The organism is Bradyrhizobium sp. LB13.1, from assembly GCF_054056815.1.
Window position 1 is genome coordinate 285,184 of record NZ_JBSRYQ010000001.1, and the last position, 56,953, is coordinate 342,136.

General features: G+C 63.7%; 48 protein-coding genes, 1 tRNA gene and 6 pseudogenes (1 of these 55 cut by a window edge). 33 read left to right on the plus strand and 22 right to left on the minus strand.

The genetic code is table 11. The features are described from left to right. Positions 1–27: 27 nt before the first annotated feature. Positions 28–768: a thermonuclease family protein gene (locus ACVWYI_RS01340; protein ID WP_456661010.1), complete on the plus strand. Its 741-nt coding sequence runs from the start codon at positions 28–30 to the stop codon at positions 766–768. 161 nt (positions 769–929) lie between these two features. Next, positions 930–2,117 carry a pyridoxal-phosphate-dependent aminotransferase family protein gene (locus tag ACVWYI_RS01345; protein WP_456661011.1) on the plus strand — a complete coding sequence of 396 codons (1,188 nt, stop codon included), beginning with the start codon at positions 930–932 and terminating at the stop codon, positions 2,115–2,117. Between the two features lie 46 nt (positions 2,118–2,163). Here the strand turns inward: ACVWYI_RS01345 and ACVWYI_RS01350 are convergent, their stop codons facing one another. Beyond that, the gene (locus tag ACVWYI_RS01350; RefSeq protein ID WP_456661012.1) at positions 2,164–3,270 is read right to left on the minus strand and encodes a hypothetical protein; all 1,107 of its coding nucleotides are present in this window, start codon (positions 3,268–3,270) and stop codon (positions 2,164–2,166) included. After that, positions 3,270–4,706, minus strand: coding sequence for an MBOAT family O-acyltransferase (locus tag ACVWYI_RS01355; RefSeq protein WP_456661013.1), 1,437 nt, complete (start codon positions 4,704–4,706; stop codon positions 3,270–3,272). The genes ACVWYI_RS01350 and ACVWYI_RS01355 overlap by 1 nt, the downstream gene beginning before the upstream one ends. Positions 4,707–4,878: 172 nt before the next feature. Between ACVWYI_RS01355 and ACVWYI_RS01360 the strand changes: the two are divergent. Further along, a pseudogene (locus tag ACVWYI_RS01360) lies at positions 4,879–6,986 on the plus strand (S9 family peptidase). Positions 6,987–7,169: 183 nt separating this feature from the next. Here ACVWYI_RS01360 and ACVWYI_RS01365 read toward each other — a convergent pair. From ACVWYI_RS01365 to ACVWYI_RS01385, 5 genes and pseudogenes are all read right to left on the minus strand, one after another. Next, complete coding sequence (locus tag ACVWYI_RS01365; protein WP_456661014.1) at positions 7,170–7,889, minus strand: ribonuclease activity regulator RraA; 720 nt, start codon at positions 7,887–7,889, stop codon at positions 7,170–7,172. Positions 7,890–7,899: 10 nt separating this feature from the next. Continuing rightward, positions 7,900–9,640: pseudogene (araD, locus tag ACVWYI_RS01370) on the minus strand (L-arabinonate dehydratase). After that, positions 9,637–10,500, minus strand: a complete 864-nt coding sequence (locus tag ACVWYI_RS01375; RefSeq protein WP_456661015.1) for an ABC transporter permease — start codon at positions 10,498–10,500, stop codon at positions 9,637–9,639. The pseudogene araD and the gene ACVWYI_RS01375 overlap by 4 nt, the downstream one beginning before the upstream one ends. An 11-nt stretch (positions 10,501–10,511) precedes the next feature. Then, positions 10,512–11,273, minus strand: a complete 762-nt coding sequence (locus ACVWYI_RS01380; RefSeq protein WP_456661016.1) for an ABC transporter ATP-binding protein — start codon at positions 11,271–11,273, stop codon at positions 10,512–10,514. Beyond that, positions 11,273–12,292 carry an ABC transporter substrate-binding protein gene (locus tag ACVWYI_RS01385; RefSeq protein WP_456661017.1) on the minus strand — a complete coding sequence of 340 codons (1,020 nt, stop codon included), beginning with the start codon at positions 12,290–12,292 and terminating at the stop codon, positions 11,273–11,275. The genes ACVWYI_RS01380 and ACVWYI_RS01385 overlap by 1 nt, the downstream gene beginning before the upstream one ends. Before the next feature lie 91 nt (positions 12,293–12,383). Between ACVWYI_RS01385 and ACVWYI_RS01390 the strand changes: the two genes are divergently transcribed. The 4 genes from ACVWYI_RS01390 to ACVWYI_RS01405 all read left to right on the plus strand — a co-directional run bounded on the left by ACVWYI_RS01390 (position 12,384) and on the right by ACVWYI_RS01405 (position 17,283). Next, entirely contained in the window at positions 12,384–13,100 is a 717-nt protein-coding gene (locus ACVWYI_RS01390) for a GntR family transcriptional regulator (RefSeq protein ID WP_456661018.1), read from the plus strand. A gap of 185 nt (positions 13,101–13,285) precedes the next feature. Continuing rightward, positions 13,286–13,714, plus strand: a complete 429-nt coding sequence (locus ACVWYI_RS01395) for a response regulator (protein ID WP_456661019.1) — start codon at positions 13,286–13,288, stop codon at positions 13,712–13,714. Positions 13,715–13,781: 67 nt separating this feature from the next. Beyond that, positions 13,782–15,377 (plus strand): PAS domain S-box protein, encoded by a 1,596-nt coding sequence (locus ACVWYI_RS01400; RefSeq protein WP_456661020.1) that lies wholly within the window; start codon positions 13,782–13,784, stop codon positions 15,375–15,377. Continuing rightward, positions 15,304–17,283, plus strand: coding sequence for a PAS domain S-box protein (locus ACVWYI_RS01405; RefSeq protein WP_456661021.1), 1,980 nt, complete (start codon positions 15,304–15,306; stop codon positions 17,281–17,283). The genes ACVWYI_RS01400 and ACVWYI_RS01405 overlap by 74 nt, the downstream gene beginning before the upstream one ends. A 152-nt stretch (positions 17,284–17,435) precedes the next feature. Here ACVWYI_RS01405 and ACVWYI_RS01410 read toward each other — a convergent pair whose 3' ends face one another. Then, positions 17,436–18,071 (minus strand): response regulator transcription factor, encoded by a 636-nt coding sequence (locus tag ACVWYI_RS01410; protein WP_007604420.1) that lies wholly within the window; start codon positions 18,069–18,071, stop codon positions 17,436–17,438. A gap of 150 nt (positions 18,072–18,221) precedes the next feature. On the opposite strand from ACVWYI_RS01410, the gene ACVWYI_RS01415 reads away from it, so the two are divergent. After that, positions 18,222–18,512: a hypothetical protein gene (locus ACVWYI_RS01415; protein WP_354103393.1), complete on the plus strand. Its 291-nt coding sequence runs from the start codon at positions 18,222–18,224 to the stop codon at positions 18,510–18,512. A gap of 48 nt (positions 18,513–18,560) precedes the next feature. Here ACVWYI_RS01415 and ACVWYI_RS01420 read toward each other — a convergent pair whose 3' ends face one another. The 6 genes from ACVWYI_RS01420 to ACVWYI_RS01445 form a co-directional block, all read right to left on the minus strand. After that, on the minus strand, positions 18,561–19,064 hold the full coding sequence (locus ACVWYI_RS01420) for a response regulator (RefSeq protein WP_247345197.1): 504 nt from the start codon (positions 19,062–19,064) through the stop codon (positions 18,561–18,563). A gap of 141 nt (positions 19,065–19,205) precedes the next feature. After that, complete coding sequence (locus ACVWYI_RS01425) at positions 19,206–19,520, minus strand: PilZ domain-containing protein (RefSeq protein WP_247345200.1); 315 nt, start codon at positions 19,518–19,520, stop codon at positions 19,206–19,208. Between the two features lie 2 nt (positions 19,521–19,522). Then, positions 19,523–20,404: a CheR family methyltransferase gene (locus ACVWYI_RS01430; protein ID WP_247345203.1), complete on the minus strand. Its 882-nt coding sequence runs from the start codon at positions 20,402–20,404 to the stop codon at positions 19,523–19,525. Between the two features lie 59 nt (positions 20,405–20,463). Continuing rightward, positions 20,464–20,850, minus strand: coding sequence for a response regulator (locus ACVWYI_RS01435; RefSeq protein ID WP_247345208.1), 387 nt, complete (start codon positions 20,848–20,850; stop codon positions 20,464–20,466). A gap of 29 nt (positions 20,851–20,879) precedes the next feature. Then, positions 20,880–21,353 carry a chemotaxis protein CheW gene (locus tag ACVWYI_RS01440; RefSeq protein ID WP_354049728.1) on the minus strand — a complete coding sequence of 158 codons (474 nt, stop codon included), beginning with the start codon at positions 21,351–21,353 and terminating at the stop codon, positions 20,880–20,882. Positions 21,354–21,461: 108 nt separating this feature from the next. Continuing rightward, entirely contained in the window at positions 21,462–24,269 is a 2,808-nt protein-coding gene (locus tag ACVWYI_RS01445; protein WP_456661022.1) for a hybrid sensor histidine kinase/response regulator, read from the minus strand. A 665-nt stretch (positions 24,270–24,934) separates the two neighbouring features. Here ACVWYI_RS01445 and ACVWYI_RS01450 point away from each other — a divergent pair. The 3 genes from ACVWYI_RS01450 to ACVWYI_RS01460 all read left to right on the plus strand — a co-directional run bounded on the left by ACVWYI_RS01450 (position 24,935) and on the right by ACVWYI_RS01460 (position 26,572). After that, a complete protein-coding gene (locus tag ACVWYI_RS01450; RefSeq protein ID WP_456661023.1) occupies positions 24,935–25,633 on the plus strand; it encodes a Crp/Fnr family transcriptional regulator in 699 nt (232 codons plus the stop codon). A gap of 150 nt (positions 25,634–25,783) precedes the next feature. Next, the gene (locus ACVWYI_RS01455; RefSeq protein WP_456661024.1) at positions 25,784–26,161 is read left to right on the plus strand and encodes an Hpt domain-containing protein; all 378 of its coding nucleotides are present in this window, start codon (positions 25,784–25,786) and stop codon (positions 26,159–26,161) included. 162 nt (positions 26,162–26,323) lie between these two features. Next, positions 26,324–26,572, plus strand: coding sequence for a hypothetical protein (locus ACVWYI_RS01460; RefSeq protein ID WP_247339500.1), 249 nt, complete (start codon positions 26,324–26,326; stop codon positions 26,570–26,572). Positions 26,573–26,659: 87 nt separating this feature from the next. Here the strand turns inward: ACVWYI_RS01460 and ACVWYI_RS01465 are convergent, their stop codons facing one another. Then, positions 26,660–27,280: a LuxR C-terminal-related transcriptional regulator gene (locus ACVWYI_RS01465; RefSeq protein WP_247339499.1), complete on the minus strand. Its 621-nt coding sequence runs from the start codon at positions 27,278–27,280 to the stop codon at positions 26,660–26,662. Positions 27,281–27,618: 338 nt separating this feature from the next. Here ACVWYI_RS01465 and ACVWYI_RS01470 point away from each other — a divergent pair, with 338 nt between their 5' ends. Next, a complete protein-coding gene (locus ACVWYI_RS01470; RefSeq protein WP_456661025.1) occupies positions 27,619–28,782 on the plus strand; it encodes a hypothetical protein in 1,164 nt (387 codons plus the stop codon). 556 nt (positions 28,783–29,338) lie between these two features. Continuing rightward, entirely contained in the window at positions 29,339–30,553 is a 1,215-nt protein-coding gene (locus ACVWYI_RS01475) for an EAL domain-containing response regulator (RefSeq protein WP_247444046.1), read from the plus strand. A gap of 7 nt (positions 30,554–30,560) precedes the next feature. Here ACVWYI_RS01475 and ACVWYI_RS01480 read toward each other — a convergent pair whose 3' ends face one another. Continuing rightward, entirely contained in the window at positions 30,561–31,421 is an 861-nt protein-coding gene (locus tag ACVWYI_RS01480; protein WP_456661026.1) for a DMT family transporter, read from the minus strand. Positions 31,422–31,868: 447 nt separating this feature from the next. Here ACVWYI_RS01480 and ACVWYI_RS01485 point away from each other — a divergent pair, with 447 nt between their 5' ends. The 4 genes from ACVWYI_RS01485 (at position 31,869) to ACVWYI_RS01500 (ending at position 36,345) form a co-directional block, all read left to right on the plus strand. Further along, positions 31,869–33,503, plus strand: a complete 1,635-nt coding sequence (locus tag ACVWYI_RS01485; protein ID WP_456661027.1) for an HTH domain-containing protein — start codon at positions 31,869–31,871, stop codon at positions 33,501–33,503. Next, positions 33,472–34,380 (plus strand): hypothetical protein, encoded by a 909-nt coding sequence (locus tag ACVWYI_RS01490; protein ID WP_456661028.1) that lies wholly within the window; start codon positions 33,472–33,474, stop codon positions 34,378–34,380. The genes ACVWYI_RS01485 and ACVWYI_RS01490 overlap by 32 nt, the downstream gene beginning before the upstream one ends. 205 nt (positions 34,381–34,585) lie before the next feature. Continuing rightward, on the plus strand, positions 34,586–34,906 hold the full coding sequence (locus tag ACVWYI_RS01495; protein ID WP_456664467.1) for a phosphorylase family protein: 321 nt from the start codon (positions 34,586–34,588) through the stop codon (positions 34,904–34,906). Between the two features lie 254 nt (positions 34,907–35,160). After that, positions 35,161–36,345 carry an integrase core domain-containing protein gene (locus ACVWYI_RS01500; RefSeq protein WP_456660981.1) on the plus strand — a complete coding sequence of 395 codons (1,185 nt, stop codon included), beginning with the start codon at positions 35,161–35,163 and terminating at the stop codon, positions 36,343–36,345. A 44-nt stretch (positions 36,346–36,389) separates the two neighbouring features. Here the strand turns inward: ACVWYI_RS01500 and ACVWYI_RS01505 are convergent. The 3 genes and pseudogenes from ACVWYI_RS01505 to ACVWYI_RS01515 form a co-directional block, all read right to left on the minus strand. Then, positions 36,390–36,479: transfer RNA gene (locus ACVWYI_RS01505), tRNA-Ser, on the minus strand. A gap of 43 nt (positions 36,480–36,522) precedes the next feature. Next, positions 36,523–36,702, minus strand: coding sequence for a hypothetical protein (locus ACVWYI_RS01510; protein ID WP_456661029.1), 180 nt, complete (start codon positions 36,700–36,702; stop codon positions 36,523–36,525). A gap of 320 nt (positions 36,703–37,022) precedes the next feature. Further along, positions 37,023–38,172: pseudogene (locus ACVWYI_RS01515) on the minus strand (ROK family protein). A gap of 344 nt (positions 38,173–38,516) precedes the next feature. On the opposite strand from ACVWYI_RS01515, the gene rplU reads away from it, so the two are divergent. The 3 genes from rplU to ACVWYI_RS01530 all read left to right on the plus strand — a co-directional run bounded on the left by rplU (position 38,517) and on the right by ACVWYI_RS01530 (position 40,030). After that, the gene (gene rplU / locus ACVWYI_RS01520; protein ID WP_247339473.1) at positions 38,517–38,912 is read left to right on the plus strand and encodes a 50S ribosomal protein L21; all 396 of its coding nucleotides are present in this window, start codon (positions 38,517–38,519) and stop codon (positions 38,910–38,912) included. A gap of 97 nt (positions 38,913–39,009) precedes the next feature. Further along, positions 39,010–39,279 (plus strand): 50S ribosomal protein L27, encoded by a 270-nt coding sequence (gene rpmA / locus ACVWYI_RS01525; protein ID WP_007598923.1) that lies wholly within the window; start codon positions 39,010–39,012, stop codon positions 39,277–39,279. A 157-nt stretch (positions 39,280–39,436) separates the two neighbouring features. Further along, positions 39,437–40,030 carry a GNAT family N-acetyltransferase gene (locus tag ACVWYI_RS01530; protein ID WP_456661030.1) on the plus strand — a complete coding sequence of 198 codons (594 nt, stop codon included), beginning with the start codon at positions 39,437–39,439 and terminating at the stop codon, positions 40,028–40,030. A gap of 3 nt (positions 40,031–40,033) precedes the next feature. On the opposite strand, the gene ACVWYI_RS01535 is transcribed toward ACVWYI_RS01530, so the two are convergent. Beyond that, a complete protein-coding gene (locus ACVWYI_RS01535) occupies positions 40,034–40,948 on the minus strand; it encodes a DMT family transporter (protein ID WP_456661031.1) in 915 nt (304 codons plus the stop codon). Positions 40,949–41,092: 144 nt separating this feature from the next. Between ACVWYI_RS01535 and ACVWYI_RS01540 the strand changes: the two genes are divergently transcribed. The 3 genes from ACVWYI_RS01540 to ACVWYI_RS01550 all read left to right on the plus strand — a co-directional run bounded on the left by ACVWYI_RS01540 (position 41,093) and on the right by ACVWYI_RS01550 (position 44,460). After that, positions 41,093–41,572: a MaoC family dehydratase gene (locus tag ACVWYI_RS01540; RefSeq protein WP_456661032.1), complete on the plus strand. Its 480-nt coding sequence runs from the start codon at positions 41,093–41,095 to the stop codon at positions 41,570–41,572. Positions 41,573–41,686: 114 nt separating this feature from the next. Continuing rightward, positions 41,687–42,727, plus strand: coding sequence for a GTPase ObgE (obgE, locus tag ACVWYI_RS01545; protein ID WP_456661033.1), 1,041 nt, complete (start codon positions 41,687–41,689; stop codon positions 42,725–42,727). Positions 42,728–42,825: 98 nt separating this feature from the next. After that, the gene (locus tag ACVWYI_RS01550; RefSeq protein ID WP_456661034.1) at positions 42,826–44,460 is read left to right on the plus strand and encodes an alkaline phosphatase family protein; all 1,635 of its coding nucleotides are present in this window, start codon (positions 42,826–42,828) and stop codon (positions 44,458–44,460) included. A gap of 133 nt (positions 44,461–44,593) precedes the next feature. Here the strand turns inward: ACVWYI_RS01550 and ACVWYI_RS01555 are convergent, their stop codons facing one another. Then, positions 44,594–45,559 (minus strand): Bug family tripartite tricarboxylate transporter substrate binding protein, encoded by a 966-nt coding sequence (locus tag ACVWYI_RS01555; protein WP_247339466.1) that lies wholly within the window; start codon positions 45,557–45,559, stop codon positions 44,594–44,596. 194 nt (positions 45,560–45,753) lie between these two features. Between ACVWYI_RS01555 and proB the strand changes: the two are divergent. From proB to ACVWYI_RS01605, 10 genes and pseudogenes are all read left to right on the plus strand, one after another. Then, a pseudogene (gene proB, locus ACVWYI_RS01560) lies at positions 45,754–46,876 on the plus strand (glutamate 5-kinase). Between the two features lie 192 nt (positions 46,877–47,068). Next, positions 47,069–48,366, plus strand: a pseudogene (locus ACVWYI_RS01565) (glutamate-5-semialdehyde dehydrogenase). 20 nt (positions 48,367–48,386) lie between these two features. Then, entirely contained in the window at positions 48,387–49,031 is a 645-nt protein-coding gene (locus ACVWYI_RS01570; protein WP_247444060.1) for a nicotinate-nucleotide adenylyltransferase, read from the plus strand. 224 nt (positions 49,032–49,255) lie between these two features. Further along, positions 49,256–49,614 (plus strand): annotated as a pseudogene (rsfS, locus tag ACVWYI_RS01575) (ribosome silencing factor). A gap of 94 nt (positions 49,615–49,708) precedes the next feature. Then, positions 49,709–50,191, plus strand: a complete 483-nt coding sequence (gene rlmH, locus ACVWYI_RS01580) for a 23S rRNA (pseudouridine(1915)-N(3))-methyltransferase RlmH (protein ID WP_247444061.1) — start codon at positions 49,709–49,711, stop codon at positions 50,189–50,191. Positions 50,192–50,224: 33 nt separating this feature from the next. After that, the gene (locus ACVWYI_RS01585; RefSeq protein ID WP_456661035.1) at positions 50,225–51,556 is read left to right on the plus strand and encodes a murein hydrolase activator EnvC family protein; all 1,332 of its coding nucleotides are present in this window, start codon (positions 50,225–50,227) and stop codon (positions 51,554–51,556) included. Continuing rightward, entirely contained in the window at positions 51,553–52,911 is a 1,359-nt protein-coding gene (locus ACVWYI_RS01590) for a S41 family peptidase (RefSeq protein WP_247339450.1), read from the plus strand. The genes ACVWYI_RS01585 and ACVWYI_RS01590 overlap by 4 nt, the downstream gene beginning before the upstream one ends. Before the next feature lie 143 nt (positions 52,912–53,054). After that, complete coding sequence (locus tag ACVWYI_RS01595; RefSeq protein ID WP_456661036.1) at positions 53,055–54,284, plus strand: divergent polysaccharide deacetylase family protein; 1,230 nt, start codon at positions 53,055–53,057, stop codon at positions 54,282–54,284. Positions 54,285–54,360: 76 nt separating this feature from the next. Continuing rightward, the gene (locus ACVWYI_RS01600) at positions 54,361–54,864 is read left to right on the plus strand and encodes an RNA pyrophosphohydrolase (protein WP_247339447.1); all 504 of its coding nucleotides are present in this window, start codon (positions 54,361–54,363) and stop codon (positions 54,862–54,864) included. 63 nt (positions 54,865–54,927) lie between these two features. After that, positions 54,928–55,428, plus strand: a complete 501-nt coding sequence (locus ACVWYI_RS01605) for an RNA pyrophosphohydrolase (RefSeq protein ID WP_247339446.1) — start codon at positions 54,928–54,930, stop codon at positions 55,426–55,428. Positions 55,429–55,696: 268 nt separating this feature from the next. On the opposite strand, the gene ACVWYI_RS01610 is transcribed toward ACVWYI_RS01605, so the two are convergent. Then, positions 55,697–56,953, minus strand: the 3' portion of a protein-coding gene (locus ACVWYI_RS01610; RefSeq protein ID WP_456661037.1) for an adenylate/guanylate cyclase domain-containing protein. Its footprint extends 312 nt past the window's final position; only the last 1,257 of its 1,569 coding nucleotides appear in the window; its start codon lies off the right edge, out of view; it ends in the stop codon at positions 55,697–55,699.

The window sequence follows — 56,953 nt, forward strand, 5'->3', positions numbered from 1 at the left end:
CGCAATTTTCATCACACGCGGACCGGCATGTTGCGAAAATTTCTGATTGCGCTGTCACTGCTCGCCTTATCCTTGCCCGGCTTGCCGTCGCCGGCTGAGGCCGCCGACATCACCGGCACCGCAAAAGTCCGCGCCGGCGACGCAGTCGTGATCGGCAACACGCGGATCCGGCTCGGCGGCATCGACGCGCCCGCGGTCGACCAGCTCTGCCTCAACACCAAGGGCGAGCGCTGGACCTGCGGCATCGCGGCCCGCGACGAGCTCGCCAAATACACCGAGGGCAAGAGCTGGGTCTGCCATGCGCGGTCGATCGACCGGCGCGGCCGCACCGTGGCGCGCTGCGATGTCGGCGGCGAAGACATCCAGAAATGGCTGGTTCGCACCGGCTGGGCGCTGGCCTATACCCGCATCTCTCACGATTACGAACCCGATGAGGCAGCCGCGCGGGAGGCAAAAGCCGGGATGTGGCAGGGCGCCTTCATCGCGCCCTGGGACTGGCGCGTGCGCAACAAGAAGACCACGATATTGGGCGCCACAAAGCCGCCCGAGGGCGCGCATGCGATCCTGCTCGCTTCGGCCTCGGGACCGGTCGCGCCCTCGCCGGACTGCACCATCAAGGGCAACGTCAACAGCGGCGGCGAGTGCATCTATCACCAGCCGACCAGCCGCTGGTATGCGCAGATCAAGATGAAGATCAGCAAGGGCACGCGCTGGTTCTGCTCGGTGGAAGAGGCGGAAGCCGCCGGCTGCCGCGAGACCAAGAGATAGAGCATGGTGCGGAAAAGTGTGAGGCGGCTTTCCGACAAGACCATGCTCAGAACAAAAGACCACTCCAGACCTGCGTTTTACGTGCTTTTCTTGGGCTTCTGCGGCGCGTAAAAGAAGAAAACAACCTCCAGACCGTCTTCACGACACAAGGAAGTATAGCAATGACCGTTCGCGCGGGCCGGGAATTTCTGGCCATCCCCGGGCCCACCAATATGCCCGACGAGGTGCTGCGGGCGATGCATCGTCCGGCGATCGACATCTACTCCAAACAGATGACCGATCTGACCGAGAGCCTGCTCGGCGACATCTCAAAACTGTTTGCGACCAAGGGCAAGTCCTACATCTACATCGCCAATGGTCACGGCGCCTGGGAAGCGGCGCTGAGTAACGTGCTGTCGCGCGGCGAAAAAGTGCTGGTGCTGGAGAGCGGGAGGTTCGCGATCGGTTGGGGCCATGCGGCTTCCCTGATGGGCGCCGAGGTCGAGGTGCTCAAGGGCGACTGGCGCCGCGCGGTACGGCCGCACGAGGTCGAGGAGCGCCTGCGCCGCGACAAGGAGCATGCGATCAAGGCCGTCGTCGTCGTCCAGGTGGACACGGCCTCGGGCGTGCAGAACGACATCGAGGCGATCGGCAAGGCGATCAAGGCGAGTGGCCATCCGGCGCTGTACATGGTCGACACCGTGGCGTCGCTCGGCTGCATGCCGTTCGAGATGGACAAATGGGGCATCGACGTCGCGATGTCGGGCTCGCAGAAGGGCCTGATGACGCCGCCCGGCCTCGGCTTCGTCGCCGCCAATGCGCGTGCACTCGAGGTGCACAAGAAAGCCAACATGGCGACGCCCTATTGGAGCTGGAGCGAGCGCGAAGGCACTGAGCATTACCGCAAATACGCCGGCACCGCGCCGGTGCATCTGCTGTTCGCACTGCGCCAGGCAATCGACCTCTTGCACGAGGAAGGGCTGGAGAACGCCTTCCGCCGCCACAGCCTGCTCGGCGAAGCCGCGCGCCGCGCCGTCGGCGCATGGTCGGAAGGCCAGGTGCTCGGCTTCAACATCGCCGAAGCCAGCGAGCGTTCCAACACCGTGACCACGGTGACCATGAGCAACGGCCATGATCCGGCAGTGCTGCAAAGCTATTGCAAGGAAAAATGCGGTGTCGTGCTCGGCAACGGCATCGGCGACCTCACCGGAAAAGCCTTCCGCATCGCCCATATGGGCCATGTCAATGCCCCGATGCTGCTCGGCACGCTGGGAGTGATTGAGATCGGTCTCAACGCGCTGAAGATCCCGCACGGCAAGGGCGGGCTCGAAGCGGCGGTCGCGTATCTTGGCGATGAGGTGGCGGTGTAAGCCAGCTTCGCGTCTCTCCCTTCTCTCCTTGTGGGAGAAGGAAAGATCAGCGCTCCACGCGATATGCGGCGACCTGCGCCTTCAACTCGTCCAGCGATGCAAGTGATGCCTTCGGATCGACCCGATATTCCCCACGCGCCAGCCATTTCAACACCTTCGCATCAACGACCGGCGAATGGTGGATGACGTCGCCGTAATTGTTGAGGTCGTGCGTGACTTCCTTGATCGCGCGGAAATCGTAAAGGCGAACGTTGGGAAGCTGCGTGAGGCGCTCCGCCACGCGCGCCGTGAGATCGGTGACGATCTTCAGCGTCGCAGGCGAGGCATCGCGCATCGCGACGAATTGCAGGATTGAATAGGGCGGGAAGTAGATGTCGAAGGTCACGTCTGGGTGCCGCGTGATCAGGCCCACGGCATCGCGCTCGAAGTGCCGCACCATGGCGTCGTAGCCATAGCCTTCGCCGAGAAAGCGGCTGCGCACGGGATTTGTGATGTAGGCGAAGGCGGCAAGCGCCTTCTCTGCATTGTAGCCACGGGCGACGTCGAAATCCCGCGGCAGCGCGTAGATGTCGTCGACGTCAGGCAGTGCGAACTTGACAGGGAGAAACGGCGCGGCCCGGGTCAGCGGCTGCCGCAACGGCGGAACCGACCGCAGCAGCGCGAACAGCGATTCCTTCGCCATCGCCGCGCTGAAAAGATAGGACGCGATCCCCTTTGCCGTCCCGCGATAGAGATCGACGGAGAAATAAGGATCCGTCTCGATGTCAGCCGCATCGACAAAAATAAAATCGTCCATCTGCCAGATCACGCGCTTTGCGCCGCGGTCGATTGCCTGCTCCAGCACAAAACCCTGCTGGCGCGAATTGGAGCCGGTCATCGCCAGCTTGAGCGAGTGCACGCCGAGCGCATGGTCGATGTCGCTCTGACGAAAATGGATCGCGAGCGAGGTGCCCATGAAGGCGGTGTCGAACGACTGGCTGCGGATCAGCCCGGCATTCTGCACGCGCGTGTCGTCCGAATAAAAGGGTGCGACGAGACGCGCGGACCGAAACAGTTGCAGCGGATCGACGCCGTAAATGAGCGCAGCCGCCCCGAGCACGCACGCGATGCTCGCGAGCAGAAGACGCCCTGGATATGTGAACGTGCCCCGCATCAGAACCGGAAATAGATGAATTCGCTGTGGCTCTGGATGCCCAAAATCCCGAACGCAAGCACCAGCGACGCGCCATAGAGGACCAGAGGCCGCATCCGTCCCGCCATCAAGCCCTCTCCGACCCTGCGGTTGGCGTGGTCGTATCCCATGAGTCCTTGCGTGTTCGGCGCCAGCCACACCAGCGCGGCATAGATCGTGACCTGCGCCAGCGCCGCGATCTCCTCGCGGCCGAGGATGACGTTCGCCGGATCGGCCATGGCGCCGAGAACCCGCAGCGCCCAGTCGACCCGCTCGGCACGGAAAAACACCCAGGCAACGACGACGGCAAGGAAAGTGAGTACGGCCCCGGCGATCCGGACCGGACGCGCAAGAGCCCCGGGGATGTTCGGCACCAGCGCGTTGAAGGCGTGATTGACGCAGAGATAAGCGCCATGCAGCGCGCCCCACACCACGAACGTCCAGGCGGCACCATGCCAGAGCCCGCCGAGCAGCATCGTGATCATCAAATTGACATAGCGCAGCACGCGGCCGTGGCGGTTGCCGCCGAGCGGGATGTAGAGATAGTCGCGCAGGAATTGCGACAAGGTCATGTGCCAGCGGCGCCAGAACTCGACGATGCTGGTGGCCTTGTAGGGCGAGTTGAAATTGACGGGCAGGAAGATGCCGAACATCAGCGATATCCCGATCGCCATGTCGGAATAGCCGGAGAAGTCGAAATAGAGCTGGAAGGTGTAGGCGAGCGAGCCAAGCCAGGCCTGATCAAAACTCGGCGCGCGCGCATCGAAGGCGAGCGCGACCAGCGGCTGGATGCCGTCGGCAAGGCATGTCTTCTTGAACAGGCCGATCGCAAAGATGATGATTCCGCACAAAATGAGATGCGCATGCGGATGCTTGGTTTCCTCCCGCTCGAATTGCGGGATCATGTCCTTGTGGTGGAGGATCGGTCCCGCGATCAGGTGCGGGAAGTATGTCACGAACAGCGCGTAGTGCGGCAGGGCGTAAGCCGCGACCTGCCCGCGATAAGCGTCAACCAGGAACGCGATCTGGGTGAACGTGTAGAAGGAGATACCGACCGGCAGCAGGATGTGGACCGCGAAGTGCGTCCCGGTTAGCGCGTTGATGTTCTCGGCGGCGAAGCCGGCATATTTGAAAATGCCAAGCACCAGGAGATCGCCGGCGACGCCAAGCGCGAGAGCCGTCTTTCGTTGCGACGGAGTAAGCTTCGCCACGATGAGGAGATGGCCGACGCCGTAGTTGAAGGCGATCGATATCAGCAACAGGGCAACGAACTGCCAGTTGCCGATGGCATAGAAAGCGAGCGAGGCCGCCGCCAGCCAGATCACCGGGGCCAGATTGCTGCGCCGCCCGAGCCAGAAATACCCGGCCAGCGCGGCCGGAAGGAACAGCAGGATGAACGGATAGGAATTGAACAGCATCGGCCTGGACCGGAGGCGGGACTAAAGGACTTGGTCCTACTAAAGGACTTGGCCCCTAAAGCATACAAGCGGCCGGTCAACAACCCGATGGTGCAGTCCTTGGCGCAGCGGCGCTGGCAATTCGCGGAATCGGGACGATATAAGGTGGAGCACGCATCTGAACGAGGATCGAGTGACACAGGCCAAAACACCTTCCCAGCCCCCAATCGCCCCGCGCCGGCCGCATTCCATCACGCAGCACGGGATTACCGTGACCGACGACTATGCCTGGCTGAAGGACGAAAAATGGCAGGAGGTGCTGCGCGATCCCGCGGTGCTCGATCCCGACATCCGTAAATATCTCGACGAAGAGAATGGCTACACTGAGAGCCTGCTCGGCCATACCGCCGCCCTCCAGAAGTCGCTGGTGCGCGAGATGCGGGGGCGGATCAAGGAGGACGATTCCAGCGTGCCGTCGCCGGACGGTGAGTTCGCCTATTTCCGCAAGTTCCGCGAAGGCGGCCAGCACGAGCTGTTCGGCCGCATGCCGCGCGACGGCGGCGAGGGCCATATCGTGCTCGACGGCGATGCGCTCGCCAAGGACCACGCATATTTCAAATTCGGCGGCAGCCGGCACTCGAACGACCACAAGCTGCAAGCCTGGAGCGCCGACACCAAGGGCTCGGAATATTTCTCCATCCGCGTGCGCGACTGGGCAACCGGAAAGGATCTTGACGACGTCGTCGAGGAGACCGACGGCGGCGTGGTCTGGAGCAAGGACGCGACGTCGTTCTTCTATGTGAAGCTCGACGACAATCACCGCCCGATGCAGGTGTGGCGGCACAAGCTCGGCACCAGGCAGGCCGACGACACCCTCGTCTACGAGGAGCAGGATTCCGGCTGGTTCACCCATCTGCACGAAAGTACCAGCGGCCGCTTCTGCGTGATCGCCGGCGGCGATCACGAGACGTCGGAGCAACGACTGATCGATCTCGTCAACCCCAAGGCACCGCCGCGCCTGGTCGCGGCGCGCGAGGAGGGCGTGCAATATTCGCTCGGCGATCGCGGCGACGAGCTCTTCATCCTCACCAATGCCGACGACGCCATCGACTTCAAAGATCGTCACTGCACCGCTCAGTTCACCCGAGCGCAAGAACTGGCGCGATTTGATCCCGTATCGACCGGGTATCTACATCATCGATCTCGATCTCTATGCCGGCCATCTGGTGCGGCTGGAGCGCGCCAACGCGCTGCCATCCATCGTGATCCGCGATCTCGCATCGAACGAGGAGCATGCCATCGCCTTCGACGAGGCGGCCTATTCGCTCGACACGATGGGCTCCTACGAGTTCGAGACGACCACGCTGCGCTTCGCCTATTCGTCGATGACGACGCCGTCGGAAGTCTATGACTATGACATGACCAAGCGCACGCGCACCCTGCGCAAGCGCCAGGAGATCCCGTCGGGCCACGATGCGAGCGACTACGTCACGACGCGCATCATGGCGAAGGCGCATGACGGCGCCGAGGTTCCGGTGTCGATCCTCTATCGCCGTTGGGTGAAGCTCGACGGTTCGGCGCCGCTGCTGCTTTACGGTTACGGCTCCTACGGCATGGGCGATGCCGGCGTCGTTCAACGCCAACCGCCTGTCGCTGGTCGACCGCGGCTTCGTCTACGCCATCGCACATATCCGCGGCGGCGCCGACAAGGGCTGGGGCTGGTATCTCGACGGCAAGCGCGAGAAGAAGACCAATTCGTTCGACGACTTCTCAGCCAGCGCCCGCGCGCTGATCGACGCGAAGTACACCTGCGCAAAGCGCATCGTCGGTCATGGCGGCTCGGCCGGCGGCATGCTGATGGGCGCGGTGGCCAACCGCGCCGGCGAATTGTTCGCCGGCATCGTGGCCGAAGTGCCGTTCGTCGACGTGCTCAATACCATGCTCGACGACACGCTGCCGCTGACGCCGCCGGAATGGCCGGAATGGGGTAACCCGATCGAGAGCGAGAAGGATTTTCGCACCATCCTGTCCTACTCGCCTTACGACAATGTCGCGGCGAAAGACTATCCGGCGATCCTGGCGATGGGCGGCTTGACTGATCCGCGCGTGACCTATTGGGAGCCCGCCAAATGGATCGCACGCCTGCGCGCCACGATGAGCGGTGGCGGCCCGGTGTTACTCCGCACCAACATGGGCGCCGGCCACGGCGGCGCCTCAGGACGCTTCAACCGGCTCGACGAAGTCGCGATCGTGTACGCGTTCGCGCTGTGGGCGGCGGGGATGGTGGAGGCGGAGGTGTAAGCCACCTCCGCCGTCCTCCTGGCGAAGGGCAGGACCCATACCGCGTGAGCTATCGATGGCGTGCGGTGCGTGTACCGCGGGAAGGCCACTTAACTGCGAGTCTTCGCCAAACTTCTCCCTGGGGTATGGGTCTCGGCCTTCGCCGGGACGACACGAGTGATTGTGGTGCTATCTACTGCCCAACTACCGCCCGTTCTTCTTCCGCCATTCTGCAAAATCGGTGAGCGTCTGCGGATCGGTGGCCGGATAGAGTCCGAAAATGCCGCGGCCCTTGTTGACTTCCTCGGTGACGAAGTCCTCGAACGCGGTCATCTCGAAGGTTTCGTTGGCGATCTCGTCGGCGAGATGCGCGGGGATCACGATCACGCCGTCGCTGTCGCCGAGAATGACGTCGCCGGGAAACACCGGCGCATCACCGCAGCCGATCGGCACATTGATCTCGATCGCGTGATGCAGCGTCAGATTGGTCGGCGCGCTCGGGCGATGGTGATACGCGGGGATACCGATTTTTGCGATCTCGGCCGAGTCGCGAAACCCGCCGTCGGTGACGACGCCGGCGACACCGCGCTTCATCAAGCGCGTCACCAGGATCGCACCGGCGGAAGCGGCGCGCGCGTCCTTGCGGCTGTCCATCACCAGCACGCTGCCCGCCGGACAATCCTCGACCGCCTTGCGTTGCGGATGGGAGCGATCCCTGAAGACGTCGATGGTGTTGAGATCTTCGCGGGCCGGCATGTAGCGCAGCGTGAAGGCCTCACCAACCATGGTCGGCTGATCCGCACCGAGCGGGTGCACATCCTGGATCATCTGGATGCGCAGGCCGCGCTTGAACAAGGCGGTGGCGACGGTGGCGGTGGAGACGGATTTGAGCTTGGTGCGGGTGGCTTCGGTAAGTTTGGTCATCCCATACTCTCTAGTAAATCGAGGGCTCGCCGATCGGCGCGCCGAAGTCAGTTTCGAGGAAGTCGAAGTCGCAGCCGTCATTGGCCTGCTTGATGTGTTTCGTGAACATCCAGCCATAGCCGCGCTCGAAGCGGCGCTCGGGCCGCTTCCAGGCGGCACGGCGCTTTTCAAGCTCGGCTTCGGAGACGTCGAGATTGATGGTGCGGGCGCCGACATCGAGCGTGATGCGGTCGCCGTTCCGGACCAGCGCCAGCGGCCCGCCGACATAGGATTCGGGAGCCACATGCAAAATGCAGGCGCCATAGCTGGTGCCGCTCATGCGCGCATCGGAGATCCGCACCATGTCGCGCACGCCCTGCTTCACGAGCTTTGTCGGGATCGGCAGCATGCCCCATTCCGGCATGCCCGGCCCCGCCCTGCGGCCCGACATTGCGCAGGATCAGGATGTGGTCTTCGGTGACGTCGAGATTGGGATCGTCGACCGCCTTCTTCATCGCAGGATAGTCGTCGAACACCAGTGCCGGCCCCGTGTGCTTGAGGAAGCGCGGCGCGCAGGCGGAGGGCTTGATGACGCAGCCGTCGGGCGCGAGATTGCCCTTGAGCACGGCGAGCGCGCCCTCCTTGTAGATGGGATTGTCGACCGAGCGGATCACGTCGTCGTTGTGCACTTCGGCGCCCGCGATGTTCTCGCCGACGGTCTGTCCCGTGACGGTGATGCAATCGAGATGCAGATGCTGCTTGATCTGACCCATCAGCGCCGGCAGGCCGCCGGCATAGAAGAAGTCCTCCATCAGATAGGCATCGCCGCTCGGCCGCACGTTGGCGATGACAGGCACCTTGCGGCTTGCGATCTCGAAATCGTCGAGGCCGATATCGAGACCGGCGCGGCGCGCCTGCGCGATCAGATGGATGATCGCATTGGTCGAGCAGCCCATCGCCATCGCCACCGCGATCGCGTTCTCGAAAGCCTTGCGGGTCTGAATCGTCTTCGGCGTCAGATCTTCCCAGACCATCTCGACGATGCGGCGGCCGCATTCAGAGGCCATGCGGATGTGGTTGGCGTCGGCGGCGGGAATCGAGGAGGCGCCCGGCAACGTCATGCCGATCGCCTCGGCAATCGCGGTCATGGTGGAGGCGGTGCCCATGGTCATGCAGGTGCCGTAGCTGCGAGCGATGCCGGCCTCGATGTCGAGCCAGTCTTTGTCGGAGATTTTTCCGGCGCGCCGCTCGTCCCAATATTTCCAGCCGTCCGAGCCGGAGCCGAGCGTCTTGCCTTTCCAGTTGCCGCGCAGCATCGGACCGGCCGGCAGATAGATCGCCGGGATGTTCATCGATGTCGCGCCGAGCAACAGCGCTGGCGTGGTCTTGTCGCAACCGCCCATCAGCACCACGCCGTCGACAGGATGGCTACGCAGCAGCTCTTCCGCGTCCATCGCCAGCAGATTGCGGTAGAGCATGGTGGTCGGCTTGAGCAGCGATTCCGACAGCGACAGCGCCGGCAACTCCAGCGGCAGGCCGCCGGCCATCAGGATGCCGCGCTTGACGTCGTCGACGCGCGACTTGAAATGCATGTGGCAGGGCTGCGCGTCCGACCAGGTGTTGAGGATCGCGATGATCGGGCGGTCCTTCCACTCCTCCGGAGCGTAGCCCATCTGCATGGTGCGCGAGCGATGGCCGAACGAGCGGAGATCGTCGGGCGCGAACCAGCGCGCGCTGCGGAGCTGGTCGGGCGTTATTTTCTTCTTGGTCATGATTGGGTGCCCCATTTCTGCACGGTGTTCCGCTCGATGGCGCGGAAGATCAGGTTCTCGACAAAAAGCCCGATGATAATCACCGTCAAGAGGCCTGCGAAGACCGCAGGTATGTCGAGGAGGTTGCGGTTCTCGAAGATGAACCAGCCGAGCCCGCCCTGCCCCGAGGACACGCCGAACACCAACTCGGCCGCGATCAGCGTGCGCCAGGCGAAGGCCCAGCCGATCTTCAGGCCGGTGAGGATCGAGCCGAATGCCGCGGGAATGAGAATTTTGGCCACGTAGGGCAGCCCGCGCAGGCCGTAGTTTCGTCCGACCATGCGCAGCGTGTTGGACACGCTCTTGAAGCCGGAATGGGTGTTGAGCGCGACCGGCCACAACACCGAATGGATCAGCACAAACACCAGACTGCCGTTGCCGAGGCCGAACCAGATCAAAGCGAGCGGCAACAGCGCGATCGCCGGCAGCGGATTGAACATCGCCGTAACAGTCTCGAGGAAATCGGTACCGATCCGCGTCGAGATCGCGAGCACGGTGAAGATCGCGGCCAGCACGATGCCGGCCGAATAGCCCATGAACAAGACCTTCAGCGACGTCCATGCGCGCATCGGAATCGTGCCGTCCTTCACGCGCTCGAACATCGTGATGACGGTATCGTGCAGCGTCGGGAACAGCAGCGGATTGTCCAGGGTGAGGCCGTAGGCTTCCCAGATCGCCGCCAGGAACAGGATGATGACGGTCTTGCGGACAAAACCGTCGTTCCACAGCAGCTCAAGCACGCTCAGCTTGCGCTCGACCTCGGCTGCGCCGCCGGCGGTGGCGGCCGGCGCGTCACGCAGCAATATTCTCGCTTCGCCCATGGCGGCTTCCCTCAATGCGCCGTTGCTTCGGAGGCGAACAGGAGATCGTGGATCTCCTTCTCCAGCCGGCCGGCGCTGCCATCGTCATTGGAGACCTTGTCGACGTCGACCACCTCGGCCTTGACGCGGCCGGGATGCGGCGACAGCAACAGGATGCGGTTGCCGATGCGGATCGCTTCCGCAATCGAATGCGTCACGAACAGCACGGTGAATTTGGTCTCGCTCCAGAGCTGAAGCAGCTCGTCCTGGCAAGTTCGCCGCGTCAGCGCATCAAGCGCGGCGAACGGCTCGTCCATCAGCAGGATGTCCGGCTCCATCGCCATGCCGCGCGCGATCGCGACGCGCTGCTTCATGCCGCCGGACAGCGTGTGCGGATAGGCATCAAACACGCGTGTCAGCCCGACCTTCTCGATATAGGCCCGCGCCCGCGCTTCGGCGTCCTTGCGCGATAGCTTTCGCGCGGTCAGCAGCGGGAACATCACGTTGGCGAGCACGCTCTTCCAGGGCAGGAGCTGGTCGAACTCCTGGAAGATCATCATGCGGTCGGCGCCAGGGCCGCGGATTTCGCGGTCGTTGATGGTCATGCGGCCTTCGCTAGGCGCCATGTAGCCACCGACGGCCTTGAGCAGGGTCGACTTGCCGCAGCCGGACGGCCCGAGCAGCACGAAGCGATCGGACTTGTCGACGGTGAAGCTCACTCTTTCGGTGGCCGTGACGATTGCGCTGGAGGTCTTGTAGCGCAGCGTCACGGAGCTGACGTCGAGCAGCGCCATCAGTTACCCTTCAGATCGTGCGCAACGGGGAGATAGTAGTCGGTCCAGGCCTTGGGCTGGGTCTTCAGCGTGCCGGTCTTGAACAGATGGGCGGCGAATTTCATCGTGCCCTGCGGCTCGAGATTCCACTCCATCATCCCGGGCTCCTTCAGAAGATCGAGCAGCTCTTCCACCGAGGTCTTGTCGCCGGTGATCTCCTTGTAGATCTCGACCGCCTGCCTGGTGTCGCTGCGGATCAGATCCTGCGCTTCCTTGGTGGCATCGCGCACGGCCTGGATGATTTTCGGATTGGCATCGGCGAACTTCGTCGTGGTGAAGAACTGCGCCTGGCTCAGCGGGCCGCCCATCACGTCAGGCGAGCTCAGCACGACATGCGCGCCCGGCACGTTCTTTAGCTCCAAGAAGGTGAAGGGCGGGATCGAGAAGTGGGTGTGTACCTCGTGCTTGGAATTGGACAGCGCCGCATAGGCGTCCGGATGGCCGAGCTGCACGGTGTTGACGTCCAGCTTCGACCATTGGTCGGCGCCGAAAGCCTCGGCGGCGGCGATCTGCAATACGATCGCCTGGGTCGAGACTTTCACGGTCGGCACGGCGATCTTGTCGCTCGGGCCGAAATCCTTGATCGACTTGATGTTGGCGTCGCGGCTGATCAGCGTCATCGGCTGCGCCGAGGTCGCGACGATGCCCTTGACGCCACCGCGCGTGCGGTCCCACAGCAACAAAAGATTGCCTGTACCGGTGTTGAGAATATCGACGCCGCCCGCGAGCAGCGCGTCGGTCTGCGCACCGCCGCCGGAGAAGGTGACCCATTTGGTGGTGACGCCTGCTACGCCGAGCTGAGCTGCGTGCTTCTCGATCAGCTTCTGCTTTTCCATGATGTGGCTCGGCATGTAGAAAATGCCGGGCTGGCGCGACAGCGAGATCTCGGACTTCTGCTGCGCCTGCGCCGTGGATACCGAGAGAGCGGTTGCGGCGATCAGGGTGGCGGCCACCAGTTGGCTGCGGAGATGCTTGATCATTGTTGTGTGTTTCCTCCGGGTGAGCGTCGCGCTGCGTTGACCCTGCTGATGCACTAATATATTAGTGCATCAAAGGCAAGCGGGGCCCGACATGGAAGCAGCCCATACCGCGCCGCGCGCACCCGCAAAAACGGCATCGAGGCTCGATCGTGCCCGACAGGCCGCGCCGCAGGTGTTCGAGCGGCTGCGCAATGCGATCATCGCCCTGGAGCTACCGCCGGGCGCGCCGCTGTCACGCGCCGAGCTTGCCGGCCAGTTCGGCGTCAGCTCGACGCCTGTCCGCGATGCCTTGATGCGGCTCGAGGAAGAAGGCCTGGTCGACGTGTTTCCGCAGCACGCCACCGTGGTCAGCCGGATCGATATCAACCGCGCCGAGCAGGCGCATTTCCTGCGTCAGGCGCTGGAGCTGGAGATCGTGCGCCTGCTCGCAGCCAACGGCGACGCCGCATTGGTAATCCGCCTCGATCACGCCGTTGCGCTGCAACAACAATCTGCCAAGGCTGGTGACTTCGAGGCCTTCATGGCCGACGACAACTCTTTTCACGCGCAGCTTTACGCCGCGGCCGGCAAGCAGGATTTGTGGGCGCTGGTGCGCAGTCGCAGCGGACATATCGACCGGCTGCGCCGGCTGCATTTGCCTTCGCCCGGCAAGGCCCAGAACATCGTCCGCCACCACAGACTGATTGCGCGCGCGATCGAGGCCGGCGATGCCGATGCCGCGCAACAGCATTTGCGCAAGCATCTGTCAGGTACGCTCAGTGAGCTCGACAAGATCCGGAGCCACCATCCGGAGTACCTGACCGACTAGCCGTGTGTGCTGATCATGTGCCCGTAATCGTGCATATATACAGCCGTCGAATCCAGACGCCGTTTACAATCGTCGGACGGGCGCGAAGTGCTTGCAGGATGGGCACAATCCGCGCAACAGTTTCGTATTTGAAGCTTTGATTTGGGTCGCTGGGAACATCCCTGCCCGACCCGGAGGTTTTTGACGTGGCCAACATCCTGATCGTGGATGACGACCCGGCCGTGCAAATCACAATCCGGCTGCTGCTGGAGAGAGCGGGCCATCACGTCACCCTCGCTGGCGATGGCCGCAAGGGGCTCGCGCTGTTCGCGGCCAGCCAGTTCGACTTGCTGTTCCTCGACATCTTCATGCCCGGCATGGACGGGCTGGAGACGATGCGCCACATCCGGGCGCGGGCGCCGACCATTCCGATCATCGTCATTTCCGGCCGTTCGATCACGCCGGGCGCTTTCGCAGAACCGGATTTTCTCAAGATGGCGACCAAGCTCGGCGCGGGCGCGGGCCTGCAGAAGCCGTTCCGCCCCGACGCGCTGCTCGCCGCAGTCGACCGCTACCTGAAAACAGCGCAATCGACGGCCGTGCCGCAACCCGATGCCGGCTCCGGCGGCCGATGACGGAGCGGTTCATGTTGCAACCTAGCAGAACATTCGGGACCGTACGCGACGTGGCGCGAGGGCCGACATGACCCTCGCAACCCGGCTGGCCATCGCAATGATTCTGCTGGTCGCAGTTGCGGTCTCCGCTGCCGGATGGCTGAGCCATTACAGCCTGGAGCAGGCCTTCCTGCCGCGCGTGCTCGACCGTATCGAGACACAATCCCGGCTGCTGGCTTCCCAGCTCGAAGTCCAGACCGACGGCGCACGCGCCGATATTGTCACGTTCCGCTCCCGTGCCGCGGTACGCGGCATGATCGACGCGCATTTCAACAACGGTATCGATCCAACTGACCACCTGTCAGAAAAGAACTGGCGCGAGCGGTTGCTGCCCCAACTCGTGGCCGTTGTCGGAGCCAACCCGACCTACGCGAAATTTCGCGTCATCAACATCGACGGCAGCGAATATCTGCGGGTCGACCGATCCGGCCCGACAGGATCGGTGCGCATCGTCCCCGACGATGGCCTGCAAAACAAGGACGAGCGCTTCTTCTTCCAGGAAGCGATCAAGCTGTCGGAGGATCAGGTCTACGTCTCTCCGGTCGATCTGAATGTCGACGATGGCGTGATTCAGATGCCCTATGTGCCGACGCTACGCGTCGCGGCACCGCTGTTCGGGTCCGGTCACCGGCTGTTCGGCATCGTCGTCGTCAATGTCGACATGCGCCAGGTGTTCGACCGTATCAGGATAACGAGCCGGCGCGGGGAGCAGGTCTACGTGGTTGGCCGCAACGGCGATTATCTCGTGCATCCGGATCGCACCCGCGAATTCGGCTCGCAACTGGGGACGCCGAGGCGCTGGCAGAACGACTTCCCTTATTTCTCTTCAGTCACCGGATCGACCCTGGGTGCGACCCAGGTCGTGCGGGAAAACGACGGCAAGCCGAGCGGCACCGCGATCGCGCCCGCGATCCTGGCCGAGGGTCAGTGGGCCGGCATCATCCGCATCGTGCCCTACGCCGTCTTCATGGCGCCGGCCGTCATCATCGAGAAGACGACGATCACGATCGGCCTCATCGCAGTGATGGTCGCCGCCGTGCTGGCGGTGCTGCTGGCGCAGTCGCTGACCCGGCCGATCGGCCGGCTCACCACCGCGGTCGATGCGATCGGGCGCGGCAAGCCCGCCGATATTCCAATCGACGCATCAGGCGAGACCGGCCTGCTGGCACGTGCTTTCGCCCGCATGGTCGAAGAAACGAACGCGAAGACATCGGCATTGGAGCACGAGGTTCTGGAGCACCGGCGCACGGAGGCCGCCCGCGACCAGCTCGCCGTTCGCGAACGCCTGTTCAGCGCGGCGGTCGAATCCTCGGACGATTCGATCGTCATGCAGACGCTCGACGGCACCATCATCGGATGGAACGCGGCGGCCGAGCGCCTCTACGGCCATACGGCCGAGGAGGCGGTCGGACAGCCGACTTCGATCCTCCTGCCGGCCGATCGCCGCGAAGAGGGCAAGGATTATCTGCGGCGGATTTCGCGGGGCGAACGCATCGAACACTTCGAAACGGTGCGCCTGCGCAAGGACGGCACTCCGGTCGATATCTCGGGTGAGCCTGTCGCCGATCAGGGGCGCTTTGGGCGAGATCATCGGCGCCTCCGGCTCGGCGCGCCGCCTCACTGACGCGCGCCAGACCGAGCGAGCGCTGCAACAAACGCTCGAGGAGCGGCGACAGCTGTTCGATGCGTCGCAAGACCTGATCATGATCATGGATTCGCGCGGCCATATCGTGCAGATCAGCCCGAGCAGCCAAGCCGTTCTCGGCTACCCGCCGGACGAGATGATCGGCCGCAGCGGCGTCGACTTCATTCACCCAGCGCATCTCGATCAATCTCGCGAGGAAATGCGCGCACTGCGGCGCGGCGACAGTCCGAAGCTCGCCGACACCCGCTGCATCCACAAGGACGGGCGCGAGGTCTGGTTGTCCTGGCTCGGCAACTGGTCCGATCAGGCCAAGCGCTATTTCTTCGTCGGACGTGACATGACCGAGGCAAGGCATGCCGAGGAATCCTTGCGCGAAAGCGAGCTGCTCGCGCGCAACATCGTCGAGACCGCACTTGACGCCTTCGTCCAGACCGATGACCGCAGCACCATCCTGAACTGGAGCTCGCGGGCCGAAGAGCTGTTCGGCTGGCGGCGCGACGACGTGCTGGGCAAGAATGCGGTCGACCTCATCGTCGCAGAGAGTGAACGCGAGAGGGTCAAGGTCGGCCTTGCACGCTTTCTCGTGTCCCAGGGCGGCCGGACGCTCAACCGCCGCCGCGAGCTCATGGTCCGCCGTCGCGACGGCAAAGAATTCAAGGCCGAGCTGAGCGTCACGGCATTGAAGCGCCGCGAGGGCCTGCTGTTCAACGTGTTCTACCGCGACCTTACCGACAAGATCGCGGCCGAGGACCGCATCCGCGAGGCCGAGAAGATGGAGGCGGTCGGCCAGCTCACCGGCGGCGTGGCGCACGACTTCAACAACATCCTCACCGTCATCACCGGCACGATCGGGATCCTGGCCGAAGCGGTGGCCAAGGAGCCGGAGCTTGCAGCGATCACGAAGATGATCGACGAGGCCGCCTGGCGCGGCGCCGAGCTGACGCAGCATCTGCTGGCGTTTGCACGCAAGCAGCCGCTCCAGCCGCGCGAGATCGACGTCAACTCGCTGATGATCGACACTGCGAAGCTATTGCGGCCGACGCTGGGCGAGCAGATCCAGATCGAGTCCGTGTTCGAGGCGGAGAGCTGCGTCGCGATCGTCGATCCCAACCAGCTGACCACCGCAATCCTCAACCTCGCGCTCAACTCCCGCGACGCTATGCCCTTCGGCGGCAAGCTGATCGTGGAGACGGGCGCCGCCTATCTCGACGAAATCTATGCCAGCGTCAACGATATCAGGCCAGGCCACTACGTGCTGATCGCGGTGAGCGACACCGGCACCGGAATTCCCGCCAACATGCTGGCCAGGGTATTCGAACCTTTCTTCACTTCGAAGGGACCGGGCAAGGGCACCGGCCTCGGGCTTTCGATGGTCTACGGCTTCATCAAACAGTCCGCGGGCCATATCAAGATCTACAGCGAGGAAGGCCACGGCACCACGATCAAGATGTATCTGCCGCCCGGCAAGACGCCGACGGCGGTCGGCGAGGGCGTGACACCGGCGGCGATCGAAGGCGGACACGAGACGATCCTGGTGGTCGAGGACGACCGGCTGGTGCGCGACTACGTGCTGGCGCAGCTTCATTCGCTGGGTTACGTCACCTTGCAGGCGGCGAACGCCACGGAGGCGCTTGCAATCGTCGCCGCCGGAAAACCGTTCGACCTGCTGTTCACCGACGTCATCATGCCCGGCAAGATGAACGGACGGCAGCTCGCCGACGAACTCCAGAGGACGCGTCCCGATCTCCGGGTGGTCTACACGTCCGGCTATACCGAGAACGCGATCATCCACCACGGCCGACTGGATTCGGGCGTTCTGCTGCTGGCGAAGCCCTATCGCAAATCGGATCTGGCGCGGATCATTCGCAAGGCGCTAAACGGGTGAGATACAGATCTCGTGTCCCGGACAAGGCGCAACGTGCAACGCTGCGACGCAGAGCCGGGACCCAGAACTGTCAGCCGTGAAGCTGGAGAGGTGGGCCCCGGCTCAGCGGCGCATCATTTCATGATGCGCTGCGTCCGGGGCACGAGACCGTTTTACGACGCCCGCTGGGCCGCGGTCATCACGATCCGGATCAGATCGGCGGCATTGCGCGCACCGAGCTTCTTCATGATGTTGGCGCGGTGGTCCTCGATGGTGCGCGGGCTGATGCCGAGCGTGCGGCCGGCTTCCTTGTTGGAGGCGCCGGCGGCGAACTGTTCGAGCACCTCGCGCTCGCGCCGCGTCAACGGCTCGCGTCCGGGGAAATGCAGCGAGCCGAACTTCGGCGCGGCGTTCTCCGACTGCCTGCGTGCATAGGCGCCGATCGCCTCGTCGAGCCGGCCGACGATCTCGCTGCCGCGGAACGGCTTCTCGATGAAGTCGAGCGCGCCGCTCTTGATGGCCCCCACCGCCATCGCGATGTCGCCCTGTCCGGAGATCATGAAGATCGGTGCCGGATAGTCTTCGCCGTGCAGCTCGTTGAGAATGTCGAGGCCCGACTTGCCGGGAATATGCACGTCCAGCAGGACCGCCGCCGGTGTGCGGCTTCGCGCGACGGAGAGCAATGCTGCGCCGTCCGCAAAACAGATCACCTCATAGCCCGCGGCCTTCAACACCATCGACAAGGTGTCACGAACGGCAGCGTCGTCGTCGACCACGAAGATTTCACCGCGAGAGCTTTGTTCAGCCATGTGCCCACATCCGGTTGGCATGAAGGATTCGCGTCCGCGCCAACCGTTATGGCGTTCGGCGCGGATTCGGCCCACCCGTATTTGTACGGGACATGGACTTAACGCACAAGTAGCGGCAAGTCGCCTAATTACAGAGCACGGAGAATATCCATGCTGAATTTGGCCGCTACGCCGCCTCTGGTCGCAATGCCCGAAGCCGAGAGCCGTCTGCTGATTGCGGCTGACCTTCGCTTGCTGATCTCGCAGATCGAGACCAGCATGCGCCGGATCGCCACAGCCATGGATCAAGAACACGGCAGTGATCCGGAAGGTTCCGCCGATGTCTTCCTGCTCGACGACGTCACGCCCCGGTATGCCACGGCTAGCGCCGCCCTCGACGCCTGCCGGGCGGGCCTTGGCCACGCCGTGGAATGCCTGTCGGAAGCCAGCAGCACAGTGTAGATCGCTGCGGCGCGGCGGCCGCATTTCGTTGCATGGCAGGCCCGCGGCTCAGGCGCGGTGCCGTTCCACGATCGCGTCGCTGGCGACACCACCCCAGGTGTGGATCGCCGGCAGGCCCATCGCGGTCTTGCCGAGATTGGCGAGGCTGATGCGCAACGCCGCCAGATCCAGCGGCTTGGGCAAGCTCTGGAGCACGATTCCGACGGAACGGGCGAAGCTGCGAGCGGCGCTGCGGCGCTTGCCGTCCATGCCGCTGATGACGATCACGGCGCCGCCAAATTTTGCCTTTGCCATCTCGCCCAGCACGTCGATGCCGTCGCCATCCTCCAGCACGAGATCGAGCGTCACGCAGTCGAAGCGTGCGGCGCGGAGCTTTTCGATCGCTTCCGCCACGGACGGCGCCACGGTGACTTCGTGGCCGGCCTGTCTGGCGGCGACCGTGATCAGGCTGCGCTGCGTGGCGTCGTCATCGACCACCAGGAGCTGAAGTGCGCGCCGCTCGGTGCCGTCGGGCAGGTTTGACGGGAGGGGGGAGAGAGAGCTTCTGGGCATTACCGTATCCTGAGATTGAGACCGGCCATGGATACATGGCTCGCGCTTAGGCGACGTAAAGCCGCTGCGGCAAATTCGGTGGGATGTTTCAGCAAATATGAACCAACGTCTCGGCAAACGGCGGCGAGACGCACGTGAAGATCACGCCGCCTCGTCACGGCCACCGGCCGCGCGCTTCTTCCGATTCTTGCCACGCAGGAACTGGATGTCCATTTCGAGGCCGTTGACGCGCACCAATTCGCAGCGGCGGTAAGCAAGGCCGGTCGACGACAACAGCAGGAAGAACTCTTTCAGGTTCAGGCCCTGAATCGAGCCTTCCACCGTGAGGATGGCGTCTGTGTCGGAGATCGCGTTGAGCTTGCAGTCGCGGCGCCAGGTGCCGTCGATGGCCATGATGCAGACATCGTAGCCGCGACTGAACGTCACCCGCTCCAGACCCTTTCCATCCTCGGACATGCTTATCGTCCCGCCATCACAGCCACGCGCGGCGCGGCGCCGGCGAAAGCCGGCTTGGCAGCTGCGGCACGCGGATCGTTCGGCTTGTAGAGACCGCGCCGCTCCGGAATCGGCTTGAACGTGTCGGTCAGTCCGACCACGGTTTCGGCCGCGCCCAGCACCAGGAATCCGTCTCCCTCGATCTGGCGCGCCAGACGGTTGAAGATGTTGATCTTGGTGTCCTGGTCGAAATAGATCAGCACGTTGCGGCAGAAGATGACGTCGAAGGTGCCGAGCTGGGCGAAATCGTGCAGCAGATTGAGCTGCCGGTGCTGGATCATCGCCCGCAGCTCCGGATTGATCTGCCAGGTCTCGCCGGTCTGCCTGAAATATTTCATCAGCATCTGGATCGGCAGACCGCGCTGCACTTCGAACTGGCTGTAGATGCCAGCCTTGGCCTTCTCTAGCACTTCCTGCGACAGGTCGGTCGCGATGATCTCGACGCGCCACCCGGTCAGGGCCGCACCCATCTCTTTCAAGCTCATCGCCAGCGAATACGGCTCCTGTCCGGTCGAGCCGGCAGCGCACCAGATCCGCACGCTACGGCGGCCGGCGCGGGCTTTGATCACTTCGGGCATGATGGTGTCGCGGAAATGATCGAACGGGACCTTGTCGCGGAAGAAGAAGGTCTCGTTGGTCGTCATCGCCTCGACCACGCTGGTGACGAGCGCGCTCGCGCCTGCGCCTTGCAGCTTTTGCACGAGCTCGCCGATCCCGGAGAGCCCGCCCTTGCGGGCGAGCGGCAGCAGCCGGCTTTCAATCAGATATTGCTTGTCTGCGGACAGATCGAGCCCGGAATGATCCCTCAGGAACTTACGCAGATACTCATATTCGGTCGCGGTCACGGATAGCCTCTCGGAAGCTGTACTGGGAACACTCTGGCTGGAACACTCCGCCAGATAACTCAGACCATGACTTGCCCGACCGGGATCAAGCCGACTTCAGCAAACTTGTCGGCGATGATGTCTTTGTCGAAGGGCTTCATGATGTACTCGTTGGCGCCGCCGCTGAGCGCCTGAGCGATATGAGCCACGTTGTTTTCGGTGGTGCAGAACACCACCTTGGGCTCCTCGCCGCCGGGCAGGCGGCGCATGTGGCCCATGAACTCGAAGCCGTCCATCACCGGCATGTTCCAATCGAGCAGCACTGCGTCGGGCAGCTTCCGCTGGCAGATCTCGAGCGCTTTCGAGCCGTCCTCGGCCTCGGTGACTTCGAATTCCAGGCCTTCCAGGATCCGGCGCGCGATCTTGCGCACGACGCTGGAATCATCGACCACCAAACACGTTTTCATTTGGTTCTCCGCTTCGATGTTTTTGGGGCTCACGCAGCCATTTGCACTTCGGTCTTCAATTCGAGGACGCGATCGACGTCGAGGACGACCATGAGCTGTCCGTCGAGGCGGTGGACGCCGCCGGCGAGCTTGGCCATGCGGGGATCGAGGTTGACGGGGTTTTCTTCCATGTTGTCTTCGGCAAGCCGCAGCACCTCGCCGATCTGGTCGATCAGCAGGCCGTAGGATTCACCGCGCAGGTCGACGCCGACCGCCATCGGCGGCTTGCCGTCCTCGGGCCTGGGCAGGCCGAGCCGGGCGCGCATGTCGACCACGGTGACGATGCGGCCGCGCAGGTTCAGCACGCCCGCGATCTCGCGCGAGGACAACGGAACGCGGGTGACGCGCTCGGGCATGAACACGTCCTGGACGCGGGAGATCGGCAGGCCGAACAGCTGGCCGCCGATCATCGCGGTGACGTATTCGACCATGGCGCCTTCGCCGGACTGGGTCTTCCTGGTCATGTGTGTATCTCCTGATCCATGCCGGTTTGTTGGAGCATGATCTCCGCGCAAACGCGTTCCGGGTTTGTCGCGAGGGAAAGCCGCTTCACGCTTTTCCGGATCATGCTCTTACGCCGCCGCCCGGCTCAGCTCGGAGGCGCCGGCGGCGCCCGCGGTCTGTTCCTTCAGCGCCGCGATCAGACCGGGACGGTCGAACTTGGCGACATAGTCGTGGAAGCCGGCCTGACGGCCGCGCTCGATCGCCGCCGGCGACACCAGCGCCGAGAGGCCGATGATCGGCATCGCGCCCAGATTGCTGTCGGAGCGGATAACTTCCGCGAACTCGAACCCGTTCATGTCGGGCATCTCGATGTCGGTCAGGACCACGTCGAAGGTCTGCGCGCGCAGAGCCGCGAGGCCCTCCTGCGCGGTCGGCGCGGTGCGGACCCGGTAGCCGGCGGCCTTGAGCACCGGAGCCAGCATGTTGCGGAAGAACGCGCTGTCGTCGACCAGCAGCACCGATTGCGAGTGCAGCGACGGCTTCATCTCCTTGCGGGTGAACCAGTCGGCGAACGCCATCGGCAGGAAGTGGCCGACGTCGATCACTTCGGTGGCCTGGCCCTTGATCACGGCCGAGCCGAGAATGCCCTGGCTGGAGCCGCCGACCTCGATGTTGAGCCGTTCCTCGACGATGTCGATGATCTCGTCGACGACGAGGCCCATGGAGCGGCCGTCGTCGGAGAACACCAGGATCGGCTGGGCGCCCTGGCTGGCAATGGTGACGCTCTCCATGGCAACCAGCGGCATCAGCTGCTCGCGGTACTGCACCATGTAGCGGCCGTTGCTGAACTCGATCTTGTCGGCGGGCAGCTCCTCCAGGCGCGTGACCAGCCCGAGCGGGACCGCCTTGGGCTGGGACGAGCCGGCGCGGAAGACCAGCAGCGAGGTGGTCTGCTCGCCCGTTCCGATGTGATGGGCCCCGTTCTCGTTGGCCATGTCATGGGCCGAGGCGCCGGCGGCGCCGAGCGCCTTGGCAATGCCGTTGGGGTCGATGATCATGATGACCGCGCCGTCGCCCAAAATGGTGTTGCCGGAGAACATGTCGATGTGACGCAGCTTCGTCGACATCGGCTTGACCACGATTTCTTCGGTGTGGAACACGCCGTCGACCACGATGCCGAAGGTCTGGCTGCCGACCTGGGTCACCACGATAAAACCGTTCTCGGGATCGGAGACGGCGCCGTCGTCGATCTTGAGCAGCTTCTTGAGGTGGATCAGCGGCAACAGCTTGTTGCGCAACCTGAGGACCGCGGTGTCCTTGATGCGCTCGATGCGGTGCTCGGAGTTGGCGCGGGCACGGACCAGTTCGACCACGGCGAGCTGCGGGATCGCAAAACGGTCGCCGGCGGCCTCCACGATCAGCGCGGAGACGATGGCCAAGGTCAGCGGAATCTTGATGGTGACGGAGGAGCCCTCGCCGGCCACCGACTTGATGTCGATGGTGCCGCCGATCTGGTCGATATTGGTGCGCACCACGTCCATGCCGACGCCGCGGCCCGACACCGAGGTGATGGCGGCCGCGGTGGAGAAGCCCGGGGCGAAGATGAACTTGTGGATCTGGGCTTCGCTCATCTTCTCGAGCTCGGCCTCGGTGGCCAGACCCGAGGAGATCGCCTTGGCCTTGATCCTGTCGGTGTTGAGCCCACGGCCGTTGTCGGCGATGCAGATGATGATGTGGCCGCCCTCGTGATAGGCGGACAGGCGGATGGTGCCCTGCTCGCCCTTGCCGCCGGCGAGACGCTCGGCCGGGGTCTCCAGGCCATGGTCGGCGGAGTTGCGCACCATGTGGGTGAGCGGGTCCTTGATCAGGTCGAGCACCTGGCGGTCGAGCTCGGTGTCGGCACCGTGCATCTCCAGCTCGATCTGCTTGCCGAGTTCGCCCGAGAGGTCGCGGACGATGCGGGGCAGCTTCTGCCAGGCATTGCCGATCGGCTGCATGCGCGTCTTCATGACGCCTTCCTGCAGCTCGGCGGTGACGTTGGACAGCCGCTGCAACGGCACCTTGAACTCGGTGTCCTCGTTGCGGCGGGAGATCTCCAGCAGCTGGTTGCGGGTCAGCACCAGCTCGGAGACCATGGTCATCAGATGCTCCAGCGTATCCACGTTGACGCGGATCGACTGGTTGGCGATGCGGTCGCCCTCGGAGGCCGTCTCGTCGGCCCCCGACTTCTTCGGGGCGGGCTTTGCCTTGGCGTCCTTGGCCGTGTCCTTGGCCGTTTCCTTGGCAGTTTCCTTCGCCACAGGCGCCGGCGCCTCAACGGCTGGTGCGGGCTCGGCCTTTACTTCAGCTTTGGCAACGGGCGCGGGGGCCGGGGCTTCGATCGCGGTCTCGCGGAAGGCGCGCTCAAGCTCGTCGAGCGACACTTCGCCCAAACGCAGCGGCCGCTCCAGGGTCTGGTCGGCCAGCACGCCGGAGGTCGGCGCGGCTTCAACGGCGACAGGTGCTTCCGGCACCAGCGGCGGCGCTTCGGCCACGGGAGCAGCAGCGACACCTGCGGCCATGCCGTGCTCGACCATCGCTTCCAGCTTGTCGATCAGGTCGCGGTCGGTGCCCTCGGGCTCGGCTTCGGTCGCCTCGAGCCCGGCCAAAATTTCCTTGATGCGGTCGATCGAGGACAGGATCACCGTCACCGCCTGCCCGGTCACCGGCATGCCGTCACGGAATTTGCCCATCAGCGTCTCGCCGGCATGCGCCAGCGCTTCCAGGCGCGGCAATCCGAGGAAGCCGCAGGTGCCCTTGATGGTGTGGACCAGGCGGAAGATGTTATCCAGGATCTTGGCGTTGTTCGGCTCCTGCTCGAACTTCACAAGCTGATTGTCCACCGTGTCCAGGCTCTCGCCGGTTTCCGTCAAAAACTCCCGCAACAGATCATCCATGAGCTACGCCTTACTGACCTGGATCTCGACGCCCGAGCCGCGCTTGGCATGGACGGAAGCCCTACCTTGGATCGTTAGACATCCCCTTTCACGGTCCCGTTAATTTCATCCTCCGTGCTAATACGGATATTGAAGAGAAGTGTGTCGTTCGACCGCATGCGACAGCGCTTTTCGGCCAGACCGGCACCACGCCGCGACGGCCGGACGCATTGGGTAAACGTGCCGATAACAGCAAGGCCGGGCGCGCAGGAAAGCCCTGCTCGTGAAGCACGATATGCACGGCCTTCGGGGAATTGAACCGAGCCGCCTGCAATCCGGCGCGCTCTCGCCACCGTCGCTTGGTGCTTTGCCGGGATTCGCCAGATCCGCGCTTTGCGGTAAACGAACGGTTACCCGCGTCCGCTGCGGCCGGTGCCGCGCTAACCGAGGCGCCCCGCCGAGGCAAGGTCGCCGTCGGGACGGCGCTCCGCCAGACAATCGTTGATGGCGGCGAGCGACGCGATCATCCTGGACGCGGATGTGCACGCGGTCGCAGCCGCGGACGGACATCTTGTCCCAATTGCCAATATATCCCGACGGGAACATGATGAAACTTACCCGGACAGCAAGCAGTTTCGCGTGCTGCGACTCGCTGGTCCAGAAGACGGGAGGCAGCTTTGGAAACGATGGTGCGTTCATCCAACGGTTTCCTGTCCGCGCTGTCGGCAGACGATTATGAATTGATCCGTCCGCATTTGCGTATGGTCGATCTGCCGCATGACGCGGTGCTGGTCGAGACCGGCGAGACGCTCAAGCGCGCCTACTTTCCCCACCGCGGCGTCATCTCGCTGGTGGTGGAACTCGCCAGGGGCGAGCATGTGCAGGTCGCCATGATCGGCCGCGACAGCCTGCTCGGAACGCTCTCGACCATGGGCGATGCCTGCGCGCTGAACACGGCGATCGTGCTGGTTCCCGGTTCCGCCTCCGTGATGGACCTCGACGTGCTGCGCGTGGCGGCCGACCAGAGCGGCACCCTGCGGACGCTACTCACGCGTCACGGGCTGGCGGTCTACGCGCAGGTCCAGCAGACTGCGGGCTGCAACGCCGCCCATCCGGTGGAAGCGCGGCTGTCGCGCTGCCTGTTGCACACCCATGACCTCTCCGGCGACTTTCGGCTGCTGCTGACCCAGGAGGCCATGGCGCAGATGATCGGAGCGCGGCGCAACAGCGTGTCGCTGGTCGCCAATACCTTGCAGCAGGCCAATTTCATCCACTACACCCGCGGGCACATCCAGATCCTCAACCTCGACGGCCTGCGCCAGACGGCGTGCGAATGCTACGCCACCGTGAAGGCGCAGTACGACCGGTTGCTCGGCCCGCGCTGACCGGCGCCGCCGCGTGGTGAACCGGCGGCTAATTCCGGCCTGCAAACACCGATCATCCTGCTACCGGAACTGAAATCGGGATGCCGTAGACACGGGCCTGACGCGCAGCCGTTACGGGCCGGGCGAACCGTGATCGAGGCAGGCAAACCCATGTTCGAAGTCACCGTCGCGGCGGCGCAGACAGCGAACGAGGCCGAGCCCGCGCGCGAGCCGGGCGCGTACCAGGCGCTGGTGCGCGAGATCGGCGAGGACGGTGCCGGTGAAGTGCGCGGCGTGTTCTGGCGCGAGACCTGCGCGCGCCTGCAACAGTTCCGCACGCTCTCGCTCGCGCAGCACCACGGCAGGATCGCGCGCGAAGCGCATTCGCTGAAGAGCGCGGCCGCAACGTTCGGCTATGTCAGGCTCGCGGCGCTGGCGCTGCGGCTGGAGATGACCGCGGAGAGGCTGGGTGGCCCCGAATTCCGCGATCTCCTGGACCTGATGGACGCCGCCTACGCCGCCGCGCGCGCGCAGGAGCCCGAGGCCTAGATTCTTATCTGACGCGTTTTCTTCACGCGAACCGGCATCCACTTCGCTCGAAAAACGCTCTGACCACTCACGCGTGCATCCCCGCCGTACTTCTACGGTTTGGGATTTTCACAGAAGGCTAATCATAAGTGGCGATAGTCACCGGAAACCAGGAGGGTTTCCATGTTCACCTACGAGACTGCGGACCAGAAAGAGGTCCGTCGCTTCCGCATCGCACAGTTCAACGGCCGGATGGCGACGGTGACCGCTGGCGAGGCGACGGTGACTGGCTTCGTGCGTTCGGTGCTGGTGCAGGAATCGAGCACACCGCCCCGCTGGACCATCACCATCATTCCCAACGGGCCAAAGGAAGAGCTCAAGCCGCTGCGGCCCTCGTCGCGCGCACGTCCGTTCGCTGAAGATTATTTCTGAGTGCGATCGGGCTCCGGGCTTTATCCCGAGATTGCTCGGGATAAAGCCCGGCCCCCGCCGCCGACGGGCGGCACGGCACAAGAGCCTTCAGTCGATCGAATGCAGCAGCGCCGCACGGACGAGATCCGCGGTGTTGCGCGCACCGAGCTTGCGCATCGCCTCGGCGCGATGGCTCTCGAAGGTGCGCGGACTGATCTGCATCCGAAGCGCCCCCTGCTTGTTCGAATAGCCCTCGCTGATCAGCCTCAGCACCTCGCGCTCGCGCTTGGTCAGCCGCTTCTGGCCTGACAGGCCGAGGATTTCGGCGCTCGGCACCCGCTGCGGCGCGCGCGCGGCGGCCTTCGATTCGGCGTCCTCGGCCCTGGACGCGGTCGGCAGGCCGCCCTTGTGAGAACCGGCAAGCTGCTTGACCAGGCCACAAACCCGCTCGGTCTGCGCCAGCGCATTCTCCACCACCCGCTGCAAATAGGCACGGTCGCCCGTCACAGGCGCGAGCTGATCGCTGTGGTGCTTGATTTCGCCCATGTAGAGCAGGAGCGCAGTGAGGGGGCCGTTGAGCTCGCGGGCGATGGCGGCGGCCATTTCGTCGGCCGCCTTGGCGCGGGCGGCGTTCAGGCGGACCACATCGAGCTCTTCAGTTGGAGCAGCTTTACTTTCGTACCATTCCGACGGCCGCGAATCAGTGGCCGTATCATTCTGTGACCCCATGTCACTCTTTAGCGGAACCCAGGCCGATCTGTGGTTAACTTTTTTCCCCGTAAGACTACGGCTATTTTGGCCGTTTTGTGCTGAAACACCGGCATAGGCACACTTTATGCTTGAGTGGTTTCATCACCCAACATGCTTAGGTTGATAAATCTGCCCAAATGCTGGGCAGATGGGCCGGAGCCTTTTAACCATCGCATCCCCGCCGGATACCGCCGCTCCCGGACTTTACGGATAAATTAACGGCGGCTTGCTTCTCTATGTCGCAATTGAGAGCGCGCAAATGCCTCCATGCATTGGGCCGGTAGGCCTGCTGGAATCGTTGCGGAAGATTGCGTGCCATGAACGAGATCGACCAGCTATCGGACTTCCTGCAGAAGCTGACGCCGCTGTCGCGCAGCTGCCTGCTCAGCGAGATCGAGCGGCTTGAGCTGTGCGGCATCGACATGCCCGGCGCGGCCGATATCCACTCCAAGCTGCGGGCCGAATTTCGCAAGGACGGATCGAGCCAGGCCCGCGCCACCAGCCCCTCGCGTTATTTCTTCGCGCCGCTCGAGCTGCTCCTGATCGACGGCGCGCCCGAGCACGCCAATCTGGGGCGGATCTCGCGCAACACCCTCACCCCGATCTGGGAGTGGATCTGCCGCGACCTGCTGCCGACCATGGCGCGCGACTACATCAAGGCGATCAACGACCAGGTCGCCGCCAACAACCCGAAGGAAGTGCTGAAGATCGCATCGACCTTCCAGACCAAGGTCGTCAAGGTCCTCGAGAGCACGCTCGCATCAGTGGAGAGCACCGAGTTCGCGCGCGGCAAGCTCGCGCAATACACGGCGTCGCGCACCGCCTTCGACGACGTGAAGAAGATGAGACATGTGCTGCGCGCCGGCGCCGCGCTGCCGAAGTTCAACGAAAAGCTGCCCGAGAAAATCGCGAAATTCGACGACGGCCTGGTTACCCAGATCACCGCGCAACTCGACGCTTTCAAGAAGGCCAATCCCGAGGCGCTGCCGTTCGCGCTGGCGCTGCTGGCGAGGCGGTTGAAGACGCCCTGGCAATTGGTGCGCATTGCCACCAAGCCAGCCGCAAGCAAGAGCGCCGCCGATGTCGCCGCCGCACCCTATGCCTTCGTCGTTCACATGGTGCTCGACCAGCTCGACGACAAACGCCTCGCTTTGCGCATCGCGCTTCGTCACAATCGGGTGCTGGTCGCGCGCGACCTGCTCACCGAGATCTACGACACCGAGTATGCGCTCAAGGTGCGCATCGACGGGATCGAGAATTGCGAATGGGGCATTCGCCTCCAGCAATTGATGGACGCGATCGCGGCGCTGGTGTCCGCCGAGGTGAGCCGCTTCCCTTCCAATGTCGGCCACATTCTCGGCTCGCGCCGGCTGCGCAGCCACGACACGCTCGGCGGAAAGCTGAGCTATCTGGCCTGGAAGGGACGCGATGCGATCGAAGACGGTGCGGCCGCGCTCCGCAAATTGATCGGCCAAACCTGATCCCGCTCTACTGCGCGCGCGGCAGGCTCAGGAAGCGATCGAGAAATCGTCCTGACAGCACGAATCTGAACCACCAATACATTATTCGCCGCGTCGTCATTGCTGCGATCCCTGACAGCCCACCACCGGCTGCCCAGAGCAATAGCGCAGCTGCAGCAATACGCATGTGATGTGCTTCACAATGGCGCCGGCGCAGCCGGACGCATCGTCGCAGAACCGTCACGAGCGAAGCGGGAACATACGCGCATCGCGCGAAGCCCACGGGCAATTGAGGCGGCCATTATTCAATTGGGCGAAGGCGCGCGCGGCTTCGTCCAATTGCAGGACAGTGCGCGTGCATACCGCCGCACCGCACGTCGCGAAAATCTCCGTTGATTGCCGCACACCTGCGCGCGCCGCGCGGGCAGACCTAAAAACTTCTCCAACGATATCCAGACAATTTTAGACATGATGGGTGCTTTAACGTTACCCAGATAATTCAACAATCGACTGAAGCCTTCCATATTTGAAACTGCTCCCATCGCTAACACCTGTCGCGGAACGGGAGTGGTTTGCGATGAAAGATGAAACTGTTGAACTCGCTGGACGAAGGCCGAAAACCTTCGGACGACGAAAGGTGACGCCGCGAGCATGCGTGGCCGACGGCAAGCGCCATCTGCGCGCTTTTCTCTCCGAAGTGCTGGAGGATCTCGGCTTCGTCACCACCGAATGCGCCAGCGCCGACGAGCTGCGAACCGTACTGGCGAGCGAATTGCCCGACCTGATCCTGCTCGGCATCGCTGCCGACGGCATCGAGCCCGGCATGTTTCTGGAGACGCTGGTGCGCGAGGCGTTCGACGGCAAGGTTCTGGCCGTCGGCGCCCGCGAGTCGATCATCGTCAGGGCCGTGCAGCAGGTCGGCGAGGAATATGGCCTTGCGATGCTGCCGCCGCTGACGACGCCCTTTGCCGCGGAGACGTTGCGCGATCGCGTCGCGATGCTGCTGCCGAACGAGCCGGCGCCAAGCCCGGCCGTGCATGTCGGCGAGGCCCTGCATGCCGGCTGGCTCGAGCTGTGGTACCAGCCCAGGATCGACGCGCGCACGCTGATCCGCAGCGGCGCCGAGGCGCTGGTGCGGATGCGGCATCCGACCTGGGGCGTGGTGCCGCCGGCCTATTTCATCCCCGAAGAGCACGACCCGCATCTGCGCGACCTCTCCGAATTCGTGATCGAGCGCGCCATGCAGGACTGGCACTATCTGCTGGAGCAGCAGAGCCCGGTCGATCTCTCGATCAATTTGCCCGCGTCGTATCTGACGGAGCCGCAGGCCGTGCGCGATCTCTGCCGCCGCATGCCGACGCATCCGGCGTTCGGCGGGCTGACGATCGAGATCGACAGCGACGAGGCGATCCGCGACCTCGATCACCTCGCCGAGGTCGCCCGCGAAGTGCGCCTGCACAATATCGGCCTGTCGATCGACAATCTCGGCGCCAACTGGCCGTCGCTGATGGATATGGACAAGATTCCCTTCATCAAGCTGAAGGCCGACCGGCACTTCGTCACCGGCAGCGGCAGTGACCGCCTCAAGCGCACGGTGTGCCGCCACATCGTCGAGCTCGCGCAGGGCTACGGCGCCGGCACCGTGGCCGAAGGCGTCGAGAGCCGCGCCGATCTCGTCGCCGCGAACGAGCTCGGCTTCGACTGCGTGCAGGGCTTTCTGTTCGGCAAGCCGATGCCGCTGAAGAAGTTCGCAAGGAGCACGCTGACGCGGACGGTGATGGGAGGCGCGTGAGGCGGCCTCAGGCAAACCGCCGCGCGAAGAACACGCAGGCGACCACGAGCGCGGTCGCGGCGATCATGCTCCAGGCGACGGGTTCGTGCAGAAGCCAGCCTGCGAGCGCGAGTCCGAAGAACGGCTGGAGCTGCTGCAACTGGCCGACGCGGGCGATGCCGCCGATCGCAAGCCCGCGATACCAGAAGATGAAACCGACGAACATGCTGAACACCGAGACGTAGGCGAGCCCGATCCAGGCGGGCGCGCCGACGCCGCTCCAGGTCGACGGCCAGCTCCAGATCACGATCGGCACCATCAGCGGCAGCGCCAGCAGCAGCGCCCAGGAGATCACCTGCCAGCCGCCGAGGCGGCGCGACAGCGCGCCGCCCTCGGCGTAGCCGAGCCCGCACAGCACGATCGCCGCGACCATCAGCAGATCGCCGGTCAGCGATGCGGAGCCGTCGTTGGAGAAGGCAAAGCCCGCCACCGTGGCGCTGCCGAGGACGGCGAACAGCCAGAACATCGGCTGCGGCCGTTCGCCGCCGCGCAACACGCCGAAGATCGCGGTCGACAGCGGCAGCAAGCCGATGAAGACGATCGAATGCGCAGACGTGATGTGCTGGAGCGCGAGCGCCGTCAGCAGGGGGAAGCCGACCACGACCCCGATGGAGATGATGGCGAGCGAGACGAGATCCTTCCGCTGCGGCCGCGCCTGACGAAGCAGGCCGAGCACGACCACACCGATCAGTGCCGCAATGACCGCGCGCGCGGACGTCAGGAACAGCGCGGAAAAATCGCCGACCGCCACGCGCGTCGCCGGCAGCGAGCCGCTGAAGATGATGACACCGAGCAGCCCGTTGCCCCAGCCGCTCCCGGAAGATTGCATGTCCGTCTCGCTTGTTGGGTGACGATCATCGGCCTTCGCAAGGAGGCTGGCCAACGTGCGTGACGATCAAGTCCCACGTCTTTCGCGACCGGACAACAAGAAAAACTCGAAAACAACCCCATGCACAGTAGCCGGCGGCTGCAAGATCAATGACTTACGCGGGGGCGGGAGTCGTCGAACTCGTCAGGCAAGTTCCCAAGAGATGCACGTCGAGGGAATGAGGAGTCTGAATCGGCGCAGCCAGATCGATCAGGCGCTGGGGCACACAGGGCAAGCCCCCAGCGCCCATCTATGAGGTGCCGGCCGACCGATTTGGCACTGATCGTGCCGCTCTGGATACCACGCGCGGTCCTTCGCCGAACCAGAACACGGCACGGTGAAATCCGTTTTTCTAGGCCGATGATCCCGCGCCGGTCGCCGGTCGCTCTTCGTTTGTGGGCCACCCAATTGAACTACCTGTCACCATCTGTTATCTGTGATTGCAGTGTGGGCGATTGGTGGCGCGCCGCCGTATTCTTTGGCAAAACATTGGACGCTTATCTTCAGATTGCGGAATCTGTACTGCGCACTACTCGAGCGCCGATGACACCGCGTGAGATTTTAAAGCGCGGGCTTGCCTTGGGGAAGGTGCCGCCAAGGTTGCACGGGAAGACTCAGCACAAGACGCTTCAAGCGCGGATCAGCGAAGACATTTTGCTCCGGCGAGAACGCAGCTCTTTCTTTCGAACGAAGCCCGGCGTGTTTTTCTTGCGGGAATTCATCACTGACACGTCTATCCCGGAGAGGTACAGAGTTCCTATCATAGCTCGGCGTAGACAACGCGAGTTGGCCGTTAGTCAAGCACTCGCATTCGACATCGCCACAGTCGATCATTTGTGCACAAGCACCTGCTCGGTATCAGCGCCAAAAATATTGGGCTTGCTGCAAGCACGAAAATTTCATTATGCGCGTAGCACCAAAGAGTCGCGCGCGGACGAAGTTGTCGTCTGGGCGTTCACTTTGGTGCTGCGAGACAACGCGGTCTTGACATATCGCAACGGCCGCTATCGCGAAGATCGCGACAGCTTCCTTCAAAAGCGATCCCTCGGATTTTTCTCGCCTGTAGTGCAAGATGATTTGAGTCTGTTCGATCAGACCGACCATGGGATCGTTGCAAGTGGCCTACGTGCGTTGAACGTGGATTTGAGTTTAAACGCCGAATACGAGTTGGCCGATTCGGCTCGTTTAGACAGTTTTGTGTGCACGTGCGAAGAAAAGGGCACTCGAAATCTGTTGGCTGTCGTGTATTTCGACTGTCCTAAGTGGTTTGAGCCGTTGACGCGCCGGTTAGCCATCAACGATCTTAGGTGGCACGATCTCTCCACCCCCGTTAATCACATCGAAGATTTTGACCCTTGGTCACAACTTATACTAGATCACGCCCAGCGCATTGCGGGAAAGTACAACCATCAGATGAGGCGTCGTCCGAAAAGATTTATTAGCCCAGAGGAAGAGGCGTACGTTCGACTCCTGATTGGGAATGAAGATTCGGAAAATCGAAAATCAGGGCTCGAAACGCTCTGCAGGCTATATCGATCCGGGTTTGTCCTTCGCGAGCGATACTCTGTAGTTTTGTTTGCGATGGCTTTGCTCCACGATACGGAGCCTCGTGTTCGTCGCTGGGCTCTCAACGCTTTAGCTCTTATCGGGTCAAAGGAGGAAGTCGCTGCGATTTTGGAAGCGATTAAGCGTAATGAGGCCGACCCTGATATACTCGCCGCGGGCATTGCGGCCCTTTGCGCGATTGTTGACCCGGAAGAAGCTCGACGCCAACTAAAGGGGGCCAACCTACCTATCGAGGGGGCTATCCTATTAGCTGCGGCTCAACAGAGTGCTAGCTTCAACGAAGAACTTCGCGGCATCCGCATCAACATCGATAAGGCCGATGTCCCTCAGTTGCGTCTAGCGTCGATTTTGATCGGTCTTGGGAAAGCGCCAAAGAATTTTTTCGACGGCAAGTTTAAGAACCGTCACGTGATCGGAAGCTTGAACGGGCACGACGACAGGATTGTTGCGCAATACTCCGGCCATTTGCGAAAATAAAACATTGGGGCCGAAGGCGCTAGGGATCAAGCTGAAGGATATCGAAGGCAGACCTGATAAGGTCAGAAAGTATGTTTATCAAACCATTGCTAGCGATGCCGTTGCCGCTAAGAAAAATCGGGACCTGCTAGTGCAAGGATCGGAAGACCAGTCGGTCGATGCCCGCAATGGACTTGCGATCGGCCTCCGTCACACATTCTTCGACTCCATGGAAGAGCTTGTATTGGATTGGTGGCCGGAGGAAGAGAGCGATAGCGTTCGACAGCGGTTGTTGGAGCACATGGCGACGCACGCCGACAAATGCTCCCTATATGAGCAGCCGGTGTTGCAGACTTACAGAGATGCGCCAACCAACTCTCTCAGCCGTAACCGGCTGGAGTCCGCAGCGCGCGACACTAGGCTATTCACCACCATGCGCGTCATTGCGCACGATGCCGAAGGTGACGACCTATTTGGTTATGGTCACGTGTCGCAGCGCGTACGTTCATTCAACGGCCCGGAAACGCCCTTGCAAAGAGCACAAAAAATAAAGGTGCTGCTAGTTACTGCGCTCCCGAAAGAGGCGGCCGCGGTAAAGGCAACCTTCGATTCTCGCGAGACCCTCGGAGTGTCGGGTGACGCGAACCTTTATGAGATTGGAGTGTACGAGCACAACAACCTGCGGCGCGAAGTGCTGGCCGCAACCTCAGGCATGGGCACGTTGGACGCCAGCGCGCTTACGACGAACGCGTTACGCTCGTTTCCGCAACTTGAGCACATAATCATGGTTGGAATTGCCGGCGGCTGCCCCAATCACAAGGAAGGCCGACGAACACGTGAGATTGGGCGACATTGTCACGTCCGGCGGCAATGGAATCATTGCGCACGACTTTGTTAAAGAGACGGTCGATGGACGGGAGACTCGTAGTGCGCCGCAGAAACCTAGCGCAGCGCTGTTGAGGATAGCGACGCACCTTCAGGCTGAAGAACTCTTGGGGCAGAGACCATGGGACGCAATCGCCGCGTCTGCACTCGACCGACTAGGCGACGCTTACCGACGTCCTCCCGCTGCTACCGATGTGCTGTATGACGGGAAGGCGAAGGTGGAGCACCCGAACGATGGCCAAAGATGCGATGACCTTCCTAGAGTCTTTTCGGGGGTGATTGCCGCCGCCGACACGTTGCTGAAAAACGCCGCTACCCGAGATCAGCTACGAGACCGGTTCAACGCACGCGCCGTTGAGATGGAGGCGAGCGGCGTTCAGAACGCTGCGTGGCATGCGAACAAGGACATCTTCGTCGTCAGAGGGATTTGCGATTACTGCGATGCTCAGAAGAGCGACGTCTGGCAGAACTGCGCCGCTCTGGTAGCTGCAGCCTACACTCGTGCGCTGGTCCAAGCGATGCCCGCCGCGTGGATTTAGCGTTGTAGGGCAGCGCTGCACGCCCACGGCAAATGCAGAGGCTGGACCGGCGCGTAGTTTTGCATCGACCAACTGGAAGGTCCTTCTACGGGTTTCCCGCGGCTCGCCCGCCTAGCGCTCCCAAAGCCCGACATGGTCAAATGACCGACGACGCCATTTTCTTCAGAAGAACGTGAGCGGCCCGAGACATAGGTGGCATTTCGTACCGGACACATGGGTTACACTTTTCGCTTTTTTGCAAGCGGGAGGTGTGGATGCCGTGGAAAGCGAGTTCGGTCATGGAAGAACGCCTGCGCTTTGTCGCCCGCCTGTTGGACGGGGAGGCCATGACGGACGTGTGCCGGGATTTCGGCGTCTCGCGCAAGACCGGCTACAAGATGTTCGATCGCTACAAGGAGCACGGTCTTGAGGCCCTGAGCGATCGCTCGCGGCGGCCGGTGCGCTACGCCAACCAGCTGCCGGAGCAGATCGAGAGCCTGATTGTCCGGCTCAAGGGCGAGAAGCCGCACTGGGGCGCGCGCAAGATCCGGGAACTGCTGGTCCGACGGCTGGACGGCGATATCCGGGTTCCGGCCAAGAGTACCATCCATGCGGTCCTCGACCGCCATGACCTGGTCAAGCGCGCCGGCGGGCCGCGCCACCGCGCGCGCGGCACGCCGCTCTCCGCGGGCACGGGACCCAATGATCTGTGGTGCGCCGACTTCAAGGGCGAGTTCAAGCTCGGCAATGGCCGCTACTGTTACCCGCTGACCGTCACCGATCATGCCTCGCGCTTCCTGCTGTTGTGCGAGGCGCTCGATTCCACGCGTGAAGAGCCTGCCATTACCGCCTTTGAACGGCTGTTCCGCGAGCGCGGCTTGCCGTTCGCCATCCGCTCCGACAACGGCGTGCCCTTTGCCAGTCCCAATGCCCTGTTCAATCTCTCAAAGCTCGCGGTCTGGTGGCTGAGGCTCGGCATCGTCATCGAACGCATCAAGCCCGGCCATCCACAGCAGAACGGCCGCCATGAGCGCATGCATCTCACCCTCAAGAAGGAGACGACCCGTCCGCCGGGCGCCAACAGCCTGCAGCAGCAGGAACGCTTCGACGCCTTCGTCCGCGAGTTCAATACCGAACGGCCGCATGAGGCGCTGCAGATGAAATGCCCCGCCGAACTCTATCGCGCCTCACCACGCCGTTACGATGGCTTGCCCGAGTTGATCTATCCGTTCCACGATCGCGAGATTCTCGTGACCGCTTGCGGGCGCCTCTGCCTGCATCGCAAGCGAATCAACATCTCGACCGTGCTGGCCGGCCAGAAACTCGGCATCAAGGAGGTCGACGACGGCATTTGGCTCGTCAGCTTCATGCACTATGATTTGGGATACTTCGACCTGGAGCAGAAAACCCTGCAACCCCTCGACAACCCGTTCGGCACGAGGTTGTCACCCATGTCTTAGGTACAATCTGTTACCGATGTCTCCGGGCTGGACAACGACCAGTATGGCGGAGAGGGAGGGATTCGAACCCCCGATAGGCTTGCACCTATGCCGCATTTCGAGTGCGGTGCATTCGACCACTCTGCCACCTCTCCTGAAGGCGCCAAGTAAGGAGCAGGGCCCCTGTGGTTGGGGGCGTTAATAGGCGAGGATGGCGGGCCAGACAAGGCGCGCGAGCGGAAAATCGGACCGGTTTTCCGGCCGGACCCACGATGTCGCGGTGGCGATGGGGCGACCCTCGGATTTCGGCGGCAGTTTGAGCGAATTGGGCGTGAACCGTTGGCCGATGACCCGGCGCGAGCCCAGAGGCAGCGCCATCGCCGCCCGAATCACCGGTCTCCCGGAAAGCTCATGCTGCCCCCAAAGGGAGGTGGGACCGCCAGACGCGGTAAACACTGGCGGTCCCGTGCCGCTCATTAAAATACTGGCTGGGAAGGGCGGCTTCGCCGGCCAGGTGAGGCGACGGTTCGACCCTAGCGCGCGGCCGGTGCGCCGCAACGCAAACCGGCCCTTAACCTAACCAGTCAAGGTTACTCTGGAGCCGCTTCCGTTCCGATGAATCGGAACCGGTCTCCAGATTGTTGTTTTGGCGCGTTTTCTTGACGCGAACCGGCATCCACTTCGCTCGAAAACGCCAGCTAGTCGGCCTTGTTGCCGTTCTTGCCCTTCTTCTTGCCGTTGTCCGTGGAATCCCGGTCTTTTCCGCTATCCTTGCCTTGGCCGCTGTCCTTGCGGCGGTTGGTGAAGCGGGCATTGCCGAGCCCAGTGCCGATGGTGAGCACGCCCCAGCGATCGACGTCCTGCATGAACGGCACTTCCGAGAGGCCCTGAACCACGCCGTCATTGTGCATCAGGATCGCGGTGTCGTGCTCGCCGATCTCAGGGATGCCCTCGATCAGGCTCGCCGGCAGGTTGAACTTGCTGCTCTCCCAATTGCCCGGCAGGTTCTGCGCGCCTTTCTCGATCGAGCCGTCCTCGTCGATCACGCCGGGACAGGCGATGCCGATGAAGGGTGCCAGCTTGAAGCCTTCCGCCTCGGCCTCCGTGATCAGCCCCTTCAGCATCTTGGTGAGCCGCTTCACTGCGCCTTCGCGCGTCGGCTCGTCGTCGGCATGACGCCACAGCTCGGACTTCACGACCTTGGCCTTCGACAGGTCTTTTGCCTTTTTCCAGCCGGTCTCGACCAGGCCGCAGCGGATGTTGGTGCCGCCGATATCGACGGCGAGGATGCTGTCATAGGCTTCGAAGATCCATGACGGCGCCAGATGCAGCGCGCCGATCAGGCCGGCTTCATCGGGGTGATGACGGATCGGCATCATGTCGATCTTGAAGTCCTCGGATTTGAGGATGATCTCGGCGCGGGCGATCGCGAGTTCGCCGAGCCGGGAATCGCGGAAACCGCCACCGACCACGATGCGCCTCGGTCCTGGCCCAGGCCTTGGACTTCAGGAAGCGGCGCGTGACGTAAGCGAGCTCCTGCGCGAAGTCCTCGATCGCGCTGTGCACGACCGCGGAGGCCTCGACATCGTCACCCACCAGGATGGCATCCAGTGTCTTCTTGCTGACCTCCTCCGACGGCTCCTTGCCGAACGGGTCTTCGCCGGTCTTACGCAGCGGCTTGCGCCAGCGATCGAGGATCTCGCGGAACGCGCCCTTGCTGGCGCGGTCGCCGAGAAAGCCGTCCTCGTCCTTCATCTCGATGTTCAAACTGTCGACGTCCACCGACGGCAGCCGTGCCGCGCCGTGGGTGGCGATGCCCGTCGTCTTGACCAACTCTTCCGTTGCCATGGATGCCCCCTCGCCCTTTGCGAACTTCGTCAGGACAACGGCGGCGGAACCCGTTGGTTGCAGCGCGGGCGGGATTCAGCAGGGAGCTCCGATCTGGCCCAAACCCTTCAATTCCGGGCCGTTTTCGCCTGCTTTTCCTTGACTCCCGGAAGCGAGCGGCTATAAATCCCGCAACCGGCGCGGGGCGTTTCTCGCGCCGCTTGTTTTTGCGTGGGTTTTCAAAGGGATAACTCCCGCCCGCACAAAACTCGCATAAACCAATATTCGCATAAACCCGCGACTGACAAAAAGCCGGCCCCGACACTATGTCGCGAGGCCGGGAATGAACACGAAGGAAAACAACGATGTTCGCAGTCATCAAAACCGGCGGCCGGCAGTACCGCGTCGTTCCGGATGATGTCCTGGAAGTAGGCAAGATCGAAGGCGAAGTCGGCTCGATCGTGCAGTTGAACGAAGTTCTGCTGGTCGGTGGCGACACGCCGCTCCTGGGCCTGCCGACGGTCGCAGGTGCGTCCGTGGCGGTCGAGGTGCTCGACCACAAGCGTGGCCCCAAGGTCATCGCGTTCAAGAAGCGCCGCCGCAAGAACTCGCGCCGCAAGCGCGGCTATCGCGACGAGATCACGGTGTTGCGCATCAGCGAGATCCTGACGGACGGCGCCAAGCCCACCAAGGGCCCGCGTCCGAAGCGGGAAAAGGTCGTCAAGCCAGAGACCACGACCGAAGACGCCGACGCCGCATAATTTGATCACGCGCAATCACGAAGTGATGCGTGAGAAATTGTGAAATGATTCCGTCAAGGAATTGATCTAGAAATACGTAAGATTTCGGAGACGAGCCATGGCTCACAAAAAAGCAGGCGGTTCATCGCGCAACGGTCGCGATTCCAAAGGCAAGCGCCTCGGTATCAAGGCGTTCGGCGGGGAAGTTGTGATTCCCGGCAACATCATTGCGCGTCAGCGCGGCACCACCTGGCATCCCGGCCTTAATGTCGGCATGGGCACCGACCACACTTTGTTCGCCAAGGTCGAGGGTCGCGTAACATTCCAGGCCAAAGCCAACGGTCGCACCTTCATCTCGGTGCTCCCGCTCGCAGAGGCGGCTGAATAGACGGTGGATCAAATTTGGAGTCCGCCGGGTCCCAGACCGAACCGGCGGAGTCCTTGAGATCAAAGAGATCGAAGGCTCCAGGGGGAGGCGGGGAAACCGGCCTCCCCTTTCGTTTGACTTGCTCACTTTTCACTTAGTGACTTCGACGGAGCCGGACATGTTGCAGGATTTTTCGAGCGTGACCTTGCGGGAGGCGAGACCAAGCGTCGTCGCCACCGAGCGGCTGACCTTGCGGCGGCCGACCCTCGCCGACGTCAGGACCATCGCCCTCCTCGCCAACGACCGTCGCGTCGCCGAGAACACCCGCCGCCTCCCCCACCCCTATTCGCAGGACGACGCCGTCGAATTCGTCCGCGCCACCGCCGCGCTCGGCAGCGAGACCGTGTTCCTGATCGAGCACGATTCCGGTCCGGTCGGCATGGTCGGCATCGACCGCTCCACGCCCGACAATGCCGAGCTCGGCTATTGGCTCGGCGTCGAGCATTGGGGCCGGGGCTTTGCCACCGAGGCCGCACGCGGCGCGATCGACTTCTTCTTCGAGGAGTTCGAGGACGACCATCTTTATGCAGGTGCACGCGTCACCAACCCGGCTTCGCGCAAGGTGCTGGAGAAGTGCGGCTTCCAGTGGAGCGGCGTCCAGCTGCACCGCTTCCTGGCGCTGGGCTCGTCCACGCCCGTCGACTGCTTCCGTCTCTCGCGCAGTGTGTGGGCGTCGCTGAAGAGCTGGAGCAGTGCAAGGCGCGTGAGGTAGGCACTACGCCGGCGGATTCACCTCTCCGCCGGCGCGGCCGAGATCGCGCTCACGCAGGTAGATATAGAACCCGGCGCCGATGATGATGGCGGCGCCGACGATGGTGGCGATCTCGGGAACGTCGCCGAACACGACGAAGCCGAAGATCACCGCCCAGACGATCATCGAATATTGGTAGGGCACGACGACGCTGGCCGGCGCCAGCTTGAGCGAGCGGTTGACGCAGAACAGCGCGGTGACCGAGACGCATCCCGCCAGCGCGAAGATCACGAGGCTGCCTGATGTCGGCGGCACCCAATGGAACGCCGACAGCACCGCGCCCAGCAAAAACGTGCCGACGAATTGCGACGACGCCATCACGATATCGGGCGTCTTGCGCAGGCTGCGCGTGATCAGCATCAGTGTTGCGAAAGAAAGACTACCGCCAAGCGCGATCAGCGCCGGCAGGCTGATCGTCTGCGCCGACGGCCGCAGCGCGATCAGCACGCCGCAGAAGCCGATCAGGATCGCCGTCCAGCGCCGCCAGCCGACCTTCTCGCCGAGAAAGATCGCCGACATCGCGGTGACGAAGATCGGGCCGGCAAGATAATAGGTGATGACGTCGGCGAGCGGCAGATAGACCGTCGCGAGGAAGAAGGCGGCCACTTCCAGCGTCGACAGCACCACGCGGAAGAGCTGGAGACCCGGCCGCTCCAGATGCCGGAATTGGTGACGCTGCCGCCAGACCAGCGGCGACAGCAGCAGCAGCGCCGCGCAGGCGCGCAGAAACAGCAGCTGCCCCACCGAATAAGTCCCGACCAGGAACTTGCCCATGGCATCGCCGAACGAGAACATGAAGATCGACAGCACCATGAGTGCAATGCCGGCGAGGCGCGCCGAGCGCTCGTCATAGGCGGAGAGATTTTTGAACAGGGGCATCGAGCGCCGTTGTAATGACGTGGACGCAGCGGACAAGCCCGCGTTGGACGAATTGAACGGATTGTCGCACTCTCCGCGTCGCGGTAGCGATAGGCTGCCCACGAACGAAAGAGCCAAGAAGAGAGCCAAGAAAAGAGCTAAGGCATGACCGACTTCGACCCAGCCCGGCATCGCATGATCCCGGCGCAACGCTGGTTTGAGGATTTCGTGGTCGGCGAGCGTTTCGTGCTGCCGAGCCGCACGCAGACCAATGCGGTGTTCGCGGCGTTCCAGACCGCGAGCGGCGACACCCATCCGGTGCACTATGATGTGGAGTATTGCCGCAGCCGCGGCATGCCGCATTTGCTGGCCCACGGTTTTCAGACCTTGATCCACACCGCACCCGGCGCGGGCCTGTTTCCGTTCATGGTCGAGGAATCCCTGGTCGGCTTCCTCGAGCAGTCGAGCCGATTCCTCAAGCCGGTGTTCGCCGACGACACCATCTATCCCGCGCTCGAGGTCGTCGAGCTGGTGCCGGGACGCTCGACCGGCACGGTGATGCTCAAAAGCACCGTGTTCAACCAGCGCAAGGAGCTGGTGCTGGAGGGCACGCAGAAGTTCCTGATCCGGCGGCGGCCGCTCTGACGTCGTCCCGGACCTGGTCTTGCGGTTAAGCAAGGCCCATAAATCGCCGAATTTCGGCCGATTTGCGGGTCCATCCGGGTTGCCGCGCGGGACCGGCTGGCCTACCTATGGCCGATGAAATTCCTCGACGAAGCAAAGGTCTACATCCGCTCCGGTGACGGCGGAAACGGCTGCGTGGCGTTCCGCCGCGAAAAATTCATTGAATTCGGCGGTCCCTCCGGCGGCAATGGCGGCCGCGGCGGCAATGTCATCATCGAGGTCGCAGACGGCCTGAACACGCTGATCGACTATCGCTACCAGCAGCACTTCAAGGCCCAGAAGGGCGAGAACGGCGCAGGCTCGGACCGCCATGGCGCCAACGGCAAGGCGATCGTGCTGAAGGTTCCCATGGGCACGCAGATCTTCGACGAGGATCGCGAGACCATGATCCACGATTTCACCAATGTCGGCGAAAAATTCGTGCTGGCCGAGGGCGGCAATGGCGGCTTCGGCAACGCGCATTTCAAGACCTCGACCAATCGCGCACCGCGAAATGCCAATCCCGGCCAGCCCGGCGAGGAGCGCTGGATCTGGCTGCGGCTGAAGCTGATCGCGGATGCCGGCCTCGTCGGCCTGCCCAATGCCGGCAAATCGACCTTCCTCGCCAAGGTCAGCGCGGCCAAGCCGAAGATCGCCGACTATCCCTTCACCACGCTGCATCCGCAGCTCGGCGTCGTGAATGCCGACGGCCGCGAATTCGTGCTGGCCGACATCCCCGGCCTGATCGAAGGCGCGCATGAAGGTGTGGGTCTCGGCGACCGCTTTCTTGCCCATGTCGAGCGCTGCCGCGTGCTGCTCCATCTCGTCGATGCGACTTGCGAGCATGCCGGCAAAGCCTACAAAACGGTGCGAACGGAGCTGGACGCCTATGCCGGGCAGCTCACCGACAAGATCGAGATCGTGGCGCTGAACAAGATCGACGCGGTCGAGCCGGACGAGTTGAAGAAGCAGAAGGACCGGCTGAAGCGCGCCGCCAAGAAGGCGCCGCTGCTGCTCTCCGCCGTCACCGGCGACGGCGTGAAGGAAGCGTTGCGCGCGCTGGCGGAAGTGATCGGCGAAAGCCCGGTCTCCGCCAAGGCGAAGAGCGCGGCCGAAGCCGAGCCGTGGTCAGTTTGATCTGGTCGGTTTGATCCGGTCGACCTGATCCCGCCCTGCTTGTCTTCGCTGGCGCCATAGCGCAGCATCGAACAATCAAGACACGGCGGGGATGACGCATGGCGCGCGCGAAGAACGTTCTCTGGATCATGTGCGACCAGCTTCGCTATGACTATCTCGGCTGCACCGGCCATCCCACGCTGAAGACGCCGAACATCGACGCCATGGCGAAGCGCGGCGTGCTGTTCAGCAAGGCCTATGTGCAGTCGCCGATCTGCGGCCCCTCGCGGATGTCGTTCTACACCGGGCGCTACATGCGCTCGCACGGCTCGCACTGGAACGGCTGGCCGTTGCGCGTCGGCGAGCCCACCCTCGGCGATCACCTCAAGAAGCTCGGCGTGCGCAACGTGCTGGTCGGCAAGACCCACATGGCACCCGATCTCGAAGGCATGAAGGCGCTCGGCATCCCGCCGGAATCGGTGATCGGCGTGCACGTCGCCGAATGCGGGTTCGAGCCTTATGAACGCGACGACGGCCTGCATCCGACCGGCCGTCCGCGTCCGAAATACGACGAATATCTGCGCCAGCAGGGTTTTGAAGCGACCAATCCCTGGGAGCATTGGGCGAATTCAGGTGCGGCGGAAGACGGCTCCTTGCAAAACGGCTGGCTGCTCGTGCATGCCGACAAGGCCGCGCGCGTGCCGGACGAACATTCCGAGACGCCCTACATGACGCGCCGCGCGATGGACTTCATCAGCGAGGCCGAAACCGACGGCAAGCCGTGGTGCCTGCATCTTTCCTACATCAAGCCGCACTGGCCCTACATCGCGCCCGAACCTTACGCCAGCATGTATTCGCCGGATGACATGATCCCGGTGATCCGCTCCGAGCGCGAGCGCCAGAATCCGCATCCGGTGTTCGGCGCCTATATGGACATGCGCTACTCCCGCAACATGGCGCGCGACGAGGCCCGCGAGAAGGTGATCCCGACCTATATGGGCCTGATCACCCAGATCGACGACCAGATGGGCGTGCTGATGAAGTTTCTGGAGGAGCGCGATCTCGTGGAATCCACCATGATCGTCTTCACCTCCGATCATGGCGACTATCTCGGCGATCACTGGATGGGTGAGAAGGATCTGTTCCACGAGCAGTCGGCCAAGATTCCGCTGATCATCATCGATCCCTCGAAGGAAGCCGACGCCACGCGCGGCAAGCGCAGCGATGCGCTGGTCGAAGGCATCGATCTCGCGCCGACCTTTGTCGATTATTTCGGCGGCAAGGTGCCGGGCCACATCCTCGAAGGACGCTCGCTGCTGCCGCTGCTGCGCGGGCCGACGCCGCCGGATTGGCGCAAGGTCGCGTTCTCCGAATACGACTATTCCATGCAGGACGTCCGGCTGAAATTGAACCAGCCGATCGAGCGCTGCCGCCTGTTCATGGTGTTCGACGGCCGCTGGAAATACATCCATGCCTCCGGCTTCCGCCCGATGCTGTATGACCTCGAAACCGATCCGGAAGAGTTTCTGGATCGCGGCGACGACCCGGAGTGCGCCGGCATCATCGCGCGATTACAGGCGGAATTGTTCGACTGGGCGCTGCATCCCAACGACCACATCACCACACCCCGCGAGAAGATCGCGAACTATGCCGACAACCAGCTTCAGGTGAAGGGCGGCGTCCTGATCGGCATCTGGGACGAGAAAGAACTCGCGTCGATCAAGGACGGCATCGAACAGCGCGCGAAGTTGTAATCCTCATGGTGAGGAGGCGCGAAGCGCCGTCTCGAACCATGCAGGCCCGGCTCTCGCACCTCGGCCTGCATCCTTCGAGACGCGCGCAAAAAGCGCGCTCCTCAGGATGAGGGGAGAAATCGCGCTACGCTTCTCAATTCTCGATCTTGTAGCCCGTCGCCTTCACGATCGGTTGCCAGAAGGCCGCGTTGGCAGCGAGCTCCTTGGTCAAGCCATCCGCACTGCTGCCGACCGGGATCAGGCCAATGGCTGTCAGCTTCTCCTTCACCTCGGCCTTGGCGAGCGCGGCGCTTGCGGCCGCGCCGAGCTTGCTCGCGAATTCCGGCGAGCTGCCGGCGGGAAGCCACATGCCGTACCAGGCGTCCGCGACGAGATCGATGCCGCTCTCCTTCAGCGTCGGGACGGTGGGCGCGAACGGCGAGCGCTCCGCGCTTGCGACCGCGATGATCTTCACGCCCTTGGCGCGGTGCTGCGGCAGCGCGTCGGCCAACGTGGTGATGCCGAACGAGATGTGGCCGCCGATGATGTCATTGAGGATGGGCGCGCTGCCCCGATAGGGCACGCGTGTCATGGGAATGCCGAGATCCTTCTCGAGCTTGGAGCCCATGAAATGCGGAATGGTGCCGTTGCTCGGCACGCCGAACGACGTCTTGTCCGGATGCGTCTTCAACCAGCCGACAAATCCCTTGAAGTCGGCGGCATCGATCCCCGGGCCGATCACGACGGCGAATTCGAACCGGGCCAGCAGCGATACCGGGACGAAATCCTTTGCAGTATCGAAGCTCGGCGTCGCCTCCACCATCGGCAGCAGGTACATCGTGGGGCCGGTCGTCACCAGCACCATGCTGCCGTCGGGGCTGGCCCCCTTCACCGCCTTGATGCCGATCAGGCCGTCACCGCCGGTGCGGTTCTCGACCACGATGGTCCGCTGCAGCGCCGGCGCCATCTCCTGTGCGATCAGCCGGCACAGCGTGTCGCCGCCCGCTCCCGCCGCGAACGGGAAGATCATTTTCGTCAGCCCGGCCTGCGCTTGCGATCCGCCCGCTTGCGCCAGCAGCGGCAACCCCAGGCATCCGGCGATGAAGTTGCGGCGATCCATTGGTTTCCTCTTTGAGCCCATTATCGTTGGCGACAATTAGAGCCAGACAGGCGTCCCGGACAAGCGCTGTTTACCGGGCCTGCCGCCTTGCGCCGGCCATCGTCCTGCTGCAAAAGCAGGCCTTACCGGCGCCGCTCTCCGCTCCGCCGTGTCCGATGCAGAGCAATCCGTCACACGCGCCAACACATACACCCATGGCCAGCCCCGAACTCAGTCAATTCCGCCGCATCGTCGTCAAGGTCGGCTCCGCGCTGCTGGTCGATTCCGACAGGGGCGAGGTGCGGGCGTCCTGGCTCGCCGCGCTCGCCGACGACATGGCCAAGCTGCACGGCGAGGGCCGTGACGTGCTCGTGGTCTCCTCAGGCTCAATCGCGCTCGGCCGCAGCCGCCTGAAATTGCCGCGCGGACCGCTGAAACTCGAGGAGAGCCAGGCGGCCGCCGCCGTCGGTCAGATCGCGCTGGCGCGGATCTGGTCGGAGGTGCTCGGTGCCCACGGCATCGGCGCCGGCCAGATTTTGGTGACGCTTCAGGACACCGAGGAGCGCCGCCGATATCTCAACGCGCGCTCCACTATCGGCAAGCTCCTGGAGTGGCGCGCGATCCCCGTGATCAACGAGAACGACACGGTCGCCACCAACGAGATCCGCTACGGCGACAACGACCGCCTCGCCGCGCGCGTCGCCACCATGGCGAGCGCGGATCTGCTGGTGCTGCTGTCCGATATCGACGGGCTCTACGATGCCCCCGCCGAAGAACAATCCGAACGCCAAGCTCATTCCCGTCGTCGACAGCATCTCGTCGGAGATCGAGGCTGTCGCCGGCGACGCCGAGTCTGAGCTGTCGCGCGGCGGCATGCGCACCAAAGTCGAGGCGGCGAAGATCGCCACCACCGGCGGCACGCATATGCTGATCGCCTCCGGCAAGATCGAGCATCCCTTGCAGGCAATCGCCGATGGCGGCCGCTGCACCTGGTTCCTGACGCCCGCCAATCCCATCACTTCGCGAAAACGCTGGATCGCGGGCTCGCTGGAGCCGAAGGGCACGCTGACCATCGACGCCGGCGCAGTCGCCGCGCTACGTGCCGGCGCCAGCCTGCTGCCGGCCGGCGTGATCAAGGTCGAGGGCCAGTTCGCCCGCGGCGACGCCGTGATCGTGCGTGGCCCCGACACCAGCGAGGTCGGCCGCGGCCTGATCGCCTACGATGCCGACGACGCTGAACGGATCAAGGGCCGCTCCTCCCCGGACGTGATGGCCATCCTCGGCAGCAGCGGGCGGTCAGAGATGATCCACCGCGATGATCTGGTGATGGGCGGGTAGACCGGCAGGCATCCACGTTCTTGCAGGCGCCGGCCGAGGCGTGGATGGCCGGCAAGCCCGGCCATGACGCCGGAGCTAGGCCATTGACCGAGCTGTCGTCCGGCACGTGAAGCCCTGCCATACCCTCCCGACGCTTCGCAAAAGCGGGATTTCCGTGCTAGGACACCGCCTTAGCAGAAGGTTGAACGAGCTATGGCCGCCCCCCTCAAAGCCGTCGACGGCAATGCCGATCTTCAGGCGCTGATGACCGATCTCGGTACCCGTGCCCGCGCTGCCGCGCGCGTGCTGGCGCTGGCGCCGCCGGAGCAGAAGAACCGGGCGCTCGAGGCCATGGAGCGGGCGATCCGCGCGAACTCTGCCGCGATCCTCGCCGCCAATGCCGAGGACGTCACTGATGCCCGCGCCTCCGGCAATGCCGCCTCCTCCTTCATCGACCGCCTGACGCTGACGCCGGCGCGGGTCGAGGGCATGGCCGAGGGGATCGGCATCGTGCGCGGCATTGCCGATCCGGTCGGCATTGTCACCGAGAGCTGGCAACGGCCGAACGGCATGACCATCGAGCGCGTACGCGTGCCGCTCGGCGTCGTCGGCGTGATTTTTGAGAGCCGGCCGAACGTTGCGGCGGACGCCGGCGTGCTGTGCCTGAAGTCCGGCAATGCCGTGATCCTGCGCGGCGGCTCCGATAGTTTTCGCTCCTGCCGCGCCATCCATGAATGCCTGGTGCAGGGCCTGCGTGAAGCCGGCCTCCCCGAGGCCGCAATCACATTGGTGCCGACGCGCGACCGCACGGCGGTCGGCATGATGCTGTCGGGATTGAACGGTGCCGTCGACGTGATCGTGCCGCGCGGAGGCAAGAGCCTTGTCGCACGCGTCGAGCAGGAAGCGCGCGTGCCGGTGTTCGCGCATCTCGAAGGCGTCAACCACGTCATATATTGATGCCAGCGCCGACCTCGCCATGGCGAAGTCGATCGTGCTCAACGCCAAGATGCGCCGCACCGGCGTCTGCGGCGCGGCCGAGACGCTGCTGGTCGATCGCGCTGCTGCTGGCACAAAGCTGAAGCCGCTGGTCGAGATGCTGATCGAGGCCGGCTGCGAAGTACGCGGCGACGACGCCGTGCAGAAGACCGATGCGCGCGTCAAGGCTGCGAGCGCAGAGGATTGGGACACTGAATATCTCGACGCGATCATCGCGGCGAAGGTGGTGGACGGCGTCGACGGCGCGATCGCGCATATCCAGAACCACGGCTCGCACCATACCGATGCGATCGTGAGCGCGGACGAGACCGCTGCGAAGAAATTCCTGAGCGAGGTCGATTCCGCGATCGTGCTGCACAACGCCTCGACGCAGTTCGCCGACGGCGGCGAGTTCGGCTTCGGCGCCGAGATCGGCATCGCCACCGGCAGATTCCATGCCCGCGGCCCGGTTGGGGGCCGAGCAGCTGACGAGCTTCAAGTATCGCATCCACGGCACCGGGCAGACGCGGCCGTAAACGACGCGGGGCGCGGGGCATTGAGCAACAATTTCGTCGCGCCACGTTCCTTCGCGCAGGCCATACCAACCCACACTTCGGGCATGCGCATCGGGCTGCTCGGCGGCTCGTTCAATCCGCCGCACCAGGCCCATCGCGCGATCAGCCAGTTCGCGCTGAAACGCCTTCAGCTCGATCGCGTGTGGTGGTTGGTGACGCCGGGCAATCCCTTGAAGGAGAACGGCACGCTGCATGAGCTCGGCCGGCGCATGCAGGCGGCGCGCGAAATTGCCGACGACCCCAGGATCGAGGTGAGCTGTCTCGAATCCGTCATTCGCACGCGCTATACTATCGACACCATCAACACCTTGCGCCGCCGCCTCTCCGGCTTGCGCTTTGTCTGGATCATGGGCGCCGACAACCTCGCTCAATTCCATCGTTGGCAGCACTGGCAGCGCATCGCCGGCCAGGTGCCGATTGCGGTCATCGATCGCCCACCGCAGAGTTTTCGCGCGCTCGCCTCTCCCGCCGCCCAGGCGCTCAAGCGCTACCGCGTGCCCGAGAATGAGGCAGCATTGCTTGCGGACCGGGCTGCGCCGGCGTGGGTCTTCCTGACCGGAATGAAGCTGAATCTCTCCTCGACCGGCTTACGGAACCCGGACGGAAGCTGGAAAGGTACGAAGTGAGTCAGACTCTGCGGAGGTTGTTGTCAACTTCGGGCTCTCTGGCATATTGAAACCCTTAACCCCACATGATGTAGTGTAACCAGTGAGCGTCGGATTCGGCGTTCGCGATACAGTGAAAGGAATGGTCCCTGGCCACATCTGTATTGTCCAAGTCAGCTTCGACGAAGTCTGTTTTACCCAAGGTTGCCAAGCCGGCGCGTAAAACATCGACCAAAGCTGCAGCCTTGAAGGCGCAACCCGACGCCGACAAGACGCTGAGCCTGATCCTCTCCCGCTCCTCGACGACATGAAGGCGGAAGAGACGGTCACCATCGACCTTCGCGGCAAATCGGCCTACTCCGACTACATGATCGTCACCACCGGCCGGGCCAACCGGCACGTCGGCGCGATCGCGGAGAACGTCGCCAAAGGCCTCAAGGAAAACGGCATCAAGAACATCCACGTCGAGGGCTTGCCCAATTGCGACTGGGTGCTGATCGATTCCGGCGATGTGATCGTTCACGTGTTCAGACCCGAGGTCCGCGAGTTCTACAATCTCGAGAGATTGTACACACAGGGCCCAGGGGCGGCGAAGGCGATCTAGAGGCTCTGGCCGATTTCGAATCGGCTGACGCGCATGCTAGCGTCGTGCGCGCGCAATTTGCGTGCGGTCTTGAAAATGCGACCTTGAAGCTATCATGCGTGTTGCTGTCATTGCGGTGGGCCGGCTGAAGCAGGGTCCCGAACGGGAGCTTGCCGACCGCTATTTCGAACGATTCGACGAGGTCGGCCGAAAGCTCGGATTCCGCGAGCTCGCCATCCACGAATTGCCCGAAAGCCGCGCGCGCGACACGGCGACGCGGATGGCCGAAGAGGCCGCGGCGATCTCCGCGCATATTCCCGAGAAATCGATCCTGGTGGCGCTGGACGAGCGCGGCCAGAATCTGGATTCCACCGTATTCGCACGGCATCTCGGCCGCTGGCGCGACGAGGGGGCCGGTCATACTATCTTCATGATCGGAGGGGCGGACGGACTTTCGCCCGAATTGCGCCGTAAGGCTAAGCTCGCGATCGCGTTCGGCTCTGCGACCTGGCCGCATCAAATGGTCCGCGTCATGCTTCTGGAACAGCTTTATCGGGCCGCCACCATTCTGGCCGGCCACCCCTATCACCGCGCATGATGCGCGCTACAACGAGCACCTTTGCCTAAAGCGATGCGAGCGCCGATTCTCAACCTGCTGCTGATCGCCGGCGTGACCGGCGCAAGCCTCGCGCAAGCTCAGACGCAAGGTCAAACAATTGCGCCGCAGGCTGCGGCCATCTCGCCCGATGCGATCAAGCAGCGCGAGCAGGAGCTCGACGCCGCCCGCGCAAGCAAGAAGAGCGCGGAGGAAGCGCAGGCCAAGCTCAAGACCGAGATCACCTCGCTCGGCCAGGACCGCACCCAGCTCAATCAGCAATTGATCGACACCGCCGCCAATGTGCGCACCGTCGAGACCAAGATCGACGAAGCCGAAGCGCGGCTGCGTTCGCTGAATGGCCGCGAGCAGGCGATGCGCAGCTCGCTCGATTCGCGCCGCGCCGACATCGTCGAGGTGCTGGCGGCCTTGCAGCGCGCCGGAAGGCGGTCGCCGCCGGCGCTGCTGGTGCGGCCCGAGGACGCGCTGCAATCGCTGCGCACGGCGATGCTGCTCGGCGCCGTCGTGCCGGAATTGCGCGGTCGCGCCGAGAAGATCGCCGGCGAGCTCGGCGAGCTCGTGTCCTTGCGCAAGACCATCGCGACCGAGCGCGACCAGCTCGCCTCCGACCGCGACAAGGTCCGCAACGACCAGACCCGGCTCACCGCCTTGGTTGACGAGCGGCAGCGCCAGCAGGCGTCGCGTGAAAAGGACCTGGACGCCGAGAACTCGCGCGCCATCACGCTCTCAAGGCAGGTCGGCGATCTCCAGGGGCTGATCGCCAAGATGGAGCAGGAGCTGCAAAGCGCCGCCAAGGCAGCCGAGAAGGCAGCTGAGGCCGCAAAGCAGGCCGAGGCAAAGGCCGCCGCCAACGCCAAACCCGGCCCCGGCGCTTTCAAGGACCGGTCCCGGACCACTCCCGCGATGGCCTTCGCCGCCGCCAAGGGCCTCCTGCCTCTTCCGGTTAACGGTAACAAGATCAGGGATTTTGGCGGTTCCGACGGGCTCGGCGGGGTCCAAAAGGGCATTTCGCTGGCAAGTAAGCCCGGCTCCCAGGTCACGACGCCGTGTGACGGCTGGGTGGTCTATGCCGGCCCGTTCCGCAGCTATGGACAACTCTTGATCCTCAATGCCGGGGGCGGGTATCATGTCCTGATCGCCGGGATGGAGCGCATTTCGGTAAACATCGGACAGTTTGTCCTCACGGGGGAGCCTGTCGCGTCCATGGGGTCGACCTCTCAAGTCGCCTCCATTCTCGCCACGAACGCGAGTCAACCTGTGCTGTATGTCGAGTTCCGCAAAGACGGCACTCCAATCGATCCAGGCCCATGGTGGGCCGCAAATGAAGGCGAGAAGGTTCGCGGATGATGCGCAAGACTTCAGTTATCCTCCTCAGCGCGGCCACCGGTGCGGCGCTGACGCTGTTCGTGACCCAGCCGCGCGCGGTCTTCATGGGCTCCAGCGCACGGGCTGCCACCGCGGACACCTATCGCCAGCTCAACCTTTTCGGCGACGTCTTCGAGCGCGTTCGCTCGGACTATGTCGAGAAGCCCGACGACACCAAGCTGATCGAATCAGCCATCAGCGGCATGCTCACCGGGCTCGATCCGCATTCGAGCTACATGGACGCCAAGAGCTTCCGCGACATGCAGGTGCAGACCCGCGGTGAGTTCGGCGGCCTCGGCATCGAAGTCACGATGGAAGACGGCCTGATCAAGGTCGTCTCGCCGATCGACGACACGCCTGCCTCGCGCGCCGGCGTCATGGCCAACGACATCATCACCAGTCTCGACGACGAAGCGGTGCAGGGCCTGACCCTGAACCAGGCGGTCGAGAAAATGCGCGGCCCGGTCAACACCAAGATCAAGCTCAAGATCATCCGCAAGGGCCAGGACAATCCGATCGACGTCACGCTGGTGCGCGACAACATCCGCGTCCGCTCGGTGCGCGCCCGCATCGAGGCCGACGACATCGCCTATATCCGCATCACCACCTTCAACGAGCAGACCACCGAAGGCCTGAAGCGCGAGGTCGCCAACCTCTCGAATCAGATCGGCGACAAGCTGAAGGGCTACGTCATCGACCTCCGCAACAACCCGGGCGGCCTGCTCGAGGAAGCGGTCACCGTCTCCGACTCCTTCCTGGAGAAGGGCGAAATCGTCTCAACCCGCGGCCGCAACGCCGATGAGACCCAGCGCCGTACCGCGCATGCGGGCGACCTCACCAAGGGCAAGCCGGTCATCGTGCTGGTCAATGGCGGCTCGGCCTCGGCGTCGGAGATCGTCGCCGGCGCGCTGCAGGACCACAAGCGCGCGACTATCGTCGGCACGCGTTCGTTCGGCAAGGGCTCGGTGCAGACCATCATTCCGCTCGGCTCGGGCAACGGCGCGCTGCGTCTGACCACGGCGCGCTACTACACGCCGTCGGGCAAGTCGATCCAGGCCAAGGGCATCGTGCCCGACATCGAAGTGCTGCAGGACGTGCCGGACGAGCTGAAGTCGCGCACCGACACCAAGGGCGAGGCTTCGCTGCGCGGCCATCTCAAGAACGACGGCGACGAGAAGACCGGGTCGCAGTCCTACGTGCCGCCGGACGCCAAGGACGACAAGGCGCTCAAGCTCGCCGACGATTTGCTCCATGGCATCAAGAACAGCGCCTCCGCGGCGCCCACGCCGGGCGGCGACAACAAGACCACGACCGACAAGCCCAAAGCGGCAAACTAGGTCGGCGCATCGCGATCTGACGGAAAGGGCGGCTCACGGAGCCGCCCTTTTGCTTGGAACGCCAGACACCCCCGGCCTATCCCGGCCTGCCGCCGCTTGACCCCGCCGTGGTATCGTCATGGGTGAGTGATTCGGGATCGCGCATGACTGAAACGGCCGATGATCTGAGCGCCCCGCTCGGACAGGATAAGCCGCGCCGCAAACACCGGCGGCGGCTGCCGTTCACGGCCATGCAGGCGCTTGCGATCCTGCTCGGCCTGTTCCTGGTCGCTTTTGCCGGCTTCGCGATCTTCAACAAGGATCCGCTCGGTGGCGAGCCGATGACGCGGCTCGCGATCCGCGAGCCCCAAGCCACGGACAAGGCCAGCGACGAGAAGCCGGCCGCTTCCGGCCACGGCCAGGAAAGCAAACAGGAAAGCAAGCACGAGACCAGGGAAGCGCCGAAGCAGGCGGGCGAGCAGAAGACCGTCACCATGATCGACGGTTCCACCGGCACGCGCCAGGACGTGGTGATCGGCGGCAGCGATCCCGCCGACAAGGGCGGAGCGGCTTCCGCACCGCCGCCCGTCATGACCGGGATCGACCCAAAACTCCTTGAGAAATCGCGCTACGGCATGATCCCCGTGGTTGCCGGGGATCTGAAACCGTTCAACGTCTATGCGGCGGATGCCGACCGCGCCAAGGCCGCCAAGATGCCCGTGGTTGCGATCCTGATTGGCGGCCTCGGCGTCGGCGCAGCCAAGACCACCGACGCCATCATGAGGCTGCCGGCGGCGGTGACGCTGGCCTTCACGCCTTATGGTTCCGATCCAGGAAAACTCGCCGAGCGAGCCCGCGCCCAGCGCCACGAGATCTTCCTCCAGATCCCGATGGAGCCCTACGACTTCCCCGACAACGATCCGGGACCGCAGACGCTGCTGACCTCGCTGAGTGCCGACCAGAACATGGACCGCCTGTACTGGCATCTGAGCCGGATGCAGGGCTATGCCGGCCTCACCAATTTCATGGGCGCCCGCTTCATCGCCACGGAGCCGGCGATGCAGCCGATCATCCGCGAGGCGGCCAAACGTGGCCTCGGCTTCTTCGACGACGGCTCCTCGCCCCGCAGCATCGCGCCCCAGGCCGCGGCAAGCCAGGCGATGCCGTTCGGCAGGGGCGACATCGCGATCGACGTGGTGCCGACCCCGGCCGAGATCGACCGCGCCCTGAACAAGCTCGAAGCGGCGGCGCGCGAGCGCGGCGCGGCCGTGGGCACCGCCTCCGCCCTCCCGGTCTCGATCGAGCGCATCGGCGCCTGGACCAAGACATTGAGCGACCGAGGTATCCTTTTGGTGCCATTGACAACCGCGATGCTGAAATCAAAATCCAGCTAAATCAACGGATTGGTACGGCGCGGGTCCTGCGGGGCCGGATCAAGCCTTACCGACAGCATGCGAGAGGCCTGGCGGAATGGCGCGTTACGAGGATCTGCCCTACCGGACCTGCGTCGGCGTGATGCTGATCAACAAGCAAGGCCTGGTGTTCATCGGCCGCCGCGCCGGCGGCATCGAGCATGTCGACGACACCCATGTCTGGCAGATGCCGCAGGGTGGCGTCGATCCCGGCGAGGACAATTGGGACGCCGCCAGGCGCGAGCTCTACGAGGAGACCAGCGTGCGCTCGGTCGAGCGGCTCGGCGAGGTTCCGGACTGGCTCACTTACGACATTCCGCGCACTGTTGCGGGCCGCGCCTGGAAGGGTCGCTATCGCGGCCAGCGCCAGAAATGGTTCGCGGTCCGCTTCACCGGCAAGGACAGCGAGATCAACGTCGAAAAGCCCGGCGGCGGTCACAAGGCCGAGTTCGTGAACTGGCGCTGGGAGCCGATGAAGAACCTGACCGGGCTGATCGTCCCATTCAAGCGCCCGGTCTATGAGCGCGTAGTGAAGGAATTTTCCGCGCTGGCGGAGGATTAGTTCAAGTCGCCATTCCAGGTTGATGCTAATGCATCGCCTGGAATGACGACGAGAGATCCGCACGTGACCGATCAAAAGCCTTATCGCCCGAACGTGGGTATCGCGCTGTTCAATGCCGACGGCCGGGTGCTGATCGGGCATCGCTTCAAGGGCGACGGACCCGAGATCGTCCTGCCGGGCCTCGATTGGCAGATGCCGCAAGGCGGCGTCGACGAAGGCGAGGACCTGCGCGATGCGGCCCTGCGCGAGCTCTGGGAAGAGACCAGCGTCAAGAGCGCAACCTATCTCGGCGAGACCGACTGGCTGACTTACGAATTCCCGCCTTACGATGGACCGCAGACGCATCGGCTGGCGAAATTCCGCGGGCAGCGCCAAAAATGGTTCGCCCTGCGCTTCACCGGCAAGGATGACGAGATCGATCCGTTGACACCGCGCAACGACCAGCCCGCGGAGTTCGACGCCTGGCGCTGGGAGCGGCTCGACCGTGTCCCCGATGTCGTGGTCCCGTTCCGCCGCGAGGTCTACCGCGCGGTGGCCCAACAGTTTGCGCCCTTCGCAAACTAAAAAACGCGAGAACAAGCCGGTGTCGTTGCAGAGCGCATTCCAGCGTTTAGGACGGGCATGGGTGACCGCACCACCAGCCACGGGTTCGCTCAGCCTCTCCCGCTTGCGGGAGAGGTCGGCGCGAAGTGCCGGGTGAGGGCTTTCTCCGTTTAGGGACTGTGTCTTTGCAGATGCACCCTCTCCCCAGCCCTCCCCCGCAAGCGAGCCCCACAAGGGGGGAGGGAGCGCATCTCGCAAGCGTTAACGATCGGGCCTAATCAGCACACGCCTAATTCACCGGTCCCACCGTAAACGGGCCGATCGCGATGACGTGGCAATCGCTGTCGCGCCTGGCGCAGTCGGCGAGCGCGGAATTGACGGCGGTCTGCTCGTCCGCGGCCTTCAGGCCGACGCCCGGCCGGCCCGCGGTGCCGACCGCGACTGCGTTCCAGCCCATGCCATCGGCGAGCTTGCGCACGACCTCGTCGCGCGCATCTGTGGCGATCGAGGCATTGGACGCCGCATGGAAGAAGCCGGTGATCCTCAGCAGGGTCGGGATCGGCACGACGAAATTCTCGTCGACCGCAACGACCATGCAGGCGACGCCGGCGATCGCGCCGCACGATTCCAGGGAGCGCCGCGCAGCGTCGTCGGCGGATGATGCGCCCATCACCATGAAATATTGACCGCCCGGGCCGAGCGCGACCGAGCGGGATTTTGCCGCGGGGACGAACATGTTCTCGAGCCGGACTTTTGCGGGATCGCGCACCATCGGAAAGTCCTTTGGGACGAAGGCGCGCTCGGTCATTGGATCGTGCCGGATAAAGGGCTGCGGCGGCATCGGCGGCTTGCCGTGCGTGTAGACGACATTGTTGCCGACCGCATAGAGCTCGCAGGGCCGCGGCGACTGCGCGGCATCCGCCCGCTTCTGACACTGATCGAGCGCAGCGTTGCGCGCGGCTTCCTCGTTTGGCTGATTGAGCGCGGAGCCGGTGATACCGCCGACGTTCAGCGCAAAGGCCTTGTAGTCGCCGGCGACGGAATATTCGCCACCGAGGTAGCCGCGGATGCGCTCGCCGATGAAGGGCACGCTGTCGGCAGGAAACTTGCCGACCATCGGCGAGGCGGATGGTGCCGGCATGGGCATCGGGCTTGATGCTGGGCCTGGCGCGATCGCTGCGATCGCCGGCGCCTTGTTGGTCTCGAGCTTGGTGAAATAGAGGAAGCCGCCGACAGCGATCGCGACGACGGAGACGACACCGACCACCAGCGGCCACATCCAGTTCAGCGCGGGCGCTACTTTCGCCACCTTCTTGATCTGCGGCGTTGCGTAACTGCCGTCCACGCGCCGCATCGCCACCATGTAGGCGTGCACCGGCGTCGGGATGTTCTTGACCTCCTGAGCGCCGATATCGGCGAACTGCACTGACAGCTTGTTGGCGACCTGCTCGTGTACGGCGCGGGAGACGCAGATGCCACCGACCTCGGCGAGGCCTTCAAGCCGGGCGGCGATATTGACGCCGTCACCGAGCAGATCGCCGTCGCG

Excerpts from the sequence above, each read along its gene's own strand:
- ACVWYI_RS01425 (WP_247345200.1), bottom strand. The coding sequence starts at position 19,520 with ATGTCCGAGGATGGAAAGGGTCTGGAGCGGGTGACGTTCAGTCGCGGC.
- ACVWYI_RS01595 (WP_456661036.1), top strand. The coding sequence starts at position 53,055 with ATGACTGAAACGGCCGATGATCTGAGCGCCCCGCTCGGACAGGATAAG.
- ACVWYI_RS01435 (WP_247345208.1), bottom strand. The coding sequence starts at position 20,850 with ATGAAAACGTGTTTGGTGGTCGATGATTCCAGCGTCGTGCGCAAGATC.
- rplU (WP_247339473.1), top strand. The coding sequence starts at position 38,517 with ATGTTCGCAGTCATCAAAACCGGCGGCCGGCAGTACCGCGTCGTTCCG.
- ACVWYI_RS01480 (WP_456661026.1), bottom strand. The coding sequence starts at position 31,421 with ATGCAATCTTCCGGGAGCGGCTGGGGCAACGGGCTGCTCGGTGTCATC.
- ACVWYI_RS01475 (WP_247444046.1), top strand. The coding sequence starts at position 29,339 with ATGAAAGATGAAACTGTTGAACTCGCTGGACGAAGGCCGAAAACCTTC.
- ACVWYI_RS01445 (WP_456661022.1), bottom strand. The coding sequence starts at position 24,269 with ATGGATGATCTGTTGCGGGAGTTTTTGACGGAAACCGGCGAGAGCCTG.
- ACVWYI_RS01340 (WP_456661010.1), top strand. The coding sequence starts at position 28 with ATGTTGCGAAAATTTCTGATTGCGCTGTCACTGCTCGCCTTATCCTTG.
- ACVWYI_RS01465 (WP_247339499.1), bottom strand. The coding sequence starts at position 27,280 with ATGGGGTCACAGAATGATACGGCCACTGATTCGCGGCCGTCGGAATGG.
- ACVWYI_RS01380 (WP_456661016.1), bottom strand. The coding sequence starts at position 11,273 with ATGGCGCTGCTCGACGTCAGCTCCGTGACGCTGCGCTACAAGACCTCC.
- ACVWYI_RS01530 (WP_456661030.1), top strand. The coding sequence starts at position 39,437 with ATGTTGCAGGATTTTTCGAGCGTGACCTTGCGGGAGGCGAGACCAAGC.
- ACVWYI_RS01540 (WP_456661032.1), top strand. The coding sequence starts at position 41,093 with ATGACCGACTTCGACCCAGCCCGGCATCGCATGATCCCGGCGCAACGC.
- ACVWYI_RS01410 (WP_007604420.1), bottom strand. The coding sequence starts at position 18,071 with ATGGCTGAACAAAGCTCTCGCGGTGAAATCTTCGTGGTCGACGACGAC.
- rpmA (WP_007598923.1), top strand. The coding sequence starts at position 39,010 with ATGGCTCACAAAAAAGCAGGCGGTTCATCGCGCAACGGTCGCGATTCC.
- ACVWYI_RS01440 (WP_354049728.1), bottom strand. The coding sequence starts at position 21,353 with ATGACCAGGAAGACCCAGTCCGGCGAAGGCGCCATGGTCGAATACGTC.
- ACVWYI_RS01355 (WP_456661013.1), bottom strand. The coding sequence starts at position 4,706 with ATGCTGTTCAATTCCTATCCGTTCATCCTGCTGTTCCTTCCGGCCGCG.
- ACVWYI_RS01455 (WP_456661024.1), top strand. The coding sequence starts at position 25,784 with ATGTTCGAAGTCACCGTCGCGGCGGCGCAGACAGCGAACGAGGCCGAG.
- ACVWYI_RS01590 (WP_247339450.1), top strand. The coding sequence starts at position 51,553 with ATGATGCGCAAGACTTCAGTTATCCTCCTCAGCGCGGCCACCGGTGCG.
- ACVWYI_RS01585 (WP_456661035.1), top strand. The coding sequence starts at position 50,225 with ATGCGAGCGCCGATTCTCAACCTGCTGCTGATCGCCGGCGTGACCGGC.
- ACVWYI_RS01470 (WP_456661025.1), top strand. The coding sequence starts at position 27,619 with ATGAACGAGATCGACCAGCTATCGGACTTCCTGCAGAAGCTGACGCCG.
- ACVWYI_RS01460 (WP_247339500.1), top strand. The coding sequence starts at position 26,324 with ATGTTCACCTACGAGACTGCGGACCAGAAAGAGGTCCGTCGCTTCCGC.
- ACVWYI_RS01510 (WP_456661029.1), bottom strand. The coding sequence starts at position 36,702 with ATGGCGCTGCCTCTGGGCTCGCGCCGGGTCATCGGCCAACGGTTCACG.
- rlmH (WP_247444061.1), top strand. The coding sequence starts at position 49,709 with ATGCGTGTTGCTGTCATTGCGGTGGGCCGGCTGAAGCAGGGTCCCGAA.
- ACVWYI_RS01600 (WP_247339447.1), top strand. The coding sequence starts at position 54,361 with ATGGCGCGTTACGAGGATCTGCCCTACCGGACCTGCGTCGGCGTGATG.
- obgE (WP_456661033.1), top strand. The coding sequence starts at position 41,687 with ATGAAATTCCTCGACGAAGCAAAGGTCTACATCCGCTCCGGTGACGGC.
- ACVWYI_RS01555 (WP_247339466.1), bottom strand. The coding sequence starts at position 45,559 with ATGGATCGCCGCAACTTCATCGCCGGATGCCTGGGGTTGCCGCTGCTG.
- ACVWYI_RS01420 (WP_247345197.1), bottom strand. The coding sequence starts at position 19,064 with ATGCCCAGAAGCTCTCTCTCCCCCCTCCCGTCAAACCTGCCCGACGGC.
- ACVWYI_RS01400 (WP_456661020.1), top strand. The coding sequence starts at position 13,782 with ATGACCCTCGCAACCCGGCTGGCCATCGCAATGATTCTGCTGGTCGCA.
- ACVWYI_RS01390 (WP_456661018.1), top strand. The coding sequence starts at position 12,384 with ATGGAAGCAGCCCATACCGCGCCGCGCGCACCCGCAAAAACGGCATCG.
- ACVWYI_RS01345 (WP_456661011.1), top strand. The coding sequence starts at position 930 with ATGACCGTTCGCGCGGGCCGGGAATTTCTGGCCATCCCCGGGCCCACC.
- ACVWYI_RS01450 (WP_456661023.1), top strand. The coding sequence starts at position 24,935 with ATGGTGCGTTCATCCAACGGTTTCCTGTCCGCGCTGTCGGCAGACGAT.
- ACVWYI_RS01375 (WP_456661015.1), bottom strand. The coding sequence starts at position 10,500 with ATGGGCGAAGCGAGAATATTGCTGCGTGACGCGCCGGCCGCCACCGCC.
- ACVWYI_RS01550 (WP_456661034.1), top strand. The coding sequence starts at position 42,826 with ATGGCGCGCGCGAAGAACGTTCTCTGGATCATGTGCGACCAGCTTCGC.
- ACVWYI_RS01415 (WP_354103393.1), top strand. The coding sequence starts at position 18,222 with ATGCTGAATTTGGCCGCTACGCCGCCTCTGGTCGCAATGCCCGAAGCC.
- ACVWYI_RS01365 (WP_456661014.1), bottom strand. The coding sequence starts at position 7,889 with ATGACCAAACTTACCGAAGCCACCCGCACCAAGCTCAAATCCGTCTCC.
- ACVWYI_RS01385 (WP_456661017.1), bottom strand. The coding sequence starts at position 12,292 with ATGATCAAGCATCTCCGCAGCCAACTGGTGGCCGCCACCCTGATCGCC.
- ACVWYI_RS01350 (WP_456661012.1), bottom strand. The coding sequence starts at position 3,270 with ATGCGGGGCACGTTCACATATCCAGGGCGTCTTCTGCTCGCGAGCATC.
- ACVWYI_RS01535 (WP_456661031.1), bottom strand. The coding sequence starts at position 40,948 with ATGCCCCTGTTCAAAAATCTCTCCGCCTATGACGAGCGCTCGGCGCGC.
- ACVWYI_RS01500 (WP_456660981.1), top strand. The coding sequence starts at position 35,161 with ATGCCGTGGAAAGCGAGTTCGGTCATGGAAGAACGCCTGCGCTTTGTC.